Origin of the sequence: Nonomuraea maheshkhaliensis, from assembly GCF_039529435.1 — a bacterium.
Lineage (GTDB): Bacteria > Actinomycetota > Actinomycetes > Streptosporangiales > Streptosporangiaceae > Nonomuraea > Nonomuraea maheshkhaliensis.
The window spans coordinates 517-43,799 of sequence record NZ_BAAAMU010000089.1; the positions used below are offsets into that span (position 1 = coordinate 517).

General features: G+C 71.5%; 34 protein-coding genes and 1 pseudogene. 14 read left to right on the forward strand and 21 right to left on the reverse strand.

The features are described from left to right. Window positions 1-127 precede the first annotated feature (127 nt). From ilvC to ABFX54_RS40100, 5 genes are all read right to left on the reverse strand, one after another. Entirely contained in the window at window positions 128-1,111 is a 984-nt protein-coding gene (ilvC, locus tag ABFX54_RS40080) for a ketol-acid reductoisomerase (protein WP_346112096.1), read from the reverse strand. A 22-nt stretch (window positions 1,112-1,133) separates the two neighbouring features. Next, window positions 1,134-1,658 (reverse strand): acetolactate synthase small subunit, encoded by a 525-nt coding sequence (gene ilvN / locus ABFX54_RS40085; RefSeq protein ID WP_346112063.1) that lies wholly within the window; start codon window positions 1,656-1,658, stop codon window positions 1,134-1,136. Then, window positions 1,651-3,390, reverse strand: a complete 1,740-nt coding sequence (locus ABFX54_RS40090) for an acetolactate synthase large subunit (RefSeq protein WP_346112064.1) — start codon at window positions 3,388-3,390, stop codon at window positions 1,651-1,653. Before ABFX54_RS40090 ends, ilvN begins: the two co-directional genes overlap by 8 nt. Window positions 3,391-3,594: 204 nt before the next feature. Then, window positions 3,595-6,156, reverse strand: coding sequence for a putative bifunctional diguanylate cyclase/phosphodiesterase (locus ABFX54_RS40095; protein WP_346112065.1), 2,562 nt, complete (start codon window positions 6,154-6,156; stop codon window positions 3,595-3,597). Window positions 6,157-6,452: 296 nt separating this feature from the next. Continuing rightward, a complete protein-coding gene (locus ABFX54_RS40100; protein WP_346112066.1) occupies window positions 6,453-7,361 on the reverse strand; it encodes a 2-hydroxyacid dehydrogenase in 909 nt (302 codons plus the stop codon). 38 nt (window positions 7,362-7,399) lie between these two features. Here ABFX54_RS40100 and ABFX54_RS40105 point away from each other — a divergent pair, with 38 nt between their 5' ends. Then, window positions 7,400-8,458, forward strand: coding sequence for a PQQ-dependent sugar dehydrogenase (locus ABFX54_RS40105; protein ID WP_346112067.1), 1,059 nt, complete (start codon window positions 7,400-7,402; stop codon window positions 8,456-8,458). 57 nt (window positions 8,459-8,515) lie between these two features. Here ABFX54_RS40105 and ABFX54_RS40110 read toward each other — a convergent pair whose 3' ends face one another. The 3 genes from ABFX54_RS40110 to ABFX54_RS40120 all read right to left on the reverse strand — a co-directional run bounded on the left by ABFX54_RS40110 (window position 8,516) and on the right by ABFX54_RS40120 (window position 12,896). Beyond that, entirely contained in the window at window positions 8,516-10,507 is a 1,992-nt protein-coding gene (locus ABFX54_RS40110) for a VanW family protein (protein ID WP_346112068.1), read from the reverse strand. Between the two features lie 92 nt (window positions 10,508-10,599). Continuing rightward, window positions 10,600-11,268 carry a response regulator gene (locus ABFX54_RS40115; RefSeq protein WP_346112069.1) on the reverse strand — a complete coding sequence of 223 codons (669 nt, stop codon included), beginning with the start codon at window positions 11,266-11,268 and terminating at the stop codon, window positions 10,600-10,602. Next, window positions 11,265-12,896, reverse strand: a complete 1,632-nt coding sequence (locus ABFX54_RS40120) for an ATP-binding protein (RefSeq protein WP_346112070.1) — start codon at window positions 12,894-12,896, stop codon at window positions 11,265-11,267. Before ABFX54_RS40120 ends, ABFX54_RS40115 begins: the two co-directional genes overlap by 4 nt. 201 nt (window positions 12,897-13,097) lie before the next feature. Between ABFX54_RS40120 and ABFX54_RS40125 the strand changes: the two genes are divergently transcribed. The 3 genes from ABFX54_RS40125 to ABFX54_RS40135 are packed head-to-tail and all read left to right on the forward strand — an operon-like array spanning window position 13,098 to window position 16,073. Further along, the gene (locus ABFX54_RS40125) at window positions 13,098-14,069 is read left to right on the forward strand and encodes a Bug family tripartite tricarboxylate transporter substrate binding protein (protein ID WP_346112071.1); all 972 of its coding nucleotides are present in this window, start codon (window positions 13,098-13,100) and stop codon (window positions 14,067-14,069) included. After that, window positions 14,069-14,554, forward strand: a complete 486-nt coding sequence (locus tag ABFX54_RS40130) for a tripartite tricarboxylate transporter TctB family protein (RefSeq protein ID WP_346112072.1) — start codon at window positions 14,069-14,071, stop codon at window positions 14,552-14,554. The genes ABFX54_RS40125 and ABFX54_RS40130 overlap by 1 nt, the downstream gene beginning before the upstream one ends. 1 nt (window position 14,555) lies before the next feature. Next, window positions 14,556-16,073, forward strand: coding sequence for a tripartite tricarboxylate transporter permease (locus ABFX54_RS40135; protein WP_346112073.1), 1,518 nt, complete (start codon window positions 14,556-14,558; stop codon window positions 16,071-16,073). 140 nt (window positions 16,074-16,213) lie between these two features. On the opposite strand, the gene gatB is transcribed toward ABFX54_RS40135, so the two are convergent. The 7 genes from gatB to ABFX54_RS40170 form a co-directional block, all read right to left on the reverse strand. Then, window positions 16,214-17,719 (reverse strand): Asp-tRNA(Asn)/Glu-tRNA(Gln) amidotransferase subunit GatB, encoded by a 1,506-nt coding sequence (gene gatB, locus ABFX54_RS40140; RefSeq protein ID WP_346112074.1) that lies wholly within the window; start codon window positions 17,717-17,719, stop codon window positions 16,214-16,216. A 50-nt stretch (window positions 17,720-17,769) separates the two neighbouring features. Continuing rightward, window positions 17,770-19,395, reverse strand: a complete 1,626-nt coding sequence (locus ABFX54_RS40145) for an AAA family ATPase (RefSeq protein WP_346112075.1) — start codon at window positions 19,393-19,395, stop codon at window positions 17,770-17,772. Window positions 19,396-19,415: 20 nt separating this feature from the next. Then, a complete protein-coding gene (gene gatA, locus ABFX54_RS40150) occupies window positions 19,416-20,906 on the reverse strand; it encodes an Asp-tRNA(Asn)/Glu-tRNA(Gln) amidotransferase subunit GatA (RefSeq protein WP_346112076.1) in 1,491 nt (496 codons plus the stop codon). Beyond that, the gene (gene gatC, locus ABFX54_RS40155; protein WP_106249377.1) at window positions 20,903-21,202 is read right to left on the reverse strand and encodes an Asp-tRNA(Asn)/Glu-tRNA(Gln) amidotransferase subunit GatC; all 300 of its coding nucleotides are present in this window, start codon (window positions 21,200-21,202) and stop codon (window positions 20,903-20,905) included. The genes gatA and gatC overlap by 4 nt, the downstream gene beginning before the upstream one ends. A gap of 172 nt (window positions 21,203-21,374) precedes the next feature. After that, on the reverse strand, window positions 21,375-23,441 hold the full coding sequence (locus ABFX54_RS40160) for a putative bifunctional diguanylate cyclase/phosphodiesterase (RefSeq protein WP_346112078.1): 2,067 nt from the start codon (window positions 23,439-23,441) through the stop codon (window positions 21,375-21,377). Window positions 23,442-23,667: 226 nt separating this feature from the next. After that, on the reverse strand, window positions 23,668-25,857 hold the full coding sequence (gene ligA / locus ABFX54_RS40165) for an NAD-dependent DNA ligase LigA (protein WP_346112079.1): 2,190 nt from the start codon (window positions 25,855-25,857) through the stop codon (window positions 23,668-23,670). A 95-nt stretch (window positions 25,858-25,952) separates the two neighbouring features. Next, on the reverse strand, window positions 25,953-26,945 hold the full coding sequence (locus tag ABFX54_RS40170) for a methionine synthase (RefSeq protein WP_346112080.1): 993 nt from the start codon (window positions 26,943-26,945) through the stop codon (window positions 25,953-25,955). Window positions 26,946-26,969: 24 nt separating this feature from the next. Here ABFX54_RS40170 and ABFX54_RS40175 point away from each other — a divergent pair, with 24 nt between their 5' ends. Next, the gene (locus tag ABFX54_RS40175) at window positions 26,970-27,602 is read left to right on the forward strand and encodes an MBL fold metallo-hydrolase (RefSeq protein ID WP_346112081.1); all 633 of its coding nucleotides are present in this window, start codon (window positions 26,970-26,972) and stop codon (window positions 27,600-27,602) included. Window positions 27,603-27,657: 55 nt separating this feature from the next. Here the strand turns inward: ABFX54_RS40175 and mnmA are convergent, their stop codons facing one another. Next, entirely contained in the window at window positions 27,658-28,722 is a 1,065-nt protein-coding gene (mnmA, locus tag ABFX54_RS40180; protein ID WP_346112082.1) for a tRNA 2-thiouridine(34) synthase MnmA, read from the reverse strand. Between the two features lie 66 nt (window positions 28,723-28,788). Between mnmA and ABFX54_RS40185 the strand changes: the two genes are divergently transcribed. After that, entirely contained in the window at window positions 28,789-29,841 is a 1,053-nt protein-coding gene (locus ABFX54_RS40185; protein WP_346112083.1) for a DUF695 domain-containing protein, read from the forward strand. 74 nt (window positions 29,842-29,915) lie between these two features. Here ABFX54_RS40185 and ABFX54_RS40190 read toward each other — a convergent pair whose 3' ends face one another. Next, a complete protein-coding gene (locus ABFX54_RS40190) occupies window positions 29,916-31,079 on the reverse strand; it encodes a cysteine desulfurase family protein (RefSeq protein ID WP_346112084.1) in 1,164 nt (387 codons plus the stop codon). A 53-nt stretch (window positions 31,080-31,132) separates the two neighbouring features. Between ABFX54_RS40190 and ABFX54_RS40195 the strand changes: the two genes are divergently transcribed. From ABFX54_RS40195 to ABFX54_RS40230, 8 genes are all read left to right on the forward strand, one after another. After that, window positions 31,133-31,642, forward strand: coding sequence for a TetR/AcrR family transcriptional regulator (locus ABFX54_RS40195; protein WP_346112085.1), 510 nt, complete (start codon window positions 31,133-31,135; stop codon window positions 31,640-31,642). Between the two features lie 272 nt (window positions 31,643-31,914). Beyond that, window positions 31,915-33,120: an MFS transporter gene (locus tag ABFX54_RS40200; RefSeq protein ID WP_346112086.1), complete on the forward strand. Its 1,206-nt coding sequence runs from the start codon at window positions 31,915-31,917 to the stop codon at window positions 33,118-33,120. 168 nt (window positions 33,121-33,288) lie between these two features. Then, window positions 33,289-34,188, forward strand: coding sequence for an ABC transporter ATP-binding protein (locus ABFX54_RS40205; RefSeq protein WP_346112087.1), 900 nt, complete (start codon window positions 33,289-33,291; stop codon window positions 34,186-34,188). Then, window positions 34,185-34,949 carry a hypothetical protein gene (locus tag ABFX54_RS40210; RefSeq protein WP_346112088.1) on the forward strand — a complete coding sequence of 255 codons (765 nt, stop codon included), beginning with the start codon at window positions 34,185-34,187 and terminating at the stop codon, window positions 34,947-34,949. Before ABFX54_RS40205 ends, ABFX54_RS40210 begins: the two co-directional genes overlap by 4 nt. Before the next feature lie 27 nt (window positions 34,950-34,976). Beyond that, the gene (locus tag ABFX54_RS40215) at window positions 34,977-35,678 is read left to right on the forward strand and encodes a response regulator transcription factor (RefSeq protein ID WP_346112089.1); all 702 of its coding nucleotides are present in this window, start codon (window positions 34,977-34,979) and stop codon (window positions 35,676-35,678) included. Then, window positions 35,675-37,138 (forward strand): sensor histidine kinase, encoded by a 1,464-nt coding sequence (locus ABFX54_RS40220; RefSeq protein WP_346112090.1) that lies wholly within the window; start codon window positions 35,675-35,677, stop codon window positions 37,136-37,138. The genes ABFX54_RS40215 and ABFX54_RS40220 overlap by 4 nt, the downstream gene beginning before the upstream one ends. Window positions 37,139-37,358: 220 nt before the next feature. Further along, entirely contained in the window at window positions 37,359-38,276 is a 918-nt protein-coding gene (locus ABFX54_RS40225) for a TrmH family RNA methyltransferase (RefSeq protein ID WP_346112091.1), read from the forward strand. A gap of 4 nt (window positions 38,277-38,280) precedes the next feature. Continuing rightward, window positions 38,281-39,021, forward strand: coding sequence for an rRNA methyltransferase (locus ABFX54_RS40230; protein WP_346112092.1), 741 nt, complete (start codon window positions 38,281-38,283; stop codon window positions 39,019-39,021). Window positions 39,022-39,161: 140 nt separating this feature from the next. Here ABFX54_RS40230 and ABFX54_RS40235 read toward each other — a convergent pair whose 3' ends face one another. The 4 genes and pseudogenes from ABFX54_RS40235 to ABFX54_RS40250 form a co-directional block, all read right to left on the reverse strand. Then, a complete protein-coding gene (locus tag ABFX54_RS40235; RefSeq protein WP_346112093.1) occupies window positions 39,162-40,115 on the reverse strand; it encodes an electron transfer flavoprotein subunit alpha/FixB family protein in 954 nt (317 codons plus the stop codon). 19 nt (window positions 40,116-40,134) lie between these two features. Continuing rightward, window positions 40,135-40,914, reverse strand: coding sequence for an electron transfer flavoprotein subunit beta/FixA family protein (locus ABFX54_RS40240; RefSeq protein WP_346112094.1), 780 nt, complete (start codon window positions 40,912-40,914; stop codon window positions 40,135-40,137). A gap of 219 nt (window positions 40,915-41,133) precedes the next feature. Next, entirely contained in the window at window positions 41,134-42,369 is a 1,236-nt protein-coding gene (locus ABFX54_RS40245; protein WP_346112095.1) for a serine/threonine-protein kinase, read from the reverse strand. Window positions 42,370-42,438: 69 nt separating this feature from the next. Continuing rightward, a pseudogene (locus ABFX54_RS40250) lies at window positions 42,439-43,283 on the reverse strand (serine/threonine-protein kinase); the annotation flags it as partial.

Genomic DNA, 43,283 nt, shown 5'->3' on the forward strand with positions numbered 1-43,283 from the left:
GGGGGGGCGGGGGAACTCTCCCCGCCCCCTCCGGCTCGCGTTCGTTCAGGCATCCGGCCGTTCAGGCGCTCGGCCGTCCAGGCCGTTCAAGGCGCCCAGCCGTCGAGCAGTTCAGCCGTTCAGGCGGTCAGGCCTTGAGCCAGCTCATCATCGGGCGGAGCTTGGCGCCGGTCTTCTCGATCGCGTCCTCGGACAGCTCCCCGCGGTAGCGCTGGAACTCCTTCTGGCCGCCGTCGAACTCCTCGACGAGCTGCCGGGCGAAGGTGCCGTCCTGGATCTCGCCCAGGATGCGGCGCATCTCCTGACGGGTCTCGTCGGTGATGACGCGCGGACCGCGGGTGTAGCCGCCGTACTCGGCGGTGTCGGAGACCGACCAGTACATCTTGGAGATGCCGCCCTCGTACATGAGGTCGACGATGAGCTTCATCTCGTGCAGGCACTCGAAGTAGGCCACCTCCGGCTGGTAGCCGGCCTCGATGAGGGTGTCGAAGCCCGCCTTGATCAGCTCGGAGACGCCGCCGCAGAGCACGGCCTGCTCACCGAACAGGTCGGTCTCGGTCTCCTCCTTGAACGTGGTGCGCAGCGCGCCGGCGCGGGTGCCGCCGATGCCCTTCGCGTAGGAGAGCGCGAGGTCGAGCGCCTTGCCCGAGGCGTCCTTCTCGACGGCCACGAGCACCGGGACGCCGCGCCCCGCCTCGAACTGGCGACGGACGAGGTGGCCGGGGCCCTTGGGGGCCACCATGCACACGTCGACGCCCTCGGGGGCCTCGATCAGCCCGTAGCGGATGTTGAGTCCGTGGCCGAAGAACAGCGCGTCGCCCTCGACCAGATTGGGGGCGACGTGCTCGGCGTAGAGGTGGCGCTGGATGTGGTCCGGCGCGAGGATCATGGTGAGGTTGGCCTCTTCGACCGCCTCGGAGGGCGTGACCACGCGCAGGCCGTCGTTCTCGGCCTTCTCGCGGCTCTTGGAGCCCTCGGGCAGCCCGACGCGCACGTCGACGCCGGAGTCACGCAGGGAGAGCGCGTGGGCGTGGCCCTGGCTGCCGTACCCCAGCACGGCCACGTGGCGCCCCTGGATGATCGACAGGTCGGCCTGGTCGTCGTAGTAGATCTCGGTCACTTGCTAAAACCTTTCAGGCGGTACGGTCCAGTGCCCTGAGGGACCGGTCGGTGATGGAACGGGCGCCGCGGCCGATGGCCACCATGCCCGATTGGACGAGTTCTTTGATCCCGAACGGCTCCAGCACCTTGACGAAGGCCTCGAGCTTGTCGGGAGTGCCGGTGACCTCGATGGTCACCGCGTCGGCAGCCACGTCCACGCAGCGGGCCCGGAAGAGCTGGACGAGCTCCAGCACGTGGGAGCGGCTCTCGGAGTCGGCCTTGACCTTGATCAGCATCAGCTCGCGCTGCACCGACTGCGAAGGGTCCAGCTCGACGATCTTGAGCACGTTCACCAGCTTGTTGAGCTGCTTCGTGACCTGCTCAAGCGGCAGCTCCTCCACGCTGACCACGATCGTGATGCGGGAGATGTCGTCGTGCTCGGTCGGCCCGACGGCCAGGGAGTCGATGTTGAAGCCGCGCCGGCTGAACAGCGCCGACACGCGTGCCAGGACACCGGGGCGGTTCTCGACCAGCACCGACAGCGTGTGTCTACTCATCCTCGTTCTCCCACTTCGGCGCCATGTCACGGGCGATCTTGATGTCGTCGTTGCTGGTGCCCGCCGCGACCATGGGCCAGACCATCGCGTCCTGGTGGACGACGAAGTCGACCACGACGGGCACGTCGTTGATCTCCATGGCCTTCTTGATGACGGCGTCCACGTCCTCGGGACGTTCGCATCGCAGGCCCACACAACCATAGGCCTCGGCCAGCTTGACGAAGTCCGGGATGCGGCGCGCCGTCTGCAGGTCGGTGTTGGAGTAACGCTGGTCGTAGAAGAGCGTCTGCCACTGGCGGACCATGCCGAGATTACCGTTGTTGATGACGGCGATCTTGACCGGCACGCCCTCCAGGGCGCAGGTGGCCAGCTCCTGATTGGTCATCTGGAAGCAGCCGTCGCCGTCGATGGCCCACACGGTGGCGTCGGGGCGGCCCATCTTCGCGCCCATCGCGGCCGGGACGGCGAAGCCCATGGTGCCCAGGCCGCCGGAGTTGATGAACGTGCCCGGGTTCTCGTAGCCGATGAACTGCGAGGCCCACATCTGGTGCTGCCCGACCCCGGCCACGTAGTACGTGTCGGGCCCGGCGATCGCGCTCAGCCGCTCCATGACGTACTGAGGGGCCAGCGAGCCGTCCTCGAACTCGTCGTAGCCCAGCGGGTAGGTCTGCTTGTAGCCGTTGAGCACCGTCCACCAGTCGGCGTAGTCGCCCTTCTGGCCGGACGCCTCGATGGCGGCGATGAGGTCGGTGATGACCTCTTTGCAGTCGCCCACGATCGGCACGTCGGCGTGGCGGTTCTTGGAGATCTCCGCCGGGTCGATGTCGGCGTGCACGATCTTCGCGTAGGGGGCGAAGGACGCCAGGTTTCCGGTGACCCGGTCGTCGAAGCGCACGCCCAGGCCGATGATCAGATCGGACTTCTGCAGCGCGCCGACGGCCGAGACGCTGCCGTGCATGCCCGGCATGCCCATGTGCTGGGGATGGCTGTCGGGGAAGGTGCCCCTGGCCATCAGGGTCGTGATGACGGGGATGTTCGTCAGCTCCGCCAGGTGCAGCAGCTCGGCCGAGGCGCGGGACTTGTGGACGCCGCCGCCGACGTACAGGACGGGCCGGCTCGACTCCGCGATGAGCTTGGCGGCCTCGCGGATCTGCTTGGAGTGGGGCCTGGTGACCGGGCGGTAGCCCGGGAGCTGCATGGTGGGCGGCCAGCTGAAGGTGGTCTCGGACTGCAGCGCGTCCTTGGAGATGTCCACGAGAACCGGGCCGGGACGGCCGGTGGAGGCGATGTGGAAGGCCTCCATGATCGTACGGGCGATGTCGGCCGGATCGGTCACCAGGAAGTTGTGCTTCGTGATCGGCATGGTGATGCCGGAGATGTCGGCTTCCTGGAAGGCGTCCGTGCCGATGGCGGCACTGGCCACCTGCCCGGTGATGGCCACGATCGGCACCGAGTCCATGTAGGCGTCGGCGATCGGGGTCACCAGGTTGGTGGCGCCGGGGCCGCTGGTCGCCATGCACACCCCGACCTTGCCGGTGGCCTGCGCGTAGCCCTCGGCCGCGTGCCCCGCCCCCTGCTCGTGGCGTACGAGCACGTGACGGACCTTGGTCGAGTCGTAGAGAGGATCGTAGGCCGGCAGAATGGCACCGCCCGGGATCCCGAACACTGTGTCGACTCCCACGTGCTCCAGCGCCCTGACCAGGGCCTGTGCACCTGTCATCCGTTCGGTCATCGGCTCGTTCCTTGCGTGACTACTCGCTTAAGGACATAAAAAATGCCCCGCCCCGCCAGGTGGCGGGTCTGGGGCGGGGCGCAGGTCGTCGTGCTTCGCTATCGGCCTGCGCGCCGGCGAAGTACTACGAGAATCTCACTGCGAAGCATGGCTTACACCATAGCCGCTCCGAACGCCCCAGTGTCAACTTGGTGGACACATGTCTCAAACGGTGAGACTCGTCCGCCGCAGCGAGTCGACCCCACGCGCCGCCATCGGCCGCGCCACCAGGAACCCCTGCCCGCGCGTGCAGCCCATCTGCTTGAGCAGTTCGAGCTGCTCGGGGCGCTCGATTCCCTCGGCCACCACGATGAGCCCGAGGTCGTGGCCGAGCCGCACGATCGTGCGGGTGAGCAGGGTCAGCGTGTCGTCGCGGCCCAGCCCGGACACGAACGACGGGTCGATCTTGATCATGTCGACAGGAAGCTGCCGCAGGAAGGCCAGCGAGGCGTAGCCGGTGCCGAAGTCGTCGATGGCCAGGCGCACCCCGAGCGCGCGCAGCTCCGACAGCCGCTTGATCGTCTCCTCGGCGTCCTCGACCAGCATCTCCTCGATCACCTCAAGGGTGAGCGCGGCGGCGGGCAGCCCGCTCTCGGCCAGCGCCTCCTCCACGGTCTCGACGAACCTGGGTGCCATGATCTGACGCGCCGACAGGTTGAGCGACAGCCCGATGTCCCAGGACGAGGCCCGCCAGGCGGCCACCTCGCGGCACGACTCGCGCAGGATCCACTCGCTCAGCGGCACGATCAGCCCGGTGTCCTCGGCCGGGCCGAGGAACTGCTCGGGCGGCACGAACACCGACCCGCGCCACCACCGCACCAGCGCCTCGACGGCCGTCACCCGCGAGGTGGCCAGGTCGACCACCGGCTGGTACTCGATCGCGAACTGCTGCTCGATCAGCGCCCGCTGCAGGTCCGCGGCCAGTTCGAGACGGCGTACGACGTCGGCGTGCATCTGCGCGGCGAACACCTCGACCCGCCGCCCGCCCAGCTCCTTGGAGCGCGCCATCGCCACATCCGCGTTACGCATGAGGTCGCCCGCGGGCTGGTCGTCCTCCGCGAAGGCCACGCCCACGCTCGCGGTGATCGCCACGTCGCGGTCGGCGACCCGGAACGGCTCCTGCGAGACGGCGCCGACCAGCCGCTCGGCCAGATCGACCGCCACCTGCGCCTCGCCGCCGGTCTCCACGAGCACGGCGAACTCGTCGCCGCCCCACCGAGCCAGCGTGTCGTCGGGACGCACGGCCCCGCGCAGCCTGCGGGCCGCCTGCCCGAGCAGGTAGTCGCCGCTGGCGTGGCCGACCGAGTCGTTGACCGAGGTGAACCCGTCGAGGTCGAGGAAGATGACCGCGACGTTGGCCGTGCCCGACGTGCGCCCGGCCAGCACCTCGCGGGTGCGCTCCTCGAAGTAGGCGCGGTTGGGCAGGCCGGTGACGCCATCGTGGAAGGTGAGGTGGGCGACCTGGTTGCGCAGCGCCTCCTGGTCGCTGACGTCTCTGGTCGTCACCAGCATCCGCTCGTCGCCGCCGACCCTGCGGGTGGCCACGGACTCGGTGGGACGCCAGGTGCCGTCGGCCGCGCGCACCCGGCAGGCGATGAGGCAGGTGCCGGGCGCGGCGTTCTCCTCGTCGAGGTGCATGGCGCGCATGGCGGCCTGGATGCCCGGCACGTCCTCAGGGTGGATGTAGTCGAAGATCGATCCGCCGATCAGCTCGTCGGGGCAGTAGCCGTAGGTGACCTCGACCCCCGGGCCGATCTCGCGCACCACGCCCTGGTAGTCGCAGGCGAAGACCACGTCGCCGGTGCTCTCGGCCAGCTCCCTGAGCTGGCGGTCGCCCAGCTTGACCAGGCCGCGCAGGCGTACGTTGACCGCGGAGAGCACGAACAGGCGCACCAGCAGGAGCAGCACCACGGACACGGCGACCAGCACGACGCCGGTCACCGCCGGCCCCGCCTGCCCGCCGGCCTGGTGCGCCAGCAGCGTGACGGCGGCCACGGCGACCAGCGCCAGCGGCGCCACCCCGACCGCGTGACCGACGCCAGGACGGGCGGGCTCACCGGCCTTCGGGCCCCACGGGACGGCCGCCAGCAGCAGCAGCGCGACGGGCGCGAGCAGGACGCTCCACAGCTGCGGATCACCGTCCATCAGCCGGGCCACCGCCTGCCCCACGCCCGCCACGGTCATCGTGGCCAGCACGCCCACCCCGGCCAGGCCGAGCAGCCAGGACGATGACCTGCTGGTCACCACCGAAGGGATCACGGAGCAGGTCACCAGCAGCGCGATCATCGGCGGCAGCATCACCAGCGTGAAAGCGGGCGGATCGGCCGTCTCGGCGTAGACGTGGCGCAGCGCGACCACCCAGCCGACGAGAAAAAGAGAAGCGGCGCTCAGGTAGGCGTCCGTGAGCTGCCGTAAAGCGACTCTGGCCGGAAATCTGCGGTCGGCCGCGATCAGCGCGCCGCCCGCCGTGACCACCGTGCCGAGCAGCACGAACATGTCGGCGAAGCTGGCCACGAAGCCTTCGGCGACCGGCTGCAGCGCCACCCCTGCCGCCCAGATGACCGACCCGCCGCCCATCCAGCGCGCGCCCATCGCCGTCGGGCGGTGACCGGCCTGCTTCACCGAGGCGAACAGCAGGGAGCCCGCGGCGACCAGCGCCGCCAGCCCTCCGGCGACCGCGCCGGTGACCAAGGCCGGCGCCTGCGCCAGGACGGCAGCGGCGAACACCACCGCTCCTGCCGCCGCCGCGGCGGCCGGCGGCACCCGTGGATCACGCCAGCGGATCACAGTCGTTGCCCATCCCGTCTCGAACCCTGCACCTGCGACCGCCGAAGCCCGGTCGATCACTTCGCCAGTGTGTGCGGTCTCGGGTGCGCGGGTGGTGACAACGCCGATGTCGTCACCGATCTGATAACCACACAGACCATTTGCCGCCAAGAGTCCCTTGACAGTCAGTCAGGAACTCCCTGCAAACGCAACCGTACGCACCGAAGGTCACGGACCAGCCACGTTCCGGGATCCTCTCAATATGCGTCGGTGATGACGTTGACCAGCGATTCGCCGGCGAGATAGCGCTGCAACTGGGCCCTCATGAGGCGCAGCATCCGCCGCTCCGACGCGGGCGTGCTGCCCGCGACGTGCGGCGTGATCAGCAGGCCCGGCGCGCCCCAGAGGGGGTGTCCCTCGGGCAGCGGCTCGGGCGCGGTCACGTCGAGCGCGGCGCGCAGCCTGCCGTTCTTGAGCTCCGCGAGCAGCGCGTCGGTGTCGACGATTCCGCCGCGGGCGGCGTTGACGAGCACGGCGCCGTCCTTCATCCGGGCCAGGAACGCCGCGTCCACCATGCCGGCGGTGGCGGGGGTGGCGGGCACCAGCAGCACGACGACGTCCGCCTCCGGCAGCAGCACAGGCAGTTCGTCCATGGCGTGCACGCCGTCGCGGGCGCTGCGCGCCACCCGGACGACCTCCACCTCGAACCCGTCGAGCCGGCGCTCCAGCGCGGCGCCGATGGAGCCGTGGCCCACGATGAGCACGCGCGAGTCGGCCAGCACGCCGGTGTGGTGGTAGGTCCACTCCCCCCTGCGCTGCGCGTCCACGAACCCGGGGAACTCCCTGACGACCGCCAGCATGGCGCCCACCGCCCATTCGGCGGTGCCCGCGTCGTGCACGCCGCGCGCGTTGCACAGCACCGCGCCCGGGGGCATGTGGGGCCGGTACGCCTCCACGCCGGCGGTCACGGTCTGCAACAACTTGAGCGAGCCCATCCTGGCCAGAGTCCCCGGCACGTCGGGCACGGGGATGAGCGGCGGGATCCACACCTCCACGTCGCCCACCCCGTCCGGCATCGCGGACGTGCCGTCATAGACCGCACATTCGACGCCGGGGAGGTCGGACAGTACATCGGCCACCGAAACAGACGGAACCCAGGTCTTCATGCCGAGAACCTTACGACTCCGGGGTCAGTATGGAACACATGAGGAAGCTCTGGACGATCGCGCTGCTGGCGGCGCTCACCGGCTGTTCCGGCTCCTACGGTGGCGGCGCGGAGGCGCTCCCCACGGCGGCCGTGTCCGCCGGGGCCGCCCCCGGCGACCCCAGGGACGTCGTGACCGGCCTCGCCGTCCCGTGGGCGATCGCGTTCCTGCCCGGCGGCGACGCCCTCGTGACCGAGCGCGACTCGGCCCGGCTGCTGCGGGTGAGCCCGGCGGGCGCGGTGACGGACCTGGGCACGATCGAGGACGTACGGCCGGACGGCGAGGGCGGCCTGATGGGCATTGCCGTCAGAGAGGGGCGAATCTTCCTTTACCACACGGCGGATCAGGACAACCGGATCGTCCGCTACCGCCTCGACGGCGACCGCCTCACCGACCGGCGCGTCATCGTCGAGGGCATCCCGAAGGGCGGCATCCACAACGGCGGCCGCCTCGCGTTCGGCCCCGACGGCTTCCTGTACGCCACCACCGGCGAGACGGGCGACCGCGACATGGCCCAGCGGCGCGACTCGCTCGGCGGCAAGATCCTGCGCATGACCACGGACGGCGCGCCCGCGCCCGGCAACCCGTTCGGCACGCTGGTCTACAGCTACGGCCACCGCAACGTCCAGGGCCTGGCCTGGGACGACTCAGGCCGCCTGTACGCCTCGGAGTTCGGGGCCAGCACCTATGACGAGGTGAACCTGATCAAACCGGGGGCCAACTACGGCTGGCCGCAGGTCGAGGGGCGCGGCGACGACGACCGCTACACCAACCCGATCCTCACCTGGCCCACCTCCGACGCCTCGCCGTCGGGGCTGGCGTACGCGAAGGGCTCGCTGTGGATGGGCGCGCTGCGGGGCGAGCGGCTGTGGCAGATCCCGCTGAGCGGCGACGGCTCGGCCGGCACGCCCGCCGCCCACTTCACCGACCGGTACGGCCGGCTGCGCGCGGTCACCACGGCGCCCGACGGCACGCTCTGGGTCGGGACCAGCAACAAGGACGGCCGCGGCTCGGTCAGGGACGGCGACGACCGGATCATGTCCGTCACCCCGTCCTGACCACGGGCGTACATCCGCGCGGGCCCCCGGCGATCTGAGCGCCGAGGACCCGATCTCTCAGCGCGGGACGCCCGTGCAGGCGATCTGGGGTTGCGGGCGGTACTTGGTGGTCAGCTTCTTGTCTTTCTTGGCCACTTTGCCGTCCTTGTGGAACACGCGGGTCACGTCGATCGTGAACCCCTGCTGTCCCGTGGTGGGCAGGCAGCCGGGCGCGGAGCTGGTCTCGCGCCGGAACGGCGTGAAGTCCCTGCGCTCCGACTCCACGGCCTCGACCTTGTCGAAGCGCTTGGTGCTCCACAGCGTCACGGTGACGGACGTCTCGGTGGAGGCGGTCTTGATCAGCACGCCCTGGTCGGAGTCGTTGCGCCACTTCAGGTCCACGTCCGGGTAGAGCAGCGCCACGCTGCGCCCCGCCGGATAGCGCTCGGCGAAGTAGTCCATCGCCTGGTGCTCGATGTCCTCGAACCCGCCGAAGAACGCCGCGTTGTAGAGGGCCGTCGCGAACTGCGACTGGCCGCCGCCGACCACGTTCACCGTCCGGCCGCCGACGACCTGCCCGGCCTCGACGTATCCGTCCTCGATCGTCCGCTCGCCGAGGAAGTCGTTGAGCGAGAACGTGTCTCCGCGCTTGACGATGTGCCCGTCGAGCTCCTGCGCCATCCGCTGGATGTTCTTCACCCGGGGCTGGCAGCAGTCGAACGTCGAGGTGAACTGGCCCACGACCTCCCTGATGCCGAGCCCCTGGATCTCCGAGGTCTGCACGGCGGGCGCGACGGTGCCGAGCCGGACCGGGATCGTCCGGGCGCCGCCCTGGTCGAACACCTTCTCCGCGTCCCTGGCCAGCAGCTTGTCGTTGATCCCGCGTCCGACGCGGGCGGGGACCAGGACCGGCTTGCCGTCCACGATCTGGTACGTGGCGTCGCGCGGCTGCTGGGCCGCGTCCACGAGACTGCTCTCCGCGGCGGCCAGCACGGCCTTGGCGTTGAACTCGGGCACGAGCGCGCCGTCGCCGCCGGCCACGTAGGTCAGGTTGGCGGCGATCGTGGCCGGGGGAATCTGGGTCTGCTTGTCGCCGAGCGTCAGGGTCAGGGGGGCGGCGACCGCCGCCTTCGCCTTCTCGACCGCCGTCTCGACGGACTCGGGGGTGGTGACGGGCTTGGCCGGCCTGAGGGTGAGGACCACCGTGCCGCCGCCGTTGAGGAAGGCGTCGCTGATCCGCTTGACGGCGTCGTCCCGGTCGAGCAGCACGCCGTCCTGGGGCAGGTGCGCCTTGGGCACCAGACCGGTGAACGTCACCCGGCCCTCGCGCGCGCGCTTGTCGGCTGCCTCCGCCATGCCGTCCACGGTCCTGATGAGCTGGGAGGCGTCGACGGAGATCTTCGGCTGGAGCTCGGTGGTGCCGGTGAGCCCGCGCCACACCTCCTGCGGGCTGGGGAACCCGCTGGGCGCCTGCCCGATGGTGCCGACCACGTCCAGTTCGAGCCCGGCCTCGTCGGCCTGAATGGTCTCCCTGTTGTCGCCGATCTCGGCCACGACGGGCTTGCTGAGCTTGGTGGCCAGTTCGCTGCGGAGCTTGTCGGCCGCCTGCGTCACGGTGAGGCCGCCGATGTCCACCCCGGCCACGTGCGTGCCGCGTAACACCGAACCGGACATGAGCACGGCGGGCACCACGTAGGCCAGCGCCGCCAGCATCAGCACGACCGTGATCACCCCGGGCAGCAGCCGGCCGCGCTTCGGCGGCTCGGGCTCGTACGCGGGCGGCCGCTCCGGCGAACCCCCGAACGCCGGGGGCGGCGACTCCTTGCCGGCCATGGGCCAGGGTTGGGCGGGCGGCGCCACCGGCGGTAGCGCGTTCTTGCCCGAAGGTCCGCCCGGGGCGCTCGGGCCCTGGGCCGGCCGCGCCTCCTGTCTGCCCGGCGGGCCGAAGATGTCCCGGGAGACTCCCGGAGGCAGCCCTTCGATCCGCGGCTTCTTGGAGACACCCGACGTGGGGAGTGGCACCGAGGCGAACGGGTCGGTTGGTGATTCGATCGGTCCGGCGTTACGCACGCCTCAATCTCCTCCCGGTCCGCAGCCAAGTCTCAGGCAACAGTAAGGCACGCGGATCCGCATATGTCACGGGAATCGGCTACGGAAGTGTGTCAACCTAGCCACCGGTAGCGATGTTCCGGTCGTCCGGCCGTGCCGTAACGCGGCCGGAATTCGGCCTGCCCCACCGCGCAGAGGTGTTCGAGGTAGCGGCGAGCGCTCACCCGCGACAGGCCGGTGATCTCGGCGGCCTCCGCCGCCGACAGGTCGCGGCCGGCCTCGCGCAGGGTGTCGGCGACCAGCGCGCACGTGGCCGCTGACAGTCCTTTGGGCATGGCGGCCGGGCTCTTGGCCGTGCCGAAAAGCCGGTCCACGTCGTCCTGGCGCGCCTCGGCGCCGATCGCGGTCAGGCGCCGGCGGGTGTCGGCGTACTGCTGGAGGCGCTCGGTCAGGGCGGCGGCGGTGAACGGCTTGATGAGGTAGTTGACGGCGCCGCCGCGCATCGCCTCCCTGACCGTGGGCATGTCGCGGGCGGCGCTGATCATGAGGACGTCCACGTCGTGCAGGGCCTTGAGCACCTCCAAGCCCGACATGTCGGGCAGGTAGATGTCGAGCAGCACGAGATCGGGCCGCAGCTCGGCGACCGCGGCGAGCGCGTCGGCCCCGGTGTGCGCCGTCGAGACCACGGTGAAGCCCGGCACGCGGGACACGTAGCCGCTGTGGATGCGGGCCACCATGAAGTCGTCGTCCACGACCACCACACGGATCGGCGTGCGTGTCACCGTCTCGCCCCGTCCACAGCCCCGTCCTTCGCCCCATGCGCGGCCCCGTTCGCGGCGCCCTTCTTGGCGCCGTTCTTCGCCCCGTTCGCCGGGAGCAGGGCGGTGAAAACCGCGCCGCCCGAGTTCCGTACCCGGACCCAGCCGCCTCTGCGCAGGCACGCCTGCCTGGTCAGCGCCAGCCCGAGCCCGCGCGGCCCCGAATGGGCGGCCTTGGTGGTGAAGCCCTCCCTGAAGACCTCCTCCACCAGGTCGGGCGCGATGCCGGGGCCGGAGTCGCCGACCCGGACGCGCAGCCCGCCGGCGTCGGCCTGCAGCGACACCTCGATCGTGCCCTCGGCGCCGTCGAGGGCGTCTAGGGCGTTGGCGACCAGGTTGCCGACCACCAGCACCGCGTCCCTCGGGTCGCCGATCAGGCCCTCGGGCACCGAGGAGTCGTCGGAGAGCACCAGCCGGGCCCCGCGCTCGGCCGCCTCGGCCGACTTGGCCATGAGCAGCGCGGCGAGGGTCGGGTCCTGGATGCGTTCGCGCAGGTCGGTGGCGTACGTGCTGCCGGTCGTGCGGGTGATGAAGCCGATCGCCGCGTCGTGCTCGCCCAGTTCGAGCAGGCCCACCACGGTGTGCAGCCGGTTGGCGAACTCGTGCGCCTGTGCCCGCAGCGCGTCCGTGGCGCTGCTGGTGTCGTCGAGTTCGCGGGCCAGGCGGACCAGCTCGGTGCGGTCGCGCAGGGTGACCACCCAGCCGCGGTGGCGGCCGCGTACCCAGACGGGGGTGCGGTTGAGCACCAGCACCCGCTCGCCGTGCAGCACGACGCGGTCCTCGCCCGGGTCGGCGCCGCCGAGCACGTCGCGCATGCGCTCGGAGACCGGCATCTGTGTCAGGTCCGCGCCGACGTCGCCGAGCAGCTCACGGGCGGCGTCGTTGACCAGCGTGACCCGGCCGTTCAGGTCGAGCGCGAGCACGCCCTCCTTGACGCCGTGCAGCACGCCCTCGCGCTGCTCCAGCAGCGCGGCGATCTCGCGCGGCTCCAGCCCGAACGTCTGCTTGCGCACCCGCGCGGTGATCAGCGCGGCCAGCGCGAGCCCGGCCAGCAGCACGGCCAGCGCGGTCCAGATGAGCGGCGGCAGGGCGTGGGTGAGCTGGCTGTCGACCGTGGTCTCCAGCACGCCGACGGAGACGAGGCCGATGACCGTGCCGTATTCGTCGCGGATGGGCGTCTTGCCCCTGACCGTGGTGCCGATCGTGCCGGTCTCCGTGCCCACCCAGCTCCGGCCCGAACGCAGGACGAGGGTGCCGTCGGTGGACAACGTCTTGCCGATCAGCGCGGCGTTGGGGTGGGCGTAGCGCTTCTGATCGGTGTTGGCGATCACCACGTAGTCGGCGCCGGTCTCCTGCTGGACGCTCATCGCCAGCGGTTGCAGCACGCTCTCCGGGCTCGCCAGCTTGAACGCCTCGCGTACCTGCGGCAGCGCGGCCACCGACTGCGCGATGGCCAGCGCCCGCTGCTGGTAGAGCGAGTCGAGCTGATTTCTCGTGTGCTCGGCCCACACTCCCGCCGTGCCCCCGGCGGCGAGCAGCACGATCACCATCTGGAGCACGAAGAGCTGCGTCCCGAGGGACGCGTCACGCACTCGTCTCACCCTGCTCATGGAAGCAAACGGAGGTCACGTCCCGGTCGCGGCCGATACCCGCGTTCTGGCAGCGGCACTTTCGCCTCTTTCGCCGCGACCAATACGACCACTACGACGGCAACCGCGCAAAGCCTCGACGCCTCGCGCGCCGGAAATCACCATGCCAGTCCAACCTATGTGAGCACACCCCCTGGAGTGATCATGCGCTTGCGCGTATTCGCCGCACTCGCGGCACTCTCCCTCGGCGCGATGACCGGCTGCGGCGCCTCCGGCGGCACCTCGGCCGGCGCCTCCGCCTTGCGGATCATGGCTCCGGCCGCCCCCGGCGGCGGCTGGGACCAGACCTCTCGCGTGGCGGAGCAGGCGTTCAAGAGCGCCGATCCGCAGCGCAAGGTCGAGGTGTTCAACGTGCCCGGCGCCGGCGGCACCATCGGGCTGGCGCAGCTGGCCGGGGAGAAGGGCAACGGCAACCTGCTGATGACCATGGGCCTGGTCATGGTGGGCGCCATCGAGCAGAACAAGTCCAAGGTCACGCTGGCCGAGACCACGCCCATCGCCAAGCTGACCGAGGAGTACGAGCTGGTCGTGGTGCCGGCCGCGTCCCCGTTCAAGTCGCTGGCCGATCTGGTGGCGGCCTGGAAGGCCGACCCGGCGAAGGTGTCCATCTCGGGCGGCTCGGCCGGCGGCACCGACCACATCGTGGCCGGTCTGATGGCCAAGGCCGCGGGCGTGGACCCCAAGCAGGTCAACTACATCGCCCACTCCGGCGGCGGCGAGGCCCTGAACGAGCTGCTCGGCAACAAGGTCAGCGCGGGCATCTCGGGCGTGGCCGAGTTCGCCGAGCACGTGAAGTCCGGCAAGCTGCGCGCCCTGGGCGTCACCTCGGGCGAGCGGCTGCCCGACCTGGACGCGCCCACGCTGAAGGAGGGCGGTCTTGACGTGGAGCTGGCCAACTGGCGCGGCTTCGTCGCCCCCGCCGGGCTGTCCGAGGCCGACAAGAAGGCCCTGACCGACCTGGTCACCAAGATGCACGACGCGCAGCCGTGGAAGGACGCGGTGGCCAAGAACGGCTGGATCGACTCCTTCCAGACCGGGCAGCAGTTCACCGACTACCTGGCGTCCGAGCAGACCCGGGTGAAGGCGATCATCGCCGAGATGGGGCTCGTTTCCTGATGACCCGCTGGTGGCGGCCCGAGCTCGGGCTGGCGATCGTCGTACTGGTGCTGGGCGTGCTCGTCGTGGTGGGCACGCTCGACGTCTCCGCGGCGGCCTCCCAGCTCGGCATCGGGCCGAGGTTCTTCCCCATGCTGGTGGGCGGCGCCATGGTGCTCATCGGCCTGTTCTACGTCGCCGACGTCCTGCGCGGCGGGCACGGCGACCCCGAGGAGAGCGAGGACGTGGACGTCGAGGCGCCCACGGACTGGCGCGGCGTCGGGCTGGTCAGCGGCATCTTCCTGGCCTTCGCCGCACTGCTGAACGTGCTCGGCTGGATCATCGGCGCGAGCCTGCTGTTCTTCGCCCTGTCGCTGGCGCTGGGCACCGAGCACAAGTCCCGCGCGGCCGTGGTCGCGGTGGTCATGGGGGTGACGACGTACCTGCTGTTCGTCAAGGGGCTCGGCGTCACGCTGCCCGGCGGGCCGCTGGAGGGGGTGATCTGAGGTGACCTCGTTCCAGTTGCTGCTCGACGGCTTCGCCGCCGCGCTCACCCCCGTCAACCTCATGTACGCGCTCATCGGCGTCACCCTCGGCACCCTCGTCGGCGTGCTGCCCGGCATCGGGCCCGCGATGACGGTGGCGCTGCTGCTGCCGATCACCTTCACGGTGCCGCCGGCCAGCGCGTTCATCATGTTCGCCGGCATCTACTACGGCGGCATGTACGGCGGCTCGACCACGTCCATCCTGCTCAACACCCCCGGCGAGTCCGCGTCCATGATCACGGCGTTGGAGGGCAACAAGATGGCCAGGCGGGGCCGCGCCGCCCAGGCACTGGCCACGGCCGCGATCGGCTCGTTCGTGGCCGGCACCATCGCCACGGCGCTGCTGGTCGTGGCGGCGCCCGCCGTGGTCGACTTCGCCATCTCCTTCGGCCCGGAGGACTATTTCGCCCTGGCCATCCTGGCCTTCACCGCGGTCTCGTCGGTGCTGTCCCGTTCGATCGTGCGTGGCCTGGCCTCGCTCGGCCTCGGCCTGGTGATCGGCCTGATCGGCATCGACCAGCAGACCGGCCAGGCCCGGCTCACGCTCGGCATCCCGCAACTGCTGGACGGCATCGACGTGGTGATCGTCGCCGTGGGCCTCTTCGCGCTCGGCGAAGCCCTCTACGTGGCCTCCCGGCTGCGGCACGCGCCTCCGGAGGTGGTGCCGGTCGGGCGGGCGTGGATGGGCCGTACGGACTGGCGCCGCTCCTGGTTCCCGTGGCTGCGCGGCACCGCCCTGGGCTTCCCGTTCGGCGCCCTGCCGGGCGGCGGGGCGGAGATCCCCACCTTCCTGTCGTACGCGGCCGAGAAGCGTCTGGCTCGCGGCACGGCCCGCGAGGAGTTCGGCAACGGGGCCATCGAGGGGGTGGCGGGTCCCGAGGCGGCCAACAACGCCTCGGCGGCCGGCACCCTCGTCCCGCTGCTCACTCTGGGCCTGCCCACGTCCGCGACGGCCGCGATCCTGCTGGCCGCCTTCCAGCAGTACGGCCTGCAGCCCGGCCCCCAGCTCTTCGACCACAACCCGGCGCTGGTCTGGGGCATGATCGCGTCGCTGTTCATCGGCAACACGATGCTGCTGGTGCTGAACCTGCCGCTGGCTCCGCTGTGGGCCAAGGTGCTGCGCGTGCCCCGGCCGTACCTGTACTCCGGGATCGTGCTCTTCGCCGCCCTCGGCGTCTACGCGCTGAACGGCACCGTGGTGGACCTGTTCGTGCTGTATCTGCTCGGCCTGCTCGGCTACGCCATGCGCCGTTTCGGCCTGCCCGTCGCCCCGGCAGTGATCGGCATGATCCTGGGGCCGATGGCGGAGATCCAGCTACGGCGGGCGCTGGCGATCGGGGCAGGGGACGTGAGCGTGCTGGTCGGCAGCCCGGTGGCGGTCGTGCTGCTGGTGCTGGCCGCCCTCGCCCTGCTCACCCCGCTGTTCAGGAAGCTCGCGGGCCGCCGCCGCGAGAACGCGGCCACGTCGGCCGGGGAGTAACGGACGACTCCCCGGCCGAGCACCCGGCCCCGTCGATCCACCCGGACCGACGGGCCCGCCTGCTGCCGTACCGAAAGCCCGGACATTCACCCCGGAACACCCGGGATACCCGCGCGAGGACGGGTACCCCGGCACGGGCTCTACTCCTGGACGCCGAGCTTCTCCAGGATCAGCTGCCGGGCGCGGGCCGCGTCGGCCTTCCCCTTGCTCGCCCGCATCACGCCACCCACCAGCGCACCGGCGGCGGCGATCTTGCCGGAGCGCACCTTCTCGGCCGCGTCGGCGTTGTCGGCCAGCACCTGGTCGATGATCGCCGACAGCTCGCCCTCGTCGTTGACGATCTTCAGCCCGCGGCTCTCGACCACCTCGTCCGGCGTGCCCTCGCCGGCCATCACGCCTTCGAGCACCTCGCGCGCCAGCTTGTCGTTGAGCGCGCCGGAGGCCACCAGCTCGGTCACCCTGGCGATCTGCTCGGGGGTGATGGGCAGGTCGGACAGCGGCGTGCTGGTCTCGTTGGCCCGCCGCGCCAGCTCACCCATCCACCACTTGCGCGCGTCGGCCGCGGGAGCGCCGGCCGCGACCGTGGCCTCGACCAGCTCGATGGCGTCGGCGTTGTGCATGGCCTGCATGTCGAGGTCGGAAAGGCCCCACTCGGCCTGCAGCCGCTTGCGCTTGACCGACGGCAGCTCGGGCAGCGCCGCCTTCAGCTCGGCCACCCAGGCGCGGTCGGGCGCGATCGGCACCAGGTCGGGCTCGGGGAAGTAGCGGTAGTCCTGCGCCTCCTCCTTGGACCGGCCGGACGTGGTGCCGCCGGTGTCCTCGTGGAAGTGGCGGGTCTCCTGAACGATCTTCCCGCCCCCGGCGAGCACGGCGGCCTGCCGCTCGATCTCGCTCCTGACGGCCCGCTCGACGCTGCGCAGCGAGTTGACGTTCTTGGTCTCCGTACGGGTGCCCCACTCGGACGAGCCGCGCGGCATCAGCGAGACGTTGACGTCACACCGCAGCGACCCCTCCTCCATGCGCACATCGGAGACACCCAGCGAACGCATGACCTCCCGCAGCTCGGTCACGTAGGCCTTGGCCACCTCGGGCGCCAACCGGTCGGTGCCGGGGATGGGCTTGGTCACGATCTCGACCAGCGGGATGCCGGCCCGGTTGTAGTCGACGATCGAGTAGTCGGCCCCGTGGATGCGACCCGTCGCGCCGCCCACGTGCGTGGACTTGCCGGTGTCCTCCTCCAGGTGCACCCGCTCGATCTCGATCCGCACGGTCTTGCCATCGACCTCGACGTCGAGGTAGCCGTCGAAGCAGAGCGGCTCGTCGTACTGCGAGATCTGGTAGTTCTTCGGCATGTCCGGATAGAAGTAGTTCTTCCGGGCGAAGCGGCACCACTCGGCGATGGAGCAGTTGAGCGCCAGGCCGATGCGGATCGTCGACTCGATCGCGGCGGCGTTGGCCACCGGCAGCGCCCCGGGGAACGCCAGGCAGGTCGGGCAGACCTGCGTGTTGGGCGGGGCGCCGAAGGTCGTCTTGCAGCCGCAGAACATCTTCGACTTGGTGCCCAGCTCGACATGCGTCTCCAGGCCGAGCACCGGCTCGAACCGGTCGAGCGCTTCGTCGTACGGCATGAGCGTACCGGCAGTCATGGTGAGGTCCTTAGTTCAGATCGTTGCGTTTCAAGCTATCGCTTCGGCGCTCAGAGAAAGCCATGGTTCCTCAGCGCCTTGGAGGTGGCGTCCACCCATGCGGGATACGCCGGCAACCGGGCCAGCACGGACAGGTCCACGTGGTCACCGGCGAAGGCGAAGTGCTCCGGTGCCTTCCGGTGGGAGACACCGGAAAGCACCGCTCTCAGCACGGCTTTGGGGTCGGAGATCCGCTCCGCGTCCCGGGGTCTGACGGGCAGGTGGCTGACGTCCGTGCCTGGCACCCCGGCCCATACGTCGGCATCGGCGAGCAGCCACGCCTCCGTCTCCCGGACCGGGACCGAGGGGACGGCGGAGTCTTCCGCGTGCCTGTCCGTCTTGGCCCGCTCGCGGTGATCGCTGTGCAGAAAGATCACGTGACGATCAGCCGCGAGCTCCTCGATGGCCTGCCTGATCCGTGCGTCGTCCTTGATCATGCCGCATGAGCCGTGCTGGCCGGACTGCACGTCCACAGGACGTGGCGCGTGGTCCGTCAGCGCGCGGAGCTGCCGCCCGATGACAGGTCCGAGGAAGAGCGCATCGGTGTCGCCTTCGGTGATCAGCCCGGGGACGAGTGGCCGGCTCATGGCTGCCCTACCGTGCTCGGATAGGTACGAACCTGGCGCGGGGCGACGAAGGTGCCCGGCTCGCCTTCCTGGCGTACCGGCTTGGCCACGGTGACGCGGGAGCGGGGGGCTGCCGCCGCCCGTCCGCCAGGCCGAGTCGAGGAAGACCAGCGCGTCAGGAGCAGCCTGGTAGAGGCTCGACACCGCGACGGGCGAGTGGGTCGTCAGGATGACCTGCCGCCACAACCTCCCTGATCGTCCCACCCGCTGCGAGATCCGTTCGAGCAGCTGCCCGAGCCTGCTGGGGTGCAGGCCGTTCTCGATCTCCTCCACCATGAGCGGACCGGCGCAGGACTCGTCGTAGAGCGCCGCCAGCAGGGCGAGCACCCTGAGCGTGCCGTCGGAGGCCGGCCGAGCCGGCATGGGCTCGTGATCGACGAGGAGGTCGAACGACCGCTCCTGCTGCCGATCGTCCAAGATCGGGCGCACACCCGTGACGTCCGGCACCGGTGCGGACAGATCCACCATCAGGTCGTCCAGCGCGCCTGTGCTTTCCATCCGGCCCAGCACGGCCGCCAGGTTGCCCGCGTCCTCGGTGAGCGGCTGGTGGTCGAACGCCGTGACCGGCCGCCGCATGGCCTGCGGGTCCGGGACGTGGAAGTGCCACGAAGCCACCTCCAACGGCCACACCTTCTGGCGCGCCTTCTCCGGCGACACCTCAGGAGACCAGTCGCCCGATTCGCGACGGGCCTCCATCACGGCGCGGGTGTTCTCGTTCCGGCCCTCGACGCTCACCTCCGCCTCCACCCGGACGGCGAACCGCGACACCGGAGGGCAGCCCGCCGGCTGGTGGAAGAGCTCCTGCGGCTTGCCCCGCCGCGCGTCGAGCAGCGGGTCCGCGCCTCGCGTGTGCGGCAGGCCGGCGCCGATCGCCGCGCGGGCGAAGGCCGGGGCGTCCAGCAGGTTGGACTTTCCGCTCGAATTGGGCCCGACCGGGGCGAGGAACGGCGGCACGTCGAGGGTGAAGTCCAGGAAGGACTTGAAGCCGTCGATCTCGATGCGCGTGAGCATGCCGCCGTCCCCCTCTCGTCCTACAGTTCCGGCGCCCTGGACAGCAGGCCGCCGCCCCAGTGGCTTTCCAGGGCCTGCTCCACGGCGGCGCCGACGCGGTAGCAGCGGTCGTCGCCCAGGACCGGGGCCATGATCTGCAGGCCCACCGGCAGGCCGTCCTCGTCGGCCAGGCCGACCGGGACCGACATGGCCGCGTTGCCCGACAGGTTGGACGGGATGGTGCACAGGTCGGCGAGGTACATCGCCATCGGGTCGTCGGTGCGCTCGCCGATCGGGAAGGCCGTGGTGGGCGTGGTCGGCGAGACCAGGACGTCGACCTGCTGGTAGGCGGCCTCGAACTCGCGTGAGATGACCGTGCGCACCTTCTGGGCCTGGCCGTAGTAGGCGTCGTAGTAGCCGCTGGACAGCGCGTACGTGCCGAGCATGATGCGCCGCTTGACCTCGGGGCCGAAGCCGGCGGCCCTGGTCAGCGCCATGACCTCCTCGGCGCTGCGGGTGCCGTCGTCGCCCACGCGCAGGCCGTAACGCATGGCGTCGAAGCGGGCCAGGTTGGACGAGCACTCCGAGGGCGCGATCAGGTAGTACGCCGGCAGCGCGGTCGTGAACGACGGGCAGGAGACCTCGACGACCTTGGCCCCGAGCGACTCCAGGAGGTGCACGGCCTCGTTGTAGCGGGCCAGGACGCCGGGCTGGAAGCCCTCGCCGGCGAACTCCTTGACCACGCCGATCCGCATGCCGGAGACGTCGGGGTTTCTGGCGGCCTCGACCACCGAGGGCACCGGGGCGTCGACCGAGGTGGAGTCCATCGGGTCGTAGCCGGAGAACGCCTCGTGCAGCAGCGCCGCGTCGAGCACGTTGCGGGCGAACGGGCCCGGCGTGTCGAGCGAGCTGGCGAAGGCGATCAGGCCGTAGCGGGAGGAACCGCCGTAGGTCGGCTTCATGCCCACGATGCCGGTCACCGAGGCGGGCTGCCTGATGGAGCCGCCGGTGTCGGTGCCGGTGGACAGCGGCGCCTCGTAGGCGGCCACGGCGGCGCTCGACCCGCCGGACGAGCCACCGGGCACCTTGCTCAGGTCCCACGGGTTGTGGGTCACCTGGTAGGCGGAGTTTTCCGTGGAGGAGCCCATGGCGAACTCGTCGAGGTTGGTCTTGCCCAGGATGACCAGGCCGGCCTCGCGCAGGCGCGCGGTGACGGTCGCGTCGTAGGGGGGCCGCCAGCCTTCGAGGATCTTGGAAGCGGCCGTCGTCGGCATGTCGCGCGTGGTGAAGATGTCCTTGTGCGCGATCGGCACTCCGGCCAGCGGGCCGAGCTTCTCGCCGGCCCTGATCCTGGTGTCGACGGCGCGCGCCTGCTCGATCGTCGTCTCGCGATCGACGTGCAGGAACGCCTTGACCTTCGGCTCGACCTCGGCCATCCGGTCGAGGTGCGCCTCGGCCACCTCGACGGCCGACACCTCGCCCGCGGCGATCAGCGAGCCCAGCTCGGCGGCGGTCTTACGGATCAGACTCATGCCTCCTCCCCGAGGATGCGCGGCACGCGGAAGCGGTCGTCCTCGACGGCGGGGGCGCCGGAGAGCGCCTGGTCGGGCGTCAGGGACTGTCGCACCTCGTCGGCACGGAAGACATTGGTCAGCGGAAGCGCGTGCGACGAAGGCGGCACGTCGTCGGCGGCGACCTCGGACACCTTGGCGACCGACTCGATGATCTGGTCGAGTTGGGTGGCGTAGTGGTCGAGCTCGTCGTCGGTGAGCGCCAGCCTGGACAACCGGGCCAGGTGTGCGACCTCGTCGCGGGTTATGGCGGACATGAGTCGTTGAACCCGTTTCGTGGATGGAGTCTGTGGACACTGCCATCCTAGGGGGCTTGACGTATTGGGCCCGAACGGTTAACTCGACGGCAACACGCGGCGTCGCACGAGGCAACGCGTCCGGCGGTCGCGCCGTGGTGGCGGGTCAGGCGGATCAGGCGTGTCAGGCGCGTCAGGCGGAGCTGCTGACCTCGGGCTGGTAGCCGTACTCCACCGACGGGTCCGCCTGCTCGCGCAGCCAGGCGGTGGCCTCGGCGGCCGGCAGGGGGCGGCAGAACAGCCAGCCCTGGCCGACGTCGCAGCCCATCTCCGCCAGCCGGATCGCCACCTCGTCCGACTCCACGCCCTCCGCGACGGACCTCAGCCCGAGCGAGCGGACGAGGTCGACGATGGAGCGGACGATCCGGTAGTCGTCCTCCGACTCGGCGATCCTGCGGACGAAGGAGGCGTCGATCTTGACCTCCGACACGGCCAGCCGCTGCAGGCGGATGAGCGAGGAGTACCCGGTGCCGAAGTCGTCGATGGCCAGCGGGACGCCGAGGGTGGCCAGCGCCTTGATGGTCTCCTGGGTGTAGGCCTGGTCGCCGGTCAGGATGCGCTCGGTGACCTCCAGCTGGACGGCCGCGGGCGGCAGCCCGTAGCGGGCCAGCCCGACCTCCAGCTGATCGGGCAGGGCCGAGGCGAGCAGGTCGCGGGCGGAGATGTTGACCGAGATCTGCACCCGCAGCCCGCTGTGCCACCAGGCCGCGGCCTGCTTCAGTGCTTCCTCGATCACGTACGCGGTGAGCTGCCGCATCAGGTACGACTGCTCGGCCAGCGGCACGAACTCCGACGGCCCGATCGCCCCGTGCACCGGATGCCGCCAGCGCACCAGCGCCTCCACGCCCTGGACGTCCCCGGAACGCAGCCCGACCTTGGGCTGATAGTGCAGGCGCAGCTCGCCGTTGTCGATGGCGCGGCGCAGGTCGCCGAGGAGCGTGAGACGTTCGGGGGAATTGCGGTCCTTGTCGGCCTGGTAGAGCTCGACGCCGGTGCGTCCCTCCTTGGCCAGGTACATGGCCACGTCGGCGCGCTGGAGCAGCAGCTCGAAGTCGGGCGCGTGGTCGGGATAGAGGGCGATCCCGACGGAGCCGTCGAGGTCGAAGGTCATGCCCTCCAGGCGTACCGGCTCGGTCAGCGCCGCCCGCAGCCGGGCCGCCACCTCCCTGGCGGCGTGGGCGTCCCTGATCGAGGGCAGCAGCACGGCGAACTCGTCGCCGCCCAGCCGGGCCACGACATCCCCGGGACGCACGGAGTGGGTCAGCCGATGGGCGACCATCTGCAGCAGCCGGTCGCCCACGGGATGGCCCATCGTGTCGTTGACCTCCTTGAACCGGTCGAGGTCGAGCAGGAACAGGCCGACCCGCTCGTCCTGGCGCACCTCGGCCAGCGCCTCCTCGGTGCTGACGATGAGCATCTTGCGGTTGGGCAGCCCGGTGAGCTCGTCGTGCAGGGCCTGGTGGTCGCGGCGCATGGACAGCGTGGCGGTGAAGTAGACGGCGGCCAGGGGGGCGACGAACAGGGGCACGAGGCCGGGCGAGTGGTTCATCACCACGACGACGAGGGGCGCGAGGCCCAGCAGCCCGGCGTACACGAGGCTCTGGGGGCCGGCGGTGGCCCGCAGCACGCGCGTGATCGAGCGCCGCTCGTGCAGCGCGACCGCGCCGGAGACGAGGGTGGCCCTGGTGACGAAGTAGGCCACCCCGGACAGCCCGATCGGCAGCAGGTCTCCGCCGCCCGGCACCCACGGCCTGGCCGGGCTCGGCATGATCCCGAACGTGCCCAGCACCACGGCGGCGGCGGTCAGGGCGAGCGTCGACTGAGCGATGTTGAACATGACCCGATGCCACGACCTGCGGGTCACGACGCCGTTGATGGTCACCGCGACGGCCTGCATCAGCACCGCCACCGGCAGCCCGAAGTGCAGCAGCACGGCGAAGTTGAACATGGTGGACGGGTAGGTGCCGCCCACGGTGGTCGCGGACGACACCATCACGGGCCGCAGCTCGCCCAATATCACCAGCACCGCGAGCACCCAGAACAGCGGTCCGCGGGCCAGCTCGGCCAGGCCGGCGGGGTCGAGCCTGAGCATGGCCACCAGCAGGGCGGTGAAGCCGATCACGGTGATGCCCGCGAGGAACCCCCACAGCGGCGTGCCGACGCGTGGTCCGGTGTCGCGGGTGTCGGTTGGGTCAGTCATCGGTAACAGAACCCCCATTAGGTCACTATGGGAGGGTACGACCTTCACCCCACTTCGCGAAACCAAGCGGGTACGTTCCGTAGTGTCTCTTATCCGACATATACCCAAAAAGCACCCTCAGTAGCAACCCGTGCACGCTACGACCCGGTAACCGCCGGAAACACCGATGGGGCCCGCCCGCATTCGGACGAGCCCCTCCGCCGAGAGGGCGCGCTGGAGCTCCTGCCTAGGGCTCCGGTGTGACCGCCGCCTCCGTTGCCGCCTCCGGCCCCTCGTTGAGCAGGACCTCGAAGCCGGCCCCGTCGAGGATCTGCACCCCCAGACTGACCGCCTTGTCGTACTTCGACCCCGCGTTCTCACCCGCCACCAGGAACGACGTCTTCTTCGACACCGACCCCGACACCTTGCCGCCCCTGCTGGTGATCGCGTCGGCCGCCGTGTCGCGCGTGTAGCCCTCCAGGGTGCCGGTCACCACGAACGTCATCCCCTCAAGGGTCTGCGGCCCCTTCTCGGGAGCGGGCTCGTCCTCCATCCGGACCCCGGCGGCCCGCCACCGCTCGATGATCTCTCGGTGCCAGTCGACCTCGAACCACTCCTTGATCGTGGCCGCCACCCTGGGCCCGATGCCCTCGACCGAGGACAGCTCCTCCACGGAGGCGTTCATGATGGCGTCGATCGAGCGCATGGCGTCGGCCAGGGCGCGGGCCGTGGGCGGGCCGACGTGCCGGATCGACAGCGCCACGAGGACCTGCGCGAGCGGAACCTGCTTGGCCCGCTCCAGCTCCTCCATCAGTCGCAGGGCGTTCTGGCTGGCCTCGCCGTTGACGTTGGAGAAGAAGGTGACGACCTTCGCCTCGCCGGTCTTCGGGTCGATCTTGGGCAGACCGGTCTCCTGGTCGCGGACCACCGACTTGATCGGGATGAGCTGCTCCAGCGTCAGGTCGAACAGGTCGGCCTCGGTGCGCACCACCGGCTGCTGCGGCGGCAGCGGCTGGGTGAGCGCCGTGGCCGCGACGTAGCCGAGCCCGTCGATGTCGAGCGCCCGCCGCCCGGCCGCGAAGAAGACGCGCTCACGGATCTGCGCCGGGCAGCCGCGCGCGTTGGGGCAGCGCAGGTCGGCGTCGCCCTCCTTCTCGTACGCCAGCTCCGTGCCGCACTCGGGACAGTGGGTGGGCATGACGAACTCCCGCTCGGACCCGTCGCGCAGCGCGGTGACCGGCCCGACGATCTCGGGGATGACGTCACCCGCCTTGCGCAGCACCACCGTGTCGCCGATGAGCACGCCCTTCTTCACCACGATGGCCGCGTTGTGCAGCGTGGCCCGCTCGACGGTCGAGCCCGCCACCTCGACCGGCTCCATCACCCCGAACGGCGTGACCCGCCCCGTGCGCCCGACGCCCACCTGGATGTCGAGCAGCTTGGTGTTGACCTCTTCCGGCGGATATTTGTACGCGATGGCCCAGCGCGGCGCCCGCGAGGTGGAGCCCAGCTCCCGCTGCGTGCGGAAGTCGTCGACCTTCACCACGACCCCGTCGATCTCGTAAGGAGGGTCGTGCCGGTGCACCCGGTAGTGCTCGATGAACGCGTTGACCTCGTCGAGCCCCGCCACCACCTTGGTCAGGTCGCTGACCGGCAGCCCGAACTCGCGCAGCCGCTCGTAGACCTCCGACTGCGCCTTCGGCTCTGCCGCGCCCTCCCAGACGCCGATGCCGTGCACCAGCATGCGCAGCGGCCGCTGCGCCGTGACGCGCGGATCCTTCTGCCGCAGCGTGCCCGCCGCCGAGTTGCGCGGATTCGCGAACGGGGGCTTGCCCTGCTCGATCAGCTGCTCGTTGAGCCGGGCGAAGTCCTCGACCGGGATGTAGACCTCACCGCGCACCTCGACCAGGCTCGGGACGTCGTCGCCCTTGAGCCGGTGCGGGATGCCCTTGATCGTGCGCACGTTGGCGGTCACGTCGTCGCCGGTGCGCCCGTCGCCGCGGGTCGCGCCGCGCTCCAGCCTGCCGTCCCGGTAGACCAGCGCGATGGCCAGCCCGTCGATCTTCAGCTCGCACAGGTACGGCCCAGGATCGCCCTCGGCCAGCCGCTCGGCCCGCGCCATCCAGGCCGCCATGTCTTCAGCGTTGAAGGCGTTGTCGAGGCTCTCCATCCGGTTGAGGTGTTGAACCTTGGCGAAATCGCCCGAGACCGGCGCGCCCACCTTCTGCGTGGGCGAGTCGGGCGTCTGCAGCGCCGGATGCGCCTCCTCCAGCGCCAGCAGCTCCCTGAACCAGGCGTCGAACTGGGCGTCGCTGACCGTGGGCTGGTCGAGCACGTAGTAGCGCCAGCGCGCGTCCTCGACCAGCTCGCTCAGCTCGGCGTGCCGCTTGAGCGCGGTCACCGGCACGCCTCCGACCTCCGCACTAGACTCGCTCACGCAGCTCTCCTCCCGTACGTCAACCTGTGCAAACGCTACCGCCGGGCACCGTCAGGAGCACGCCTCAGCCGGTCCCCAGCCCGGCCCTGTGCGTCTCAGCCGGTCTCCATCCCGTCCGCGGGATCGTCCCTGAGCACCTGGGCCGCCTTCCTGCACGCCGCCAGCGCCGCCCGCGCGTACGCGGGCGACGCCCCCGCCAGCCCGCACGCCGGTGTCAGCACGACCTGCTCGGCCAGCCGGTCGGGCGCGAACCCGAGCCGCCGCCACAACCCCACCGCTGGCCTGGCCACCACCCCGGCGTCCGCCAGTCGCGTGTCCCTGCCCGGCACGACCCCCATCAGCAGCGTCATCCCGGCCTCGAACAGCTCCCCCAGCGCCTCCTCGTCCCTGCGCCGCAGCAGCGCGCCGTCCACCGACACCCCGCGCACGCCCGCCCTGCGCAGCAGGTCGAAGGGCACCCCGGGTGCGCAGCAGTGCACCACCGGCTCGGGGAACAGCCGCAGCGACTCCTCCGCCCGCCACTCCTCGACCGCCGCCAGCCGCCCGAACCCGGACGCGGTCGGCACGGTGCCGGCCAGCACCCCCGGCAGCCCCGGCTCGTCGAGCTGCAGCACGATCTCCGTCACGCCGGGCAGCCGCCGCCGCACCTCGGCGCAGTGGTCGGCCACCCCCTGCGCCAGCGAGGCGGTCAGGTCACGCACGGCGCCCGCGTCGGAGAGCATCTTGTCGCCGAACTTCAGCTCGATCGACCCCGCCAGCGTCCACGGCCCGCACACCTGCAGCTTGAGCGGCCCCGCGTAGTCGTGCGCGACCTCCTCCAGCCCGTCGAGGTCGCGCCGCAGATGATCGACGGCCCGCTGATGGTCGCGACCCGGCCGGTCGCTCAGCCGCCACCCCGACGGCTGCACCTCGACGGGCAGCTCGACCAGCAGCCCCGCCGTGCGCCCCACCATGTCGGCCCCGACACCTCTGGCCGGCAGCTCGGGCAGGTACGGCAGACCGGGCACCTCGCCGAAAACGATCCTGGCCGCTTCGAGATGATCCTCACCCGGATGCGAGCCCAACCCGGTGGCTTCCCACGTAGACATGGGCACAAGCGTAGGCTCTGCGGAATGGAGCTCACGAAATTCGATCACGCATGCGTACGCCTGGAGAAGAACGGCAAGGTCCTGGTCATCGACCCGGGCGCGTTCGCGCGGAGCGGTGTGCTCGACGGCGCCGACGCGGTGCTCATCACGCACGAGCACTTCGACCACGTGGACGCCGAGAAGCTGAAGGCCGCCTCGTCCGAGCTTGAGATCTACACCTGCGAGGCCGTCGCGGCCCAGCTGGGCGAGGTGCCGGGCAAGGTTGAGGTGGTACGCCACGGCGACGGCTTCGAGACGGCCGGTTTCCGGGTGAAGGCGTTCGGCGAGCGGCACGCCGAGAACCACCCCGACCTGGCGGTGGTGCAGAACGTCGGCTTCCTGGTGGACGACGAGGTGTTCTACCCGGGTGACGCGCTGACCGTGCCGGACGCGGAGGTGCCGACGCTGCTGGTGCCGACCGGCGGGCCCTGGCTCAAGCTCATGGAGATGGTGGCCTACCTGCGCACGATCCGGCCGGCGCGGGCGTACTCCACCCATGACGCCCTCTACAGCGAGCTCGGCCTGGGGCTCGTGGACAACTGGCTGCGGATGGAGGCGGAGAAGCAGGGCGCCGAGATGCGCCGCCTCGCCGTCGGCGAGTCGACGACCCTCGGCTAGGCCGACCAGAACCGGCCTTCCCGACCAGGTCGGCGGCCGGCCGGTCGGTCGGTGGTCAGGCGGCGGAGACGATGGTGGCCGAGCCGATCACGGTGGCCCCGGAGTAGAGGACGGCCGCCTGGCCCGCGGCGACACCCGTGGCCGGGCGGTCGATCTCGATCGTGAGCCCGCCCTCGCTCTCCTCGAACCGGCACGGATAGACCTCCCCGTGCGCACGCAGCTGCACCGTGAGGTCGTCTCGGGAGCCCTCATCGGGGCCGTTCCAGATCGGGCGGGCGCAGGTGATCGAGGTGACCTCAAGGGCAGAGCGCGGGCCGACCGTGACCGTGTTGGACACCGGCTCGATGGACAGCACGTAACGCGGCCTGCCGTCGGAGGCCGGCCGGTCGATGTGCAGGCCCTTGCGCTGGCCCACCGTGAACCCGTGGGCGCCCTGGTGACTGCCCACGACCTCACCGCTCTGGTCGACGATCGGCCCTTCGGCCGCGCCGAGCCGCTTGGTCAGGAAGCCGCGCGTGTCGCCGTCGGCGATGAAGCAGATGTCGTGGCTGTCGGGCTTGTCGGCGACGGTCAGGCCGCGCCTGGCGGCCTCTTCGCGCACCTCGGCCTTGGTCGAGTCGCCCAGCGGGAAGATCGCGTGGCCGAGCTGCTCGCGGGTGAGCACGCCGAGCACGTAGGACTGGTCCTTCCCCTGGTCGACGCTCCTGGACAGCACGCCGTCGACCAGCTTGGCGTGGTGGCCGGTGGCGACCGCGTCGAAGCCCAGGGCCAGCGCCCGGTCCAGCACCGCGGCGAACTTGATCTTCTCGTTGCAGCGCAGGCACGGGTTGGGCGTGCGGCCGGCGGCGTATTCGGCGACGAAGTCCTCGATCACGTCGCGCTGGAAACGTTCGGCCATGTCCCAGATGTAGAACGGGATGCCGATCACGTCGGCGGCGCGCCGGGCGTCGCGCGAGTCTTCGACCGTGCAGCAGCCCCTGGCTCCCGTGCGGTGGGATTGGGGGTTGGCGGACAGGGCAAGGTGGACACCAGTGACGTCGTGACCGGCCTCGGCGATCCGAGCGGCGGCCACGGCTGAGTCGACGCCGCCCGACATGGCGGCAAGCACACGCAGTCCCATGGTCGTTCCAGCGTACTGTCCGTTGAGGAGTGCGCGACCGGGTCCCCGGTCTGGAAGTATTCGACCATGCGACTGTTCGGGCGCAAGGACCCTGACGAAGAGGCGGGCGGGCCTGACGAGGCCATCGCCGGATTCTGGACGTGGTGGCAGGAGACCCGGCCGAGTCTCGACTCGCTGGTGGCCGCCGGCGAGGCCGAGGGGCTGGAGGAGTGGCTGGCCCCGGCGGTCGCCGCGATCCACCCAGGCCTGGTCTGGGAGGTGGCGCCTGGCCGGGCGGCCGCGCACGCCCTGGTGGTGACCGCGGCGGGCGACGCCGAGCTGCGTTCGCTCGCGCACCGCTGGGCCAAGGCGGCACCGCCGGCCGACCTGCTGTGGGAGTTCCATCCGTCGCGGCAGGCCAATCCGCAGGCGATGGAGCTGACCCTCGACGTGGGCGGCTTCGAGTTCGCGCTCGACAAGCTCATGCTGGGCCTGCGCGTGCCGCGCGACCAGGCCAGGGTCGACGTCTCGGCCTACCATCCGATCTTCGGCGAGCTCGACGAGGACACCCGGCTGGAGACCGTGCTGCTGGCCCTCGACTGGCTGCTCGGCGAGGACGACGTGGCCCGGTGGGTGGGCGAGATCACGGCGGCCACGTTCCAGCCGATCGACGCCGTGGCCGCCGTGCACCTGCCGGCCGTGGTCGCCGACGTGGCCTCGGGGCACTCCGAGGAGGAGTGGCTGCTGATGGAGGGCCAGACCGGGGGCGGCGCGCCGCTGGTCGCCACCGTCCGCCATCCGTTGCGGCCGGTGGACCATCCGCTGTTCGACCAGCACATCATGATCACGCTCCCGTACGCGCACCGCGACGAGAACGGCCTGCCGATCGGCGACTCGCTGGCCGCGCTGCGCGACTTCGAGGAACGCCTGGCCGCCCGCCTGCTCAAGCTGCGCGACGACGCCGTGCTCGCGGCGCACCTGAGCGCGGAGGGGCACCGGATCATCCACGTCTACGCCGACCCGACCGGTGAGGCGGCGATCCACGCCAAGGAGCTGATCGTGGGCTGGGAGGAGGGCGAGCCGAGGGTGGACGTGTCGGCCGACCCCGCCTGGACCGCCGTCGTCCCCTTCCTGACCTGACCCCGCCGTCCGTCCGGCCGCCAGCGCCGCGGCCTTCTGACCGGCGGCGGGGCGGCCGCGTTCGCCGGCCGGGGTCAGCTGAGGCCGGCGCGGCGGGCGCGTTCGACGGCCGCGGGGAGCACCTCGATCAGCCGGTCGACGTCGTCGGGCGTCGAGGTGTGCCCCAGCGTGAAGCGCAGCGAGCCGCGCGCCGCGGCCGCGTCTGCACCCATGGCCAGCAGCACGTGCGACGGCTGCGCCACGCCCGCCGAGCAGGCCGAGCCGGTCGAGCACTCCACGCCCTTGGCGTCGAGCAGCATGAGCAGCGCGTCGCCCTCGCAGCCGGGGAAGGAGAAGTGGGCGTTGCCGGGCAGCCGGTCGCCGGGGTCGCCGTTGAGCACCACGTCGGGCACGGCCTCGCGGACCCGCTCGATGAGCTCGTCGCGCAGTGCCGACAGCCGCGCGTGCAGGGCCTCCTGCTCGCGTACGGCGGTGCTGACGGCGGCGGCCAGGCCCGCGATGGCGGGCGCGTCGAGCGTGCCCGAGCGCACGTCGCGCTCCTGGCCCCCGCCGTGCTGCACGGACACCGGCGTCAGCCCCCTGGCCAGCAGCAACGCGCCGGCCCCCATGGGGCCGCCGACCTTGTGGCCGGTCAGCGTGAGCGCGTCGGCCCCCGAGCCGGAGAAGGACACGGGCAACTGCCCGAGCGCCTGCACCGCGTCGGTGTGGAACGGGATGCCGTGGTCGTGGGCGATGGCGGCCAGCACGTGGATCGGCTGGACGGTGCCGACCTCGTTGTTGGCCCACATGATGCTGATCATGGCCACGTCGTCGGGGTCGCGCTCGATGGCGGCGCGCAGCGTCTCGGGGTGGACCCGGCCGAGCTCGTCCACCTCCAGCAACTCCACCTCGGCGCCCTGGCTGTCGGCCAGCCACTGGGCCGGGTCGAGCGCCGCGTGGTGCTCGACGGAGCTGATCAGCACCCGCCTGCGCGGCCTGCGCGCCCAGTAGAGGCCCTTGATCGCCAGGTTGTCGGCCTCGGTGCCGCCCGAGGTGAACACGACCTCGCTGGGCCGGGCGCCGAGCGAGTCGGCGATCGTCTCGCGCGCCTCCTCGACCACCCTGCGCACCTGACGGCCGGCGGCGTGCAGCGAGGAAGCATTTCCGACGCGTTTGAGTTGCTCCGTCATGGCCTCGATCGCTTCGGGCAGCATGGGGGTGGTCGCCGCATGATCAAGGTAGGCCGACGGTCTGGTCACATGCTCAGGGTATCTCGTTTGCGACTGTACCGTCCGGACGGTACAGTTGAGGCATGCGAAGGGACGAGCTTTTGGACGCCGCGGAGGAGCTCCTCTGCGACCAGGGCTCGACCGCGCTCACCCTGGCCGCCGTGGCGGACCGGGCGGGCGTGAGCAAGGGCGGCCTGCTCTACCACTACGCCTCGAAAGAGGCGCTGATCAAAGGCATGGTCGAGCGGCTGATCGCCGACTTCGACGAGCTGCTGGCCGCCCAGCCGGGCGAGACCTACACCGAGCGCTACCTGGGCGCGACGCTGGCCGCCGTCAGATCCGGCCGCCTGCGACGCTGGGCGGTGGTGACCGGGGCCTCGGGAAACCTGTTCCTGCTCGCGCCGCTGCGCGAGGCGATGGCCCGCTGGCATCGCGAGGGGTTGAGCGAGGAGCCCGATCCGCTGGCCGCGCAGATCGTCCGGCTGGCGTGTGAGGGGCTCTGGGACGTGGCCAGTCACGATCCCGAGCTCAACACCGAAGCGGATCTCCAGGCCCTGGAGCGCCGGCTGAGAGCGCTCATCACGCCCGCCTGAAGCCCCCGTCCACAGCGCTGCCGAAGCCCGCGCCTGAAGTCCCCGTCCCAGCCTGATCTGCCCGCCCCGCGCCGACGGGGCTCGTCCTCACGAAACCCCGGCCTGACCATGGCCGCAGCGCCGCACCCCTTGGTGCGGCGCCTTTCGTGCGGCGAAGCCCTCGCGGTCCGGCGCGCTCCTCCCCCTGGCTCTCCTGAGCACCACGCGGCACGCCCGTGCCCGTGACCTGCACAACATCACTGATCACGTATCACAGAAGAGGTGTGGCCCTTATGACCCGCGAGCTGAGGAGCGCCCGTTACGGGGCGGTTCTCACCTTTGTCCTTGCCGGCCTGATGGTGGGCACGATGACCGTGCGCATCCCGGCCCTGACCGACAAACTCGGCCTGTCCGAGGCCACGGTCGGAACGATCCTGCTGGCATGGGGCCTGGGCGCTCTGGTGACGATGCAGTCCATGCGCCGCGTCATGGCGCGCGTGGGCAGCCGGACGGTGTTGCGGGCGGGCGGTCCACTGACGGCGCTCGGCCTGCTCGGCGTGGCCCTCGCCCCCGACCTGCCCCTGCTCCTGGTCGCGGCGGCGCTCTTCGGCATGGCCTTCGGCACCGTGGACGTCGCCATGAACGCCCAGGGCTCCGCGGTCGAGCAGGCGTACGGGCGTCCGCTGATGAACGGCATGCACGCCGGCTGGTGCGTCGGCGCCATCGGAGCCGGCGGGCTGGGCAGCCTGGCCATCGCCGCCGGGCTGCCGTTCACCGTGCACGTGACGCTGATCGCGCTGGTCTCGCTGCCCGTGCTGGTGCTGCTCGGCCGTACGTACCTGCCCGAGTCCCCGGCGGCGGCCGGCACGGCTGCCGGCACGGCTGCCGGTGACAGGCGGCGCCTGCCGGCGATCGTCTACCTGCTCGGCGCGATCATGTTCTTCGCCTTCATGGTCGAGGGCACGATCGCGGACTGGAACGGCCTCTACATGCGCGACGAGCTCGGCGCCCCCGAGGCCGTGGCGGCACTCGGCTATCCGGTGTTCGAGCTGGGCATGCTGATCGCCCGGCTCACGGGTGACCGGCTGCGGGTCAGGTTCGGGGTGCGCGGGATGCTGACCGTGTCCGGCGTGGCCACGGCCGGGTTCTTCGCGGTGGTGCTGCTGGCGCCGGCGGCGACGGTGGCGGTGTCCGCGATGTTCTTCGTGGGGCTCGGCGTGGCCACGATCTCGCCGCTGACGCTGTCGCTGGCCGGCACCGCCACCGCCACGCCCGGCCCGGCGATCGCGCAGGCCGGCGCCATGGGGTACGCGGGGCTGCTGCTCGGGCCCGTGGTGATCGGCTTCCTGTCGGACGCCACCTCGCTGCGTACGGCGCTCGGCATCGGCGTGGTCCTGGGCGTGCTCATCGCCCTGTCCGCCCGCTTGCTCCCCCGCCACGAGCCCGCCACCGTCAGCCCCCTCCCGGTCGTCAGAGAGCCGGTCGAAGCCGCCGCCTGAGCCGCCGCCTAAGCCGCCGCCTGAGCCGCCGCCTGAGCCGCCGCCTGAGAGTTCTCTGTGGATCCTGCGCGGGCGGCGTCGTCCGTCCCACGTGGCGACGCCCGCGCTCACAGAGAACTCACAGAACCGCTCAGAACGCCTCCAACCGACCGCCCCACGCTGGATCTCATGATTCAGCTGACAGCACTGACCAAACGCTACGGCGACAAGATCGCCGTGGACGATCTCACCCTCGTCGTACGCCCAGGCGTCGTCACCGGCTTCCTGGGCCCGAACGGCGCCGGCAAGAGCACCACGATGCGCATGATCCTCGGCCTCGACCTGCCCACCTCGGGCACGGCCACGATCAACGGCCGCGCCCACCACGAGCTGCCGCACCCGCTGCGCACGATCGGCTCGATGCTGGACCCGCGTGCCGCGCACCCGAGGCGCACCGCTTACAAGCACCTGCTCTACCTGGCCCAGACGAACGCCGTCCCCGCCACCCGCGTGCACGAGGTGCTCGACCTGGTCGGGCTGACGGAGGTGGCGGGCAAGCGGGCGGGCTCGTTCTCGATGGGGATGACCCAGCGGCTCGGCATCGCGGCCGCCCTGCTGGGCGATCCGCCGGTGCTGGTGCTTGACGAGCCGGTCAACGGGCTGGACCCCGAGGGCGTCCGGTGGATCCGCTCGCTCATGCGCGGCCTGGCCGCCGAGGGGCGTACGGTGCTGATCTCCAGCCACCTGATGAGCGAGATGGCGATGACCGCGGACCGGCTGGTGGTCATCGGCAAGGGGCGGTTGATCGCCGAGGGAGAGATCGGCGACTTCACCGCCGGGGGGTCGGCCGTGGCCGTCCGCACGCCGGAGGCCGGCACGTTCGCCCTGCTGCTGGAGCGGGCGGGCGCCCACGTACGTCCGGGTCCCGATGACGAGCTGCTGGTCACCGGCATGGAGGCGGCCGACGTCGGGCGGCTGGCCGCGGCCGAGGGCGTGACCCTGTTCGAGCTGGCCCCGCGGCACGCGTCGCTGGAGGAGGCGTTCATGGAGCTGACCCAGGACGCCGCCGAGTACGGAGCGGCCCGATGAGCGCGGCCGGGGTGTTCAGGGCGGAGTGGACCAAGTTCACCAGCATCAGGTCCACCATGGTGCTGTCGCCGGCCATCGTGGTGGTCTCGGCGCTGATCGGGTGGTGGTTCGCCGACGCGGCGGCGCACGAGTACGCCACCGCCACGCCGCAGGAGCGGCTGGACTTCTCGCCGATCCTCATGGGCATGCGCGGGATGCTCATCGTCCAGCTGCTGGTCTCGGCGCTGGGCGCGCTGGTGGCGACCTCCGAGTACGGCTCCGGCACGATGGGGCCCAGCCTGGCCGCCGTGGGCAGGCGCGGCCGGCTGATGGCCGCCAAGGCCGGGATGACCGTGGTGACGGTCCTGCCGGTGAGCGTGGCGGGGGTCTGGCTGATGTTCGTGACGAGCCAGAGCGGGCTGGCCGCCGGCGGAGCGCCGTACGTGCTGCCCGGTGACCCGGCCGCCTTGGTGACGTTGCTGGCCGGGCCGTTGCTGCTCACCCTGGTGGGGCTCTTCGGGCTGGCCCTGGGCCTGCTGCTGCGCGGCACGGCGGCGGCCGTGAACGTCGGCACCGCCTTCCTCCTGCTGCCCGTCCTGGCCTCCGACTCCACCGACTTCGTGAACGTCCTGCTGTCCACCTACTGGCCGAACGCCGCCGCGCTGGCGGCCGTCTTCGGCGACTCCGACCTGCCGGGGGTGCTCTCGTACGGGCTGCTCGTCGGCTTCGTCGCCGTCATGCAGGTCGCGGCGTTCACCGGCTTCACCCGGCGGGACGCCTGACTACCCTGGACGCGGGAGGTGCCTGACATGGGCGAGCGGCTGCTGGTGGTGGACGACGAGCCCACGGTCAAGGAGCTGCTGTCGGCGACGTTGCGCTTCGCGGGCTTCACCGTGAGCTCGGCCGACAACGGTGTTCAGGCCCTGGAGCGGGCGGGGCGCGAGCCGCCCGACCTGGTGCTGCTCGACGTGATGCTGCCCGATCTGGATGGGTTCGAGGTGCTGCGCCGTCTGCGTGCCCTGCCCAGGGCGGGCGGCCGGCCCGGGCCCGTGCCGGTGCTGTTCCTGACGGCCCGCGACGCGACGGCCGACAAGATCAACGGACTTCGGCTGGGCGGCGACGACTACGTGACCAAGCCGTTCGACCTGGAGGAGCTGCTGGCCAGGATCCGGGCGATCCTGCGCCGCACCGGCGCGGTCCCCGACGACCACACGCTGGTGGTCGGCGACCTCGAAGTCGATCCCGACGGCCACCAGGTGAGCCGGGCCGGCCGTCCCGTACGGCTGTCGCCCACCGAGTTCCGCCTCCTGCTCCACCTGGTGCTGAACGCCGGCCGCGTGCTGCCGAAGGCGCAGATCCTGGAGCACGTGTGGCGTTACGACTTCGCCGGCGACACCAGCATCGTGGACACCTACGTCAGCTACCTGCGCCGCAAGCTCGACACCGGCGGGCCCCGGCTGATCCACACGGTCCACGGCGTCGGCTACGTGCTGCGCAGGCCCAAGGAATGATCACCCGCCTGTCGCCGCGTGCCCGGCGGCCGTTGCGCTCCCGGCTGTCGCTACGTGCCCGGCTGCTGGGCATCACGGTGACGCTGCTCGTCGCCGGTCTCGTGCTGATCAGCTCGATCGTCGTACGCCAGCTCGAAACCGAGCTGGTCAGCCGCGTGGACCAGCAGCTCGCCCCGATCGGGACGGCCCTGTCGGCGGTGCCGCCCGACCTCCTCACCGGCAAGGTCAGACAGCCGTCCGCGGCGCCGCTGCGCACGGACGAGCTCGGCCTGTTCGGCACGACGTACGCCGCCTACCTGTCGGCCGACGGCGCCGTGCTGCGCGAGCTGACCGGCCCCGGACCCGCCCTGCCTCGCCTCGACGTCGCGGCCCGCGCCGGGCGGCCGTTCACGGTCGAAGGGGCCGGCGGGGAGGCGTGGCGGGTGGTCGTGCAGCCCGCGCGGAGCAGGAGCGCGACGATCGGGCACGCGGGGGTCGTCGCGGCGGTGTCGCTGAAGGGCCTGTACGCGACGATCGACCGGATGCGCCTGGTCTGCCTCGTGGCCGGATCGCTGCTGCTGGCGGTGCTGGCGCTGGTGGGCGGGCTGGCGATCAGGGCCGGGCTGGCGCCGCTGCGCCGCGTGGAGGAGACGGCGGCGGCCATCGCGGACGGCGACCTCACCCGGCGCGTCCCCTCACCCGCCGGGCCCGGCACGGAGGTCGGGCGGCTGGCTCTGTCGATCAACAAGATGCTGGCCCAGATCGAGCAGGGGGTCGCGGCGCGGGTGTCGTCGGAGGCGCGCATGCGCAGGTTCGTCGCCGACGTGAGCCATGAGCTGCGTACGCCGCTGTTCGGGATCAAGGGCTTCTCCGAGCTGTACCGCATGGGCGGCACCGAGGCGGCGCCCGCGCTGGCCCGCATCGAGAGCGAGTCGGGGCGGCTGGCCGCGCTGGTGGACGACCTGCTGCTGCTCGCCGGTCTCGACGAGAGCGACGGGCCGGGGCTGGAGCTGACCCCCATGGACCTGCGTACGCTCGCCGCCGACGCCCGCCACGACTTCACCGCGCTCGACCCGTCCCGCCCGATCGCCTTCACCGGCCCTTCCGGCGGCCCGGCGGCCAGCGCCCCCGTCCTGGGCGATGAGGCCCGGCTGCGGCAGGTGGTCAGCAACCTGGTCGGGAACGCGATCACGCACACCCCGGCCGGCACCCCGGTCAGGATCGGTGTCGGCACGGACCGTGCGGAGGCGGTGCTGGTGATCGAGGACGAGGGTCCTGGGCTGGCGGCGGAGGAGGCGGAGCGAGTCTTCGACCGCTTCTACCGCGCCGACGGCTCCCGCGCCCGCGCGACGGGCGGCGCGGGGCTGGGCCTGGCCATCGTCCGCTCCATCGTCGCGGCCCACGGCGGCCGCGTGGAGCTACGCTCGGCCCCGGGAGAGGGCGCGTCCTTCCAGATCAGACTCCCCGCCGCACCCCCGTGACGCCGGCCTCAAAGCTTGATCACGCCTGCCCCTATAGCGGCAGATCGTCCGTCGTCTCGGTGAGGGTCTCCCGTAGCTCGTCCGCGAGGTCCGTGGCATCCGCCCCAGCCGGATCAGTCCGGCGCCGATCTCCACCGCGGAGATCCACCGAGGGCGGCGAGTGAGCTTCACGATGGGGGGCGGACATAGGGCGATCGTAGCGCTACGTAGCGTAGCGATCATGGCCCTCGTGGACAACCGGCGGGGAGCGGTGGTGCCCGGGTGTGGGAGGCTTGGGGCTGGACTGGCCGAGGTGGAGAACGGAGAGGTCGTCGTGGGGGGCGTGCTGCGGATCTCGCGGCCCAACGCGCGGTTCCAGCAGTGGCAGGCGCTGCTGCGGAACCAGAACAAGCGGCAGCGGGCGGGCGAGTTCCTGGTTCAGGGGGTGCGGCCGATCACGCTGGCGCTGGAGTACGGCTGGCCGGTGCGCGCGCTGATCTACGACGCCGAGCGGTCGCTGTCGCGCTGGGCGGCGGGGGTGCTGGAGCAAGCCGGTGGCGAGCAGGTGGCCATGGCGCCCGAGCTGCTGCGGGAGCTGAGCGGCAAGGACGAAGAGGTGCCGGAGCTGGTGGCGGTGGTCGCCCTGCCCGGCGACGACCTGGCGCGGATCCCGGTGGGGCCCTCGTTCCTGGGCATGGTGTTCGACCGGCCGTCCGGGCCGGGCAACATCGGCTCGATGGTGCGCTCGCTCGACGCCTTCGGCGGGGCGGGGCTGATCGTCAGCGGGCACGCCGCCGACCCCTACGACCCCAAGTCGGTCCGCGCCTCGACCGGCTCCCTGCTGGCGCTGCCGGTGGTGCGGACGCGCTCCCATCAGGAGGTGCTGGCCTGGGCGGATGACGTACGCGCCGGCGGGCTGCCGCTGATCGTGGTGGGCACGGACGAGCACGGCACCGACGACATCTCCGCTCTCGATCTGACCGGCCCGACACTGCTGGTGATCGGCAACGAGACCACCGGGCTGAGCGCGGGCTGGCGGCAGGGCTGCGACGTGATGGCGCGCATCCCGATCACGGGCGCGGCCAGCTCGCTCAACGCGGCCAACGCCGCCACCGTCGTCCTGTACGAGGCCGCCCGCCAGCGCGCCGCCGCGAAGTAGGCCGATGCCTTACCGTCACGCCGTCGTACGCGCGAACTACGAGGACCTGGCCAGCGGCGGGGTGCTCCACTCGGCCCCCGGTTTTCCCGCCTTCCCCGTCCGGCTGGCCAGCGAGATGTTCCAGAGCGCCCTGGCCCTGCGCGGCGGCGGGCCCGCGCTGGTGTGGGATCCGTGCTGCGGCGGCGGCTACCTGCTGACCGTGGTCACGCTGCTGCACCGCCGGCTGGTGACCGGGGTGATGGCCTCCGACTTCGACCCTGAGGCGGTGCGCCTGGCCGAGCGGAACCTGGGCCTGCTGACCGCGACCGGGCTGGCCGCCAGGGCGGCTGAGCTGGACGAACGCGCCGAGCGCTATGACAAACCGGCCTACGCGGCGGCGGCACTGGCGGCGGGGCGGCTTGCTCGCGGGCTGGCGGCCGAGGGCGGCGACGTGCGGGGGTTCGCCCGTCAGGCCGACGTGTTCGACCCGGACGCGCTCCGCGACGCGCTCGGCGGCCTGCGCCCTGGCGTGGTGCTCACCGACGTCCCGTACGGCGAGCAGACCTCCTGGCTGGGTCCCGGCGCGGCAGGCGGGCTCGGGAGCCTCGGGAGCATGGTGCGCGCCCTCGGGCGGGTGCTCGACGACGACGCGGTGATCGCGGTGGCGGTACGCGGCCGGAAGGTGCCCACGGACGGCGGCCCGCGCCCGCACGCCACCTACAAGATCGGCACCAGGACCATCGCCCTGTTCCGCCCCGCCCGCTGACCTCGCGGCCCGAGACGACCTCGCGGCCCGAAACGACCTCGCGGCCCGGAACCCGGTGAGCGACGTCGTCGGCGGGCCCCGAAGAACCCGGCGCCGTCCCTCCCCCGGCACGACCGGCCGGCGGAGGGACGGCGCGGCGGCTACTTGCGCTTGTTGACTTCCTCGGTGAGCTGGGGCACGACCTGGTGCAGGTCGCCCACCACGCCGTAGTCGGCCAGCTCGAAGATCGGCGCCTCGGGGTCCTTGTTGATGGCGACGATCGTCTTCGCGGTCTGCATGCCGGCCCGGTGCTGGATCGCGCCGGAGATGCCGGCCGCGATGTAGAGCTGCGGCGAGACGGTCTTGCCCGTCTGCCCCACCTGGAACTGGTGCGGGTACCAGCCCGCGTCCGTGGCGGCGCGCGAGGCGCCGACGGCCGCGCCCAGGGCGTCGGCGAGGCCCTCGATGACCGAGAAGTTCTCCGCCGAGCCCACGCCGCGCCCGCCGGAGACCACGATCGCGGCCTCGGTGAGCTCGGGGCGTGCGCCCTTCTCCTGCTTGACCCGCTCCACGACCCGGGTGGCCTTGGCGGCGTCGGACAGGGTGAGCGAAACCTCCTCCTCCACGCCGGCGCCCGCGGCGGGCACTGGTGCGGTGGAGTTGGGGCGGACGGCCACGATCGGCGTGCCTTTGCGCACCTTGGAGTGCACGTTGACGCCGCCGCCGAAGATCGACTGGTCGGCCACGAAGCCCTCGCCGAGGCCCACGGCGTCGGTGATGACGCCGGAGTCGGTCTTGATGGCCAGCCGGCCGGCGATCTCCTTGCCCTCGGCCGTGGCGGCCACCAGCACGGCGGCGGCCGAGGCCGAGGTCACGAGCTGGGCGAGCAGCTCGGCCTTGGGGGCCACCACGTGGTCCACGAGGTCGCTGGAGCCGGCGACGTAGATCTTGTCAGCGCCGTACTCGGCGAGCCTGGCCTTGGCCTCCGCCGTGATGCCGGGGCCGGCCCAGACGGCGGCGGGCGTGCCGAGGGTGCGGGCCAGGGTCAGCAGTTCGAGCGTGACCTTCTTGACCTCGCCTTCGACCTGCTCGACGAGAACGAGAATTTCCGACATTTCCGTAAGACCCCCGTTCTCAGATGAACTTCTTGGACGCCAGGAACTCGGCGGCGTTCACGCCGCCGTCGCCCTCGTCCTTGACGATCGTGCCGGCCGCCCGCGGCGGGGCGGGAGCGAAGTCGACGACCTCGGACCAGGCGGCGGCCAGGCCCACCTGGGCGGCGTCGATGGAGGCGTCGCCGATGGCGAGCGTCTCGACCGGCTTCTTCTTGGCCGCCATGATGCCCTTGAACGACGGGTAGCGCGGCTCGTTGATCTTCTCGACCACCGACACGACGGCGGGCAGCGTGGCCTCGATCCGGTCGTAGCCGTAGTCGGCCAGGCGCTGGACCCTGATCGTGTCGCCTTCGACCTCGACCTTGTTGGCCAGCGTGAGCTGCGGCGTGCCGAGCCGCTCGGCCAGCATGGCCGGCAACATGCCGGTGCGCGCGTCGGTGGACTCGGAGCCCAGGACGACCAGGTCGAACCCGATCTTCTTGAGCACCTGGGCCATCGCGTAGGAGGTGGACAGCGCGTCGGAGCCGCGCAGAGCGTCGTCGCTGAGGTGGACGGCCTTGTCGGCGCCCATGGCCAGCGCCTTGCGGATGGTCTCGGTGGCCTTGCCGGGCCCCATGGTGAGGACGGTCACCTCACCGCCGTGGGCCTCCTTGAGCTTCAGTGCCTCCTCGACCGCGTACTCGTCAAGCTCGTTGACCACGCCGTCGGCGGCGTCACGGTCGAGCGTGTTGTCTTCGGACCGCAGCTTGCGCTCGGTCGCCGTGTCGGGGACCTGCTTCACGCAGACGACGATGTTCATGGCCGGTGGCCGACCTCCCGTAGTTCGCGTGCGCCGCCGCCTCGCTGCGGTGGCGCCGAATGCATCTGTCCAGACTGCCAGGTGCCCGGCGGGCTCCCGACAGAGGGTCTGCCGTGTTTCGCGGTTATGTTACCCATGGGTAGCTTACGCGCAAACCAGCCGTACGCGCACCGAGCACGAAGCCCTCCCCCACCATACCGAACTTTATTCGGTAGCTGCTCAGGCGGACACCAGGAACACGATCCCCACCACCAGGGCCGTGCCCGCGAACAGCGCCAGCGTGAACGTGCTGAACATCGCCGCCAGCCCGAAGCAGATCCCGGCCACCCCCGCCACGCTGAGCGCGTCGGCCACCAGCCGGCTGCGCCGGTAGAGGCCACGGGAGAACAGCGCCACCCCGGCGTCGGCCACCACGCCCACCGCGTACGCCGCCAGCAGGAACAGCGACACCTCCGGCAGCGGCTCACGCGCGGCCGCCGCCAGCAGCGCCACGAACAGCCCCGAGCCGATCAGCCAGCGCCTGCGCACCTTCTCCCGGTGCCTGGCCCTGGACTCCTCCACCGAGCGGCGATGCCGTTCCCTGCCCGGCCGCCATTCCCTGGTGCCCAGGTCGTCGTTCGCGGGGCGGGGACGGACTGCGGGAGCCACCTGGGGAGCAACCTGGGGCGAGACGAGCGGCACGTGGGCGACGGGCTCGACGCCGAGCCTGGCGCAGATCTGCGCGGCCGTCGGCCGCGCGGCCGGATCGGTGGACAGGCACTCGCGTAACAGCGGCGCCAGCCACTCCGGCGCGTCGTCGAGGTCGGGCGGATGGTGCACCACCCGGTAGGCCACCGCGGAGGCGGGACCCTGCCCGTACGGCTGCCGCCCGGTGGCCGCGTACGCCAGCGTGGCCCCGAACGAGAACACGTCGGCCTCCATGCCGGCCGCCCGCCCCTCCAGCACCTCGGGGGCGAGATAGCCGGGCGTGCCCACCACGGCGCCCGAGGCCGTGACGGACAGCGAGTCGAGCGCGCTGGCGATGCCGAAGTCGATCACGACCGGCTCGCCCTCGGTCATCATCACGTTGGCCGGCTTGAGATCACGATGGACCACGCCCGCCGCGTGCATGGCGAGCAGCGCGTCGGCCAGACCGGCCGCCAGCCGTCTGAGGTCGGGCACGGGGACGGGCACGGCACTGAGCGGCCGGCCCTGCACGTAGCGGGTCACGAGATAGGGCCGCTCGCCGGTGAGCGAGGCGTCGAGCACCTCCGCGACGTGCGGCCCGCCGACCATGCGCATGGTCTCCACCTCGCGCGCCAGCCGGGCCAGCGCGCCGCCGTCGGCCGCCACGTGGGGGTGCAGCACCTTGACCGCGACCGTGCGCCCCTCGGGGTCGAGCGCGAGGTGCACCGCGCCGAACCCGCCGGCCCCGAGACGGGAGGCAAGCTCGTACGGCCCCAGGCGCTCGCTCATACCTTCATCTCTCCCCCAGGGAGACGGCGCGGACACTCAGGACCGCGGACTCTCAGGACCGCGGGGCACTCAGGACCAGGGATTCAGGAACCCCAGCCCGAGATCGTCGAGCAGGCTGCCGATCAGCCCCGTGATCAGGCCGATCGTGCTCTGCCTGGCCTCACTCGCCAGTTGGTCGATCACCTTCTCGGGCTCCTGCCACGGGTACCAGTCCGTCGGCTGCCCCAGCGCGAACATGACCGCGAACAGCGCCGCGGTGCCCACCAGCACGACCGCGACCAGCGCCGCGCCCGGGCTGCGCAGCACGCCGGTGAGCGTGCGGGTGACCGCCTTGCGCGGCGCGCCGCCGCCCGGCAGCACGAACAGCCCTGCGGCGAAGGCGCCCGCGGCGTACGCGGCGGCCTCGTTGACGTCGAGCCGGCCGCCCCAGTGGAGGACTCCCCACACGCACACGCCGAACAGCAGCGCCAGCGGCGCGTGCACCAGCGTCACGAGCGCGGACTTGATCAGCGCCCACGGGGTGCCGACCAGGACGAGCAGCGGATCGGCCGCGCTGCTGCCGCGCACCTGGCGCCGCTTGACCATGTCGCCGAACAGGTATTCGCCGATGCGCAGCACGACCGCGAGCGCGAGGGCCACCGCGCCGACCGTGACCGGCATCAGCACGGTCAGCGCCACGAGCGTGACCAGCAGGAGCAGGCCGACCACCTGGCTGCCGAACAGGTATCTCTTCCGCTCGGCCGGCGGAGTGTACTGGGGCGGCGGGGCGTACTGCGGTGGCGGGGCGTAGGGCCGTGCCTGCGCGGGCGCCGGCGCGCCCGGATAGCCGGCCACCCGCTGGTCGCCGTACTGGCCGGACGGCCTGGCCGGCATCGGCGCGGGCACGTAGGGCGGCGGCCGCTCGTCGCGGCGCG

What these genes read in the sequence shown, in the direction of transcription:
- ABFX54_RS40105 (WP_346112067.1), top strand. Translation starts at nt 7,400, where the DNA reads ATGAGGAAGCTCTGGACGATCGCGCTGCTGGCGGCGCTCACCGGCTGT.
- ABFX54_RS40170 (WP_346112080.1), bottom strand. Translation starts at nt 26,945, where the DNA reads ATGTCTACGTGGGAAGCCACCGGGTTGGGCTCGCATCCGGGTGAGGAT.
- ABFX54_RS40130 (WP_346112072.1), top strand. Translation starts at nt 14,069, where the DNA reads ATGACCCGCTGGTGGCGGCCCGAGCTCGGGCTGGCGATCGTCGTACTG.
- ABFX54_RS40205 (WP_346112087.1), top strand. Translation starts at nt 33,289, where the DNA reads ATGATTCAGCTGACAGCACTGACCAAACGCTACGGCGACAAGATCGCC.
- ABFX54_RS40100 (WP_346112066.1), bottom strand. Translation starts at nt 7,361, where the DNA reads ATGAAGACCTGGGTTCCGTCTGTTTCGGTGGCCGATGTACTGTCCGAC.
- ABFX54_RS40215 (WP_346112089.1), top strand. Translation starts at nt 34,977, where the DNA reads ATGGGCGAGCGGCTGCTGGTGGTGGACGACGAGCCCACGGTCAAGGAG.
- ABFX54_RS40175 (WP_346112081.1), top strand. Translation starts at nt 26,970, where the DNA reads ATGGAGCTCACGAAATTCGATCACGCATGCGTACGCCTGGAGAAGAAC.
- ABFX54_RS40235 (WP_346112093.1), bottom strand. Translation starts at nt 40,115, where the DNA reads ATGTCGGAAATTCTCGTTCTCGTCGAGCAGGTCGAAGGCGAGGTCAAG.
- ABFX54_RS40220 (WP_346112090.1), top strand. Translation starts at nt 35,675, where the DNA reads ATGATCACCCGCCTGTCGCCGCGTGCCCGGCGGCCGTTGCGCTCCCGG.
- ABFX54_RS40090 (WP_346112064.1), bottom strand. Translation starts at nt 3,390, where the DNA reads ATGACCGAACGGATGACAGGTGCACAGGCCCTGGTCAGGGCGCTGGAG.
- ABFX54_RS40230 (WP_346112092.1), top strand. Translation starts at nt 38,281, where the DNA reads ATGCCTTACCGTCACGCCGTCGTACGCGCGAACTACGAGGACCTGGCC.
- gatC (WP_106249377.1), bottom strand. Translation starts at nt 21,202, where the DNA reads ATGTCCGCCATAACCCGCGACGAGGTCGCACACCTGGCCCGGTTGTCC.
- gatA (WP_346112076.1), bottom strand. Translation starts at nt 20,906, where the DNA reads ATGAGTCTGATCCGTAAGACCGCCGCCGAGCTGGGCTCGCTGATCGCC.
- ABFX54_RS40210 (WP_346112088.1), top strand. Translation starts at nt 34,185, where the DNA reads ATGAGCGCGGCCGGGGTGTTCAGGGCGGAGTGGACCAAGTTCACCAGC.
- ilvN (WP_346112063.1), bottom strand. Translation starts at nt 1,658, where the DNA reads ATGAGTAGACACACGCTGTCGGTGCTGGTCGAGAACCGCCCCGGTGTC.
- gatB (WP_346112074.1), bottom strand. Translation starts at nt 17,719, where the DNA reads ATGACTGCCGGTACGCTCATGCCGTACGACGAAGCGCTCGACCGGTTC.
- ABFX54_RS40195 (WP_346112085.1), top strand. Translation starts at nt 31,133, where the DNA reads ATGCGAAGGGACGAGCTTTTGGACGCCGCGGAGGAGCTCCTCTGCGAC.
- ABFX54_RS40145 (WP_346112075.1), bottom strand. Translation starts at nt 19,395, where the DNA reads ATGCTCACGCGCATCGAGATCGACGGCTTCAAGTCCTTCCTGGACTTC.
- ABFX54_RS40185 (WP_346112083.1), top strand. Translation starts at nt 28,789, where the DNA reads ATGCGACTGTTCGGGCGCAAGGACCCTGACGAAGAGGCGGGCGGGCCT.
- ABFX54_RS40125 (WP_346112071.1), top strand. Translation starts at nt 13,098, where the DNA reads ATGCGCTTGCGCGTATTCGCCGCACTCGCGGCACTCTCCCTCGGCGCG.
- ABFX54_RS40160 (WP_346112078.1), bottom strand. Translation starts at nt 23,441, where the DNA reads ATGACTGACCCAACCGACACCCGCGACACCGGACCACGCGTCGGCACG.
- ABFX54_RS40245 (WP_346112095.1), bottom strand. Translation starts at nt 42,369, where the DNA reads ATGAGCGAGCGCCTGGGGCCGTACGAGCTTGCCTCCCGTCTCGGGGCC.
- mnmA (WP_346112082.1), bottom strand. Translation starts at nt 28,722, where the DNA reads ATGGGACTGCGTGTGCTTGCCGCCATGTCGGGCGGCGTCGACTCAGCC.
- ABFX54_RS40225 (WP_346112091.1), top strand. Translation starts at nt 37,359, where the DNA reads ATGGCCCTCGTGGACAACCGGCGGGGAGCGGTGGTGCCCGGGTGTGGG.
- ABFX54_RS40200 (WP_346112086.1), top strand. Translation starts at nt 31,915, where the DNA reads ATGACCCGCGAGCTGAGGAGCGCCCGTTACGGGGCGGTTCTCACCTTT.
- ABFX54_RS40240 (WP_346112094.1), bottom strand. Translation starts at nt 40,914, where the DNA reads ATGAACATCGTCGTCTGCGTGAAGCAGGTCCCCGACACGGCGACCGAG.